Source organism: Caballeronia glathei, assembly GCF_000698595.1.
Lineage (GTDB): Bacteria > Pseudomonadota > Gammaproteobacteria > Burkholderiales > Burkholderiaceae > Caballeronia > Caballeronia glathei.
Genome location: NZ_JFHC01000070.1, coordinates 1 through 40,523 on the forward strand (window position 1 = coordinate 1; position 40,523 = coordinate 40,523).

32 protein-coding genes and 1 pseudogene are annotated in these 40,523 nt (G+C 65.2%); 19 read left to right on the top strand and 14 right to left on the bottom strand.

Going from position 1 to position 40,523, the window contains the following annotated elements; all coding sequences use genetic code 11:
- Positions 1 to 241, bottom strand: a pseudogene (locus BG61_RS44230) (hypothetical protein); the annotation flags it as partial.
- Positions 242 to 1,157: 916 nt separating this feature from the next.
- On the opposite strand from BG61_RS44230, the gene BG61_RS30880 reads away from it, so the two are divergent.
- Positions 1,158 to 1,706, top strand: coding sequence for an RNA polymerase sigma factor (locus BG61_RS30880; RefSeq protein ID WP_035934665.1), 549 nt, complete (start codon positions 1,158 to 1,160; stop codon positions 1,704 to 1,706).
- A gap of 41 nt (positions 1,707 to 1,747) precedes the next feature.
- Here BG61_RS30880 and BG61_RS30885 read toward each other — a convergent pair whose 3' ends face one another.
- Both BG61_RS30885 and BG61_RS30890 read right to left on the bottom strand, forming a co-directional pair.
- Complete coding sequence (locus tag BG61_RS30885; protein WP_232256304.1) at positions 1,748 to 2,245, bottom strand: SRPBCC family protein; 498 nt, start codon at positions 2,243 to 2,245, stop codon at positions 1,748 to 1,750.
- Positions 2,238 to 2,594 (bottom strand): ArsR/SmtB family transcription factor, encoded by a 357-nt coding sequence (locus tag BG61_RS30890; protein ID WP_035934667.1) that lies wholly within the window; start codon positions 2,592 to 2,594, stop codon positions 2,238 to 2,240. The genes BG61_RS30885 and BG61_RS30890 overlap by 8 nt, the downstream gene beginning before the upstream one ends.
- Before the next feature lie 280 nt (positions 2,595 to 2,874).
- On the opposite strand from BG61_RS30890, the gene BG61_RS30895 reads away from it, so the two are divergent.
- A complete protein-coding gene (locus BG61_RS30895) occupies positions 2,875 to 3,630 on the top strand; it encodes an acetoacetate decarboxylase (protein ID WP_035934668.1) in 756 nt (251 codons plus the stop codon).
- Between the two features lie 144 nt (positions 3,631 to 3,774).
- A complete protein-coding gene (locus BG61_RS30900) occupies positions 3,775 to 5,010 on the top strand; it encodes a DUF3734 domain-containing protein (protein WP_063741143.1) in 1,236 nt (411 codons plus the stop codon).
- Positions 5,011 to 5,203: 193 nt separating this feature from the next.
- On the opposite strand, the gene BG61_RS30905 is transcribed toward BG61_RS30900, so the two are convergent.
- Positions 5,204 to 7,168, bottom strand: a complete 1,965-nt coding sequence (locus BG61_RS30905; RefSeq protein WP_035934669.1) for an acid phosphatase — start codon at positions 7,166 to 7,168, stop codon at positions 5,204 to 5,206.
- 311 nt (positions 7,169 to 7,479) lie between these two features.
- Positions 7,480 to 7,797 (bottom strand): DUF4148 domain-containing protein, encoded by a 318-nt coding sequence (locus BG61_RS30910; protein WP_035934671.1) that lies wholly within the window; start codon positions 7,795 to 7,797, stop codon positions 7,480 to 7,482.
- Between the two features lie 321 nt (positions 7,798 to 8,118).
- Between BG61_RS30910 and BG61_RS30915 the strand changes: the two genes are divergently transcribed.
- Positions 8,119 to 9,681 carry a phage tail sheath family protein gene (locus tag BG61_RS30915; RefSeq protein ID WP_035934672.1) on the top strand — a complete coding sequence of 521 codons (1,563 nt, stop codon included), beginning with the start codon at positions 8,119 to 8,121 and terminating at the stop codon, positions 9,679 to 9,681.
- Positions 9,682 to 9,761: 80 nt separating this feature from the next.
- Here BG61_RS30915 and BG61_RS30920 read toward each other — a convergent pair whose 3' ends face one another.
- Both BG61_RS30920 and BG61_RS30925 read right to left on the bottom strand, forming a co-directional pair.
- Complete coding sequence (locus BG61_RS30920) at positions 9,762 to 10,088, bottom strand: hypothetical protein (protein ID WP_129572187.1); 327 nt, start codon at positions 10,086 to 10,088, stop codon at positions 9,762 to 9,764.
- A 231-nt stretch (positions 10,089 to 10,319) separates the two neighbouring features.
- The gene (locus BG61_RS30925) at positions 10,320 to 10,943 is read right to left on the bottom strand and encodes a hypothetical protein (protein ID WP_035942558.1); all 624 of its coding nucleotides are present in this window, start codon (positions 10,941 to 10,943) and stop codon (positions 10,320 to 10,322) included.
- A gap of 532 nt (positions 10,944 to 11,475) precedes the next feature.
- On the opposite strand from BG61_RS30925, the gene BG61_RS30930 reads away from it, so the two are divergent.
- The 4 genes from BG61_RS30930 to BG61_RS30945 all read left to right on the top strand — a co-directional run bounded on the left by BG61_RS30930 (position 11,476) and on the right by BG61_RS30945 (position 19,486).
- Positions 11,476 to 13,104, top strand: a complete 1,629-nt coding sequence (locus BG61_RS30930; RefSeq protein ID WP_035934675.1) for an NAD-dependent malic enzyme — start codon at positions 11,476 to 11,478, stop codon at positions 13,102 to 13,104.
- Between the two features lie 420 nt (positions 13,105 to 13,524).
- Complete coding sequence (locus tag BG61_RS30935; protein WP_035934676.1) at positions 13,525 to 16,734, top strand: efflux RND transporter permease subunit; 3,210 nt, start codon at positions 13,525 to 13,527, stop codon at positions 16,732 to 16,734.
- 20 nt (positions 16,735 to 16,754) lie between these two features.
- Positions 16,755 to 17,987: an efflux RND transporter periplasmic adaptor subunit gene (locus tag BG61_RS30940; protein ID WP_051672903.1), complete on the top strand. Its 1,233-nt coding sequence runs from the start codon at positions 16,755 to 16,757 to the stop codon at positions 17,985 to 17,987.
- A gap of 23 nt (positions 17,988 to 18,010) precedes the next feature.
- Positions 18,011 to 19,486, top strand: a complete 1,476-nt coding sequence (locus BG61_RS30945) for an efflux transporter outer membrane subunit (RefSeq protein WP_035934808.1) — start codon at positions 18,011 to 18,013, stop codon at positions 19,484 to 19,486.
- Between the two features lies 1 nt (position 19,487).
- Here BG61_RS30945 and BG61_RS30950 read toward each other — a convergent pair whose 3' ends face one another.
- The 3 genes from BG61_RS30950 to BG61_RS30960 all read right to left on the bottom strand — a co-directional run bounded on the left by BG61_RS30950 (position 19,488) and on the right by BG61_RS30960 (position 22,261).
- Entirely contained in the window at positions 19,488 to 20,912 is a 1,425-nt protein-coding gene (locus tag BG61_RS30950) for a heavy metal sensor histidine kinase (RefSeq protein ID WP_035934677.1), read from the bottom strand.
- Positions 20,912 to 21,589 carry a heavy metal response regulator transcription factor gene (locus BG61_RS30955; RefSeq protein WP_035934678.1) on the bottom strand — a complete coding sequence of 226 codons (678 nt, stop codon included), beginning with the start codon at positions 21,587 to 21,589 and terminating at the stop codon, positions 20,912 to 20,914. The genes BG61_RS30950 and BG61_RS30955 overlap by 1 nt, the downstream gene beginning before the upstream one ends.
- Before the next feature lie 111 nt (positions 21,590 to 21,700).
- Positions 21,701 to 22,261, bottom strand: a complete 561-nt coding sequence (locus BG61_RS30960; RefSeq protein WP_051672905.1) for a c-type cytochrome — start codon at positions 22,259 to 22,261, stop codon at positions 21,701 to 21,703.
- A 424-nt stretch (positions 22,262 to 22,685) separates the two neighbouring features.
- On the opposite strand from BG61_RS30960, the gene BG61_RS30965 reads away from it, so the two are divergent.
- The 7 genes from BG61_RS30965 (at position 22,686) to BG61_RS30995 (ending at position 30,669) form a co-directional block, all read left to right on the top strand.
- Positions 22,686 to 23,774, top strand: coding sequence for a catalase family peroxidase (locus tag BG61_RS30965; protein WP_035934681.1), 1,089 nt, complete (start codon positions 22,686 to 22,688; stop codon positions 23,772 to 23,774).
- Positions 23,771 to 24,313 carry a cytochrome b gene (locus BG61_RS30970; protein WP_035934682.1) on the top strand — a complete coding sequence of 181 codons (543 nt, stop codon included), beginning with the start codon at positions 23,771 to 23,773 and terminating at the stop codon, positions 24,311 to 24,313. The genes BG61_RS30965 and BG61_RS30970 overlap by 4 nt, the downstream gene beginning before the upstream one ends.
- Before the next feature lie 153 nt (positions 24,314 to 24,466).
- Positions 24,467 to 26,815, top strand: a complete 2,349-nt coding sequence (locus BG61_RS30975) for an FdhF/YdeP family oxidoreductase (RefSeq protein ID WP_035934809.1) — start codon at positions 24,467 to 24,469, stop codon at positions 26,813 to 26,815.
- The gene (locus BG61_RS30980) at positions 26,808 to 28,202 is read left to right on the top strand and encodes a cytochrome ubiquinol oxidase subunit I (RefSeq protein ID WP_035934683.1); all 1,395 of its coding nucleotides are present in this window, start codon (positions 26,808 to 26,810) and stop codon (positions 28,200 to 28,202) included. The genes BG61_RS30975 and BG61_RS30980 overlap by 8 nt, the downstream gene beginning before the upstream one ends.
- 15 nt (positions 28,203 to 28,217) lie before the next feature.
- Positions 28,218 to 29,207: a cytochrome d ubiquinol oxidase subunit II gene (locus BG61_RS30985; protein ID WP_035934684.1), complete on the top strand. Its 990-nt coding sequence runs from the start codon at positions 28,218 to 28,220 to the stop codon at positions 29,205 to 29,207.
- A gap of 3 nt (positions 29,208 to 29,210) precedes the next feature.
- Complete coding sequence (locus BG61_RS30990; RefSeq protein ID WP_035934685.1) at positions 29,211 to 30,104, top strand: bestrophin family protein; 894 nt, start codon at positions 29,211 to 29,213, stop codon at positions 30,102 to 30,104.
- 58 nt (positions 30,105 to 30,162) lie between these two features.
- Positions 30,163 to 30,669, top strand: a complete 507-nt coding sequence (locus BG61_RS30995) for a Dps family protein (RefSeq protein WP_035934686.1) — start codon at positions 30,163 to 30,165, stop codon at positions 30,667 to 30,669.
- Between the two features lie 118 nt (positions 30,670 to 30,787).
- On the opposite strand, the gene BG61_RS31000 is transcribed toward BG61_RS30995, so the two are convergent.
- The 3 genes from BG61_RS31000 to BG61_RS31010 all read right to left on the bottom strand — a co-directional run bounded on the left by BG61_RS31000 (position 30,788) and on the right by BG61_RS31010 (position 33,513).
- The gene (locus BG61_RS31000) at positions 30,788 to 32,104 is read right to left on the bottom strand and encodes a chloride channel protein (RefSeq protein WP_051672906.1); all 1,317 of its coding nucleotides are present in this window, start codon (positions 32,102 to 32,104) and stop codon (positions 30,788 to 30,790) included.
- Complete coding sequence (locus BG61_RS31005; RefSeq protein WP_035934688.1) at positions 32,088 to 32,480, bottom strand: DUF3331 domain-containing protein; 393 nt, start codon at positions 32,478 to 32,480, stop codon at positions 32,088 to 32,090. Before BG61_RS31005 ends, BG61_RS31000 begins: the two co-directional genes overlap by 17 nt.
- A gap of 73 nt (positions 32,481 to 32,553) precedes the next feature.
- The gene (locus BG61_RS31010) at positions 32,554 to 33,513 is read right to left on the bottom strand and encodes a helix-turn-helix transcriptional regulator (RefSeq protein WP_035934689.1); all 960 of its coding nucleotides are present in this window, start codon (positions 33,511 to 33,513) and stop codon (positions 32,554 to 32,556) included.
- Between the two features lie 289 nt (positions 33,514 to 33,802).
- Between BG61_RS31010 and BG61_RS31015 the strand changes: the two genes are divergently transcribed.
- The 4 genes from BG61_RS31015 to BG61_RS31030 all read left to right on the top strand — a co-directional run bounded on the left by BG61_RS31015 (position 33,803) and on the right by BG61_RS31030 (position 39,346).
- The gene (locus tag BG61_RS31015; protein ID WP_081868234.1) at positions 33,803 to 34,423 is read left to right on the top strand and encodes a DUF1003 domain-containing protein; all 621 of its coding nucleotides are present in this window, start codon (positions 33,803 to 33,805) and stop codon (positions 34,421 to 34,423) included.
- Between the two features lie 400 nt (positions 34,424 to 34,823).
- On the top strand, positions 34,824 to 36,401 hold the full coding sequence (locus tag BG61_RS31020) for an efflux transporter outer membrane subunit (RefSeq protein WP_051672907.1): 1,578 nt from the start codon (positions 34,824 to 34,826) through the stop codon (positions 36,399 to 36,401).
- Positions 36,402 to 36,438: 37 nt separating this feature from the next.
- Positions 36,439 to 37,725 (top strand): HlyD/EmrA/EmrK family protein, encoded by a 1,287-nt coding sequence (locus BG61_RS31025; RefSeq protein ID WP_075584259.1) that lies wholly within the window; start codon positions 36,439 to 36,441, stop codon positions 37,723 to 37,725.
- Positions 37,726 to 37,792: 67 nt separating this feature from the next.
- Entirely contained in the window at positions 37,793 to 39,346 is a 1,554-nt protein-coding gene (locus BG61_RS31030; protein ID WP_035934691.1) for a DHA2 family efflux MFS transporter permease subunit, read from the top strand.
- Positions 39,347 to 39,464: 118 nt separating this feature from the next.
- Here BG61_RS31030 and BG61_RS31035 read toward each other — a convergent pair whose 3' ends face one another.
- Entirely contained in the window at positions 39,465 to 40,469 is a 1,005-nt protein-coding gene (locus BG61_RS31035) for a transketolase family protein (RefSeq protein ID WP_035934692.1), read from the bottom strand.
- Between the last annotated feature and the right edge of the window lie 54 nt (positions 40,470 to 40,523).

Genomic DNA, 40,523 nt, shown 5'->3' on the forward strand with positions numbered 1-40,523 from the left:
ACACGCGCGTCGAATGATGAAAGAGCAGATCCGACTCTGTGTCGCGAACGAGTTCGGTGGCGGCGCGCGCCATCTTGCTGTCGGGAATCTTGATGCCGGCGATCGTACTCATGCTTACCTCCAGGATGCGCCCGGTCGCACCGCGCTCGATCTGCGCGGGCTTGACGAAGCTGCGTTGGCAAATTGCTTCACTTCCTCTTCTGGACTTCGGATTGCCAATCAAGGTGTCTGGAAGGGCCACTTCGTATCACGTTGCCAGACGCCGCTTGTCGCTTCGCTCCGAAGACCTCGTCCGAGGAAGTCCATGCCCAAAGTATCCGGGTCCGACAAGTCACTTTCAATCGAATCGATGCGTCGTTTGGGGCCAACGAGACGGCGCTTCCTGCCAGCGCTTCCGGTTTGTACCGGAGCGCCTACACCGGTACAGAAGTTCGTCTTCGCGAAGATGCTTACTGCGCCTTCACCTCGGAAGAACCCTGAACCTTCAAAGGGGCTTGTTCGGGAGAACGGTCCGCAGGCTCAATGTAGTTCACTCGAAGACGCGGCTTCCATTGAACAAATGGTGTCCTGGGTAACGAGCTGGGATGAGTCGGCTATACGCAGGTATGAGTGGGCGAACAGGGACACGGGGTTATCCCTGCGGCAATGTTCGCTGGCTGGCCTAACGTGTCACGAATGCCCGGTCCACGTGCACGAATCGGACCTTTCGGGCAGGTCAGGACCGGACGCACCGACCGCCGATAAGCGCCGCTTTGCACCGCTGGCAGAAAACGGCGTGCGTATGGCGGAGCCTGATGTCCCCATTCACTTGCAAGCGATTGCTCATTGAAGATACTGATAATTTTTCCTCTGGAAGACCACGCAGGCCGCCCGTGCGGGCGTTGATCACGATGACCAGTCGAGCGCCGGTACGTGACACCGGAATCGTTGCCGTGTCGCGCTGCATGAAGGTGCCCTCGAGACGACACACGATCGCATGACGATTGTCCCCGGCAACGGGACACGCAGACGTTCTCGGCCTGCGAAGCCAGCTCCGCGAGAAGCGCACTGCCCGACCCAGGCACCGCTCCTACACGGCGGGCCGCTTGACGCGGCGGAAGGGTCATTCGCGGAACTGATCCGTCATGCGAGAGGACCATTGAATGCATGACCCTGTAATGAACTTTGCTGAACAAGACAAGTGCAAGCGACCGGGAGATGCAGAAGCCCGCGTCGAAAACGGCCAGAACGCGGGACTGCCGCCTTACGAAGACGTCCTCGCCCGCATCTGGGCCTTTGCGCTGCGCCTGTCCAACGACGAAGGCGAAGCGGCTCGACTGGTAGAGCAAGCCTACCAGCGGGAGCTGAACGATTCGAATGCCAGTCAGACCTCTACCATCCTGTTACGCCTGTACAAGGCGATTCATTCGGCATGGGAGCATGCGCGACGCGAAGGAAAGGCCCCCGCACGAGACACAGGTCCCAAATGGCAGCCATCGATCGCTGCAAAAGGCTCCTCGTTGCACAGCAAGATCATCGCGGCCGTCGGCTGCCTGCCCGATGCCGAGCGAGTCGTGATTCTGCTCTCGGCGGTTGAGGGCCTGGGAAATGACGAGATCGCCGTCATCCTTGGCATCACGCTGTCGGTCGTCTCCGACCGTCTGATTCGCGCGATCAGGATCATCGGCGAGCACGCGGCCAACTGGCAGAACGATCGTTCGCTGTGATCGCATGCTCTGCGAATCACGTCCTGAACCCAGGCGTACCTTCACCCTTGCAGCAGGAATGCGTCGAGCCGGTCGAACGTGCCGCCATAGCCCTGTTCGAGCGACGGGCGCAATGCCTCGAAGTATTCGCGCTCCGCATCCACCTCGCCGAACGGTTCCGCACGCAATGTGACGGTTGTGTGTTCGGCATGCCCGGCGAATGTGACGAAATTGCGAATTTCGAGCGGGCAGCTTTCGCTAAAGGGCGCCCGCGCAATGCCGCATCGTTCGTTCGAAAAGGAATTGAGCCACACGATGCGCTCCTGCGCGACGATCTCGCGATAGTTGAAGCGGCCCCACATCGTGGGCGCGCCCTCGAAATTCATCGCGTAATGAAAGAACCCTCCGGGCCTGAACTCGAAGCAGCGGATATCGATTGAACACCCCTTTGGCCCCCACCACTGTTTAAGCTGGCGGGCTTCGCTCCACGCCTCCCACACGACGGCACGCGGCAGCGCGAACTGGCGCGTGATCGTGAATACTGACTGATCGTCATTCATGGACATTCTTCTTTCCTTTCCCCGCCGGTGGCCGGGTTGACTGCAAAAAAGCATCGAGCCGCTCGAAGCGCTCTTCCCACAAATTGCGATACACGTCGACCCACTGCGCGATGTCTCTCAGCCGCGCCGCCTCCAGACGGCAAGGCCGCGTCTGCGCCGCCCTGCCGCGCGAGATGAGACCTGCCTGCTCCAGCACCTTGAGATGCTTGGAGATGGATGGCTGCGTCATGTCGAATGGCTCGGCAAGCTCGGACACCGTCGCCTCCCCGGCAGCCAGACGCGCGACGATGGCGCGCCGCGTCGGGTCGGCAAGCGCGGCAAATGCACGGCTCAATTCGTCTGAACGCATTGCATAGCCTTCCTTGTATATAGCCAAATGGGAATATACGGCGGGCGGGCGCAGGTGTCAACGACAAGGCCCTGGCCGCACGTTGCGCCGCGTTTCCTGCGCGCCTCGATGTCAGCCGGCCTATTGCAAGGCCAGGAGATTTGATTGAGTATCTGCATGGTTGCAGTCGTGCCAAGCCGGGCATCCGGATGCCGATTTCGAGGGTGCCTTCCGTTTCCTGCCCTGAGCGCCCCCGCAAGCTTCTTCACGGCGCTCTCGCGTGTATGCTTTCGGAGGTCTCATGAAAGTCGAAGAAGTGCGCGGAACTGCGTTTTCGATGCCGCTGGCGAGCCCGGCCTATCCGATCGGACCGTACGTGTTCGTCGATCGCGAATTCATGATCATCACGTACCGCACCGATATCGAGAAGCTGCGTGCGCTCGTGCCGGAGCCGCTGGAGGTCTATACGGATCTCGTCCACTACGAGTTCATCCGCATGCCGAATTCCACGGGTTTCGGCGACTACACGGAAAGCGGCCAGGTCATTCCCGTCAAGTTCGAGGGCAAGCCGGGCGCCTACACGCATGCGATGTATCTGGACGATCATCCGCCGATCGCGGGCGGCCGCGAGCTCTGGGGATTTCCGAAGAAGCTCGCATCGCCCAGGCTGGAAACGCATATCGACGCACTGGTGGGGACGCTCGATTTCGGACCGGTGCGCATCGCGACCGGCACCATGGGCTACAAGCACACGACACTCGATGCCGAAGCCGAACGCGTGAAGATGAGCGGCGACAACTACCTGCTCAAGATCATTCCGCATGTGGACGGCACGCCGCGCATCTGCGAAATCGTCCGCTATCACCTGAAGGATATTCACATCAAGGGCGCGTGGGGCGGGCCGGCCTCGCTGTCGCTCTCTTCGCACGCGCTCGCGCCCGTCGGTGAGTTGCCGGTGCTGGAAGTCGTCGAGGCGCGGCACATCATTGCGGACCTCACGCTCGCGCTGGGCGAGGTCGTGTTCGACTACCTGTCGGACGACGCACGAAGCCGCTGAACCCGCTGTCCCTTCCTTCCCGCCAGGGCGCTCGCGGCCTTGCGCGCGACGGTTGCGTGCAGGCGACGCCCCGGGTGTGACGGTGCACGCGCTGTCACACCGCGACCGTCATGGTTCCGATCGTCGAACTCCAGTGAGGTTCATATGCCGCACGCAACGACACCCGACCCGTCGACGCTGAACGACAAGATCGCCCGGCACTACGAAACCGTCGCGCTCGTCCTGCAAGGCGGCGGCGCCCTCGGCTCCTATCAGGCGGGAGTGTACGAGGGGCTCGCCGAAGCGGGCATTCATCCGAACTGGGTCGCGGGCATCTCGATCGGCGCGCTGAACACTGCGATCATCGCGGGCAATGCGCCCGGGGCCCGCGTGGATGCGCTCAAGCAGTTCTGGGCGACCATCTGCCAGCCCGGTTCCTCGCTGCGGCTCTGGCCACCGGAAGTGGAGACGCACCTGTTCGGAACCTCCGACACCTACCGGCAGGCATTTTCCGCGTGGTATGCCACGCGCGCGCTGGTGGAAGGCCAAAGCGGCTTCTTCGCGCCGCGCTTTCCGCCGCCTGTCGGGCCCTGGCCGCTCAAGGTGGCCGACGCGAGCCACTACAACACGGGCGCGCTCAAAAGCACGCTGGAACGATTCGCGGACTTCGAGCGCATCAATCGAGGCGGCATGCGCGTATGCGTGGGAGCGGTGAATGTGGCGAGCGGCAATCTGACGTTCTTCGACAATCACGAAATCACGCTGAAAGCCGAGCACTTCATGGCCTCCGGCGCGTTGCCGCCGGGATTTCCCGCCGTCGAAGTGGATGGACAGTACTTCTGGGACGGCGGTCTCGTCTCCAATACGCCCTTGTCCCATGTGCTCGGGCAGATCCCGAGGCGCGACACGCTCGCCTTTCAGGTCGATCTCTGGAGCGCGGAAGGCGACCTGCCGTCGAGCATGGCGCAAGTCGACGGCCGGACGAAGGACATCCAGTACTCCAGCCGTACCCGCGCCGTCACGCACTACGTGCGGCACGATCAACTGCTGCGGCGCACGCTTCGCGAGGTGCTGCGCCACGTGAGCGCGGAAGAGCTCGAGCGCGACCCGTGGTGCAGGATCGCGGCGCGGATGTCGACTGACAAGCGCTACAACGTCGTCCAGCTGATCTACAAGGACAAGCCGTACGAGAACCACTTCAAGGATTTTCAGTTCGGCTTCAACACGATGCTGGACCACTGGTCCTCGGGTCTAGCCGACATTCGCGCAACGCTCGCCCATCCGGAATGGTTCGACCCGCCGGAAAACGAGGCCGGATTCGCGTCGCGGGACGTGCACGCGCCCACCAGCAGCGACCGCCTCGGCCCGAAGACGAGCACGGAGCATGAGGCGGGAATCTGAACCATCGTCACGGCGCGCCGCGCGTGCGCCGTGACGACGGAAACCGGCAGACTGAAAGCACGGGACAACGCTTCCGGTCAGCCGGAGCGACCCTCCGCGCCCGGCCGATGGCGAACGCCCGCGAGGCCCTGATGCGGCATCGATCCACGTGCTTCAGGCCCGGGCGAACGCCACCGTGCTCGCATGCGCGGCGTTATGAACCCAGGCGAACCTGCACGCCTGCCGCGCTATAAACAGGCGTGGCCTTGAAGCCGTCGACTGTCACGGTGGAGAAGCGGCCGCGCAGGCTGCTGCTGTCGATCAGGTCGAGCGTCGTGCCATTCTGCGGTGTAAAGCCGTTCACGAACTTCACGTGCAGCGTGCCGCCCAGAATGGTCGTCGCCCCCGTGACGGCGAGCTTGCCCTGGTCGTTGGGCCCGACATCGAGTTCGAGCGTGGTGCCCGCCGCGAGTTGCGTGTACGCGCCCGCGATGGAGACGCGTCCTGGCGCGTGGCTCACGACCGTTCCGCTGGAGAGATAGACGTCTCCCTTGCCGAAAGCCTGTACCGAGTCTGCTTCGAGCGTGCCTCCCATCACCTGCGAGCCGCCGGCGTAGACGTTCATCCCGGCAAGCCTGAGCGTGCCCGTGCCTTGCAGCGTCAGCTTGCCCGCGCCGGATATGTCGTTGCTCCACGTGTCGGCCGCGTTGAAGCCGCCCTGCGACGCATCCATCGTCACGGACACGTTGCCGTTGAACACGCCGTAGCCGTCAGCGGCTGCAAAGAGATTCAGGCGGCCCCATCCTTCCGCGTCGTCGAGTGCGGGAAAGCCGGAGGGCAGCGCGGTCGTCTTCAGGACGACACGCCGCTGGTCCGCGCTGAGATACGGCAGGCGCGTTTCGAGCAGCACTTCCGCGCCCTTCGGCACCACGGCCGGGACGGTCGTGTCCCCGATCGGTCCGAAGCCGAACGTCAGCCGCCGCAGGTAGTTGGCCTTGTTCGTCGCGTGATCGGCGAAGCGGTCAGTAGCCTGCGTGCCCGAGTGCGCGAACGCCGCGAACGTGCTTGCGCTGGTGGCGCTGAGTGCAATCAGCGTGCTGTGGGCCTGTGCGAACGCAGCTTGCTTGAGCGTCGAGTTATTCGGGTCCGAGAGATTGGCCGCCGTGAACGCTTCGCCCTGAACGCGGCCACCGCTGACATCGAGCGGCGAATGCATGCCCGCGAAGATACGGTTCTCGCCCAGTTCCATGCCGCGGCTGATCATCTCCTGAAAGCGCTCGGGCACGACATAGGCCATCGCCAGCGCGTCGCGCATCGCTTCAGCGGTGTGGCCGCTCGGGAACCCGCCGTCGGTCGTCGGCGTCGGGCTCTCGGCGGGCACGAGTGCAGGCACGACGATCACGCTGTTGCTCCAGCGGTACGGCCGGGCGTATTTGTAGAAGCGCTTCGCCGGTTCCGTCGACGCATTGTTGCCCATCGCGTTGATGAAATCGACCACCTTGCCGAACTGGCTGTTCGCGCTGCCGCCGACGCCCGTGTTGTTGCCCGTGTCGTTGAAGAGCGTCGTGGTCGCTTCGGGAGGGATGGTCGTGATCGTCGTGGTCTGCTGGGCGGCAGTGCGCCACAGGCTCGTGAGCGGCCCCATGCCGTCCGTCACGCTATAGCCCTTGCCGCGGCGATCGTCGAAGTAGGCTGCGGCGGCCTGCGCATCGGTTCGGGTGGACGTCTCGGTTGCGGCGAACTGGATGTTCGCGTCCAGCACCGTGGGGTTCAGCTTGGTGCCGTTCGGGGTGCCGTCGTTCGGCAGGCCTGTCCAGGTCGACGTTACGACGGCCGGGAAAGATCCGACCGCCGGTGCCGACACGCCCGCATCCACCACTTCCGTGAGCGGCTGCCACAGCTTCAGGAACGCGCCGAGCACGCGCACGCCCGCATTGGTATCGAGCGTGGCAAAGCGCGCGTCGCCACGCTGGTTCGTCGCGATGGTATCGACCACGGCGGGCACGTTGGCAACCGGCGCCGAGTCGACGAAGCCCGGATCGGGCGGCGGAGGAGGCGCGGTATTGACGGTCTGCGAAGGCGCGGGCGAATCGTTACCGCCTCCGCATGCTGCTAAAGAAAGTGCGCTCGCCGCCACAATGGCGAGGTGCAGGCGTGAAGCCTTGAAGTGTGAAGACATCGGCGTGATCCCTGGCATCAAAGGGTGAAGTAAAAAATGCCGCGATGCTAGAGGGCGCCAGTGTCACAATTATTAAACGAACCTCGATGTCCGCTTCGCCGTGCGCTTGCCGGAACGCAAGGCGACGATAGCGTTCGAATCGATGTGCATTACGGACACGTACGGCGCAGGCAGGTGTGCGCGTCGTGCAGCGGCGAATGGTCCACGCGCAACGAGACGCAGGCGGCCAGCGGACAGGGACGCACGGGCGTCGAAAGTACGACAGGGGCACGCGGATTCCACGCACCCCCGATGACCATCGAACGATCCGCTCAGTGATGCAAGTAGATCGATGTCAGCCCCACATCGTACAGCGGGTGAAACTCTGCACCGCCTTGCGATGTACCGTTCGTCACGCCGCCATAATCGGTCGACGCCGCGGCATCGCGTGGGCCGACGCGCGATTCGGCAGCCAGAATGCCCGCGGGATATTGCGCATGGTCGCTGCCGGCGTTATAGCCCGCCTGCTCCAGTTGCGCGAGTTGCGCCTGCACCTCGGCGCGGGTGACCGGAGCGTCCGACTGTGCGAACGAGGTAATCGGCAAAGCAAGAAAAGCGGCAACGGTTACGATCTGAATAAGCGATTTCATGATGTGTACCTCCTTCTGTTGTTTGAACGCCTGAAGGGATCAGGACGTTGTCTGCCACGGACTTCACTATGGAGACGAAGAATGAGGAGCAAATGAGCACGCGAGTCGCGGGCCTGTGAACAGGAGGTTCGAGGTGTCCTTGAAGGAGCCGGATCGTCGTGCCGGGGCCAAATTCCGCACTCGCCGTCGACGCCCCTCGCCAACGCTTTTGCTCGAAAGCCGACGGCCGTGCACACCGCGCGTATCATCTGATGCGGCGCTCAGGCTTCCTGGCGGCATGCGCCGCGACAGCGTCGGCAGCAATCAACCGAAGGTGACCTCATGGCGCAATTCAAGACACCGGGTGTGTACGTCGTGGAAAAGAACGCCTTCCGGAACTCGGTCGTGGAAGTCGCGACAGCCGTGCCTGCCTTCATCGGCCATACCGAGTTTGCTGTCAACGCGGGTATCCCGCTGGCAGGGAAACCCAGGCGCATCAGCTCCATGGCGGAATTCATCCACTATTTCGGCGGGGCGCCGAATGCCAGCTTTTCGATCGATGAACAGGTGGAATCGGGTGCGGGCGTTGCCACGGGCGACTTTGCCGTGACCGACCCCGCGGCCGGAAAGCCTGACGAATACGTGCTCAAGGCCGGGAGCCCGCCCTACATCCTCTACTACAGCATGCTGCTGTTCTTCCAGAACGGCGGCGGTACGTGCTACATCGTTTCGGCAGGCAGCTACGGCGACGACCTCGACGCCGGCAGGATCAGCACCGGCATCGATGCGCTGCTCGCCGAACAGGAACCGACCCTCGTCGTGGTGCCGGAAGCCGTGCATCTGTCGGCCACGGATTGCGCCGCCGTGCAGAAAGCGATGCTGGCGCACTGCGGCTCAAGCACGCGCAACCGCTTCGCCGTGCTCGACATACGCGACGGCTACAGGGATCGCCGTGACCCTGACGGCGATTGCATCGCCGCATTCCGCGAGTCGATCGGCACCGGCTTCCTTGAGTATGGTGCAGCCTATTATCCGTGGCTCGAGACCTCGATCGTCGGGGAGAAAGACCTGGATTTCACCGCGATCGCCAATCTCGACGTCCTGACCAGTTTGCTGAAGCAGGAACTGTCGCCTGTCCTCGACGACACGAACCCGTCGCCGAAGGCCAGGACCAGAATCGACGCGCTCAACGCATTGCTGGCAAGCATCACGTCGGACCGGAGCAAGTCCGCGAATCCGGCATCCGACGTTCACTCGCTGCACCAGAACCTGTCAAACGTCAGCAGGCTGTATCCGTCGATCCTCGCGGCAATCCGGAAAAAGCTCAATCTGCTGCCGCCGGCTGCGGGCATCGCCGGGATCTACACGATGGTCGACAACGCGCGCGGCGTGTGGTCGGCGCCCGCAAACGTCAGCGTGAACGCTGTCGTGTCGCCCGCGGTTCCGATTTCCGATGAAGAGCAGGGGGATCTCAACATCGATACGCAGGGCAAGTCTGTCAACGCCGTGCGCGCGTTCACAGGACGAGGCCCGCTGGTGTGGGGCGCGCGTACGCTCGATGGCAACAGCCTCGACTGGCGCTATGTCAACGTGCGCCGCACCGTGATGATGATCGAGGCGTCGATCATGCTCGCCTGCCGGGCCTATGTGTTCGAGCCCAATGCAGCCGGAACGTGGATCACCATCAAGAGCATGGTGCGCAACTTCCTGACGGATGTCTGGAAACGCGGCGGCCTCGCTGGCGCAAGCCAGGACGACGCGTTCGTCGTGGCCGTCGGCCTCGGTGAAACCATGACCGCCGGGGACATTCTGGCGGGCTTGCTGAAGGTCTCGGTGCAGGTCGCTGTCAGTGGGCCGGCCGAGTTCATCGCACTGACCTTCGAACAGCAAATGCAGGCACCATGAGTCCGCTGCCCGCTGCAGCGCCAACATGTGCGTGCTCGCGCCCTGCATTCGGCCGCGGCGCGCACCACTTCGGGGAGCCGCTAGTCGTCGGTCTCCCCGATATCCAGATCGTCTTCGATCGTGACCGTCAGGTCCTCCGTGTCCACTTCGTAGTCTCCGTCGTTTCGATCGATCATGACCTCGCCTCCCTGAATGCCTCCGCTTTCCGTTTCGGTCACTTTCAGGACGACGAGGTCGTCCGCGCTCCCCTGAAACTCTTCCGCCGCAATCGTCGCGAGATGCACGAGCTCGCCGGTGTCGGCGTCCTCGAACGGGCTTTCCCAGCGCAGCGCATCTCCCGGCAGTTCCGTCACCACGCCGGAGTGACCCGTAATTCTCACGATTCCGTCGCTAAGCACATAGCTCATTGTTGCTCCCGAACATGGTAGACCGGCATCGAGCAATTTTCATACCGTCATCAAAGGGCGAGACGTCCTGCGATGGCTGATGGAGTTCATAGCCGCCGCCATCACACAAGCATAGCGCCCATATGGACCTCAAGACAGGCGATGGGCCCCGGCGGTTCCCTGTCTTCACCAGCAAATTCATCCCTGCGCCGACACCGGCGGACTTTCCTTGCAAAGCACTGGCTCCGGACATCACGGATCGGATCGCTTATCGAGCATATCGATGCATACATCAGGCAAATTGGCGAAGCGCGCGTAAACGGTCCTGGAATCACCCGGCTGCTTCGAGAAATCACGATACGTCGCCAGAAGGACCAGCCAGCACACGACACCGCCGATGACCCCGACCGGCATGCTGACCACCGCCAGCCGCAGATCGACGACCTGAATCCCGAGGGCCGAGAGCGGCATGCGCGACGCCCGTGCGACGTACGGAAGCGCGATAGCCAGAACCGTCCCCAGTGTGACGAAATAGATCCATCGCCGCATGCCGGACAGCCGGGCGAGCACCATCCCGATCACGTACATCGGCAGGATCCACAACGACGCGAACCCCAGTGCCGCAAGAATGGCGCCGAACTCGAAAGTCAGAAAGCGACAAATGCAATCGATGAATGGCATTTCCGGCCGGAGAAATGCCGGGGTTTCGCCACGAAGCGCGCGACCGAGATCCAGCAAGGGAAAGCACGATGACGCGGCGCTACTCACGGCTGCGACATATCCAAGCAACGCGCGCCAGAACGTCACGAACGGCGGGATGCCGGGCGGTCGCGGCCGCCCGTCCGGCCGGCCGCCGGGAACTGGGATGCTTTTCATCGGACCAGGCATGGTTTCGCGCAGCCCCCGAGCGAGTGGCGTCCACGGTCTCCCCGTGCTCGAAGCAGCCGATTCGCCTGCGGCACACCAGCGCGAATGTCGTCCGGTCAAAGCGTGCATCCAGCGCATCGAGGCGCTGGCAACGTTGACCAGAACCGGATCACGCGCAGGGCTGCTGCTTCATCGCCATAACGCCGCGCCCTCCCCGCTTATTCCATTGCGAATCCACGCGACACTCCCCGGAACACCATTTGGCCGGGCGCTGGCATCCTGGTATATAACTCTGGAACCAGACGGCCGAATCACGACCCGGTGCAGCGTGGATTGCTGCTCTTTCCATGACTCATCCCCGCTCACATGGAAGGGAGAAGCGGGCGTCCGCCGAATTTGCATCAGGAAGCTGAAGTTGAGTTGAAGCGTTGGCCGCATGTCCGCTGAAGCTGCCGGGACCGTCAGGCACAACAGCCTGATTCCGCGGCCGGATCGGCACGTCATAAGTTGCATCCGTCTCCAAACTTGAAGGGAGCCTTCGATGAGCAAGCAGAGCAGCCTGTCCGGTTATGACCTCCTTCGTTCCCCTCGCCTGAACAGAGGAACCGCTTTCACCGAGTCCGAGCGACGGCAGTATGGCCTCGATGGCCTGCTGCCGCCGGGCGTGAGTTCGCTGCAACTGCAGGTCGCACGCACGCATGCGGAGCTGGCGAATCTCGACAACGATCTCCAGAAGTATCTGCTCCTGTCGGACCTCCAGGCCCGCAACGAAACGCTCTTTTACGCGACGGTCATGTCAGACCCGGCGAGCTTCATGCCGCTCGTCTATACGCCGACGGTCGGCGAGGCGTGCCAGAAATTCGACCACATCTTTCGCGCCACGCGTGGCATGTACGTGCCGATCTCGGCGCGAGGCCGCGTCAAGGAGTTGCTGAGCAACTGGCCGGAGCAGGACGTGCGGTTCATCGTCGTCACCGACGGCGAGCGCATTCTCGGGCTGGGCGATCTGGGCGTGGGCGGCATGGGCATTCCGATCGGGAAGCTCTCGCTCTATACGGCCTGTGCCGGCGTACCGCCGCAGTACTGCATGCCCGTAATGCTGGATGTCGGCACCAATAACGCCAAACTGCTCAACGACCCGCTATATCTCGGCCTTCGTCAGGAGCGCGTGCGCGGCGACGACTACTACGCGTTCGTCGGAGAATTCGTCGCGGCCGTTCAGGAACGCTATCCGAAATGCTGCGTGCAATGGGAAGATTTCGCCAACTTCAATGCCGTGCCGCTGCTCGCCCAATACAAGGACAAGATCTGCACCTACAACGACGATATCCAGGGCACGGCGGCCGTTGCGCTGGCCGGCGTCTTCGCGGCGTTGCGCATTTCGGGCCAGAAGCTCACCGAGCAGCGCTTTCTCTTTCTCGGCGGCGGCTCGGCCGCGACCGGTATCGCCGAGCTCATCAGCCAGGCGATGGCCCTGGAAGGCCTGACAATAGACGCGGCCCGTGCACGCAACACGCTCTTCGATGTGAACGGGCTGATGGTCAAGTCCCGCCAGGATCTCGCAGACTTTCAAAAGCCGTTCGCCGTGGACCATGCGCCCGTCAGCAGCTTCGCCGACGCAGTGAGCGCGTTGAAGCCCACTGGCGTCATCGGCGTCAGCACGGTGCCCAAGCTGTTCAATCAGCAGGTGATCGAGGCGATGGCGTCGATCAACGAGCGTCCGATCATCTTCCCGTACTCGAACCCGACCTCGCGCTCCGAATGCACGGCCGAGGAAGCGTACCGCTGGTCGTCGGGGCGAGCGATCTTCGCGAGCGGCAGCCCGTTCCCGCCGGTGGAATACGAAGGCCGCACGTTCGTGCCCGGGCAGGGGAACAACGTCTACATTTTCCCGGCGGTGGGCATGGCCGTCTTCGCAACCGAAGCGAGCCGGGTCACGGAGGAAATGTTCATCGTCGCGGCGAAGGCGGTGGCAGAGCAGGTTACCGAGGAGAGCCTCGCGACCGGGCTGATCTATCCGCCGCAAAGCAAGATCCTGGAGGCATCGCTGCATGTGGCGACCCGGGTCGCCGAGTGCATCTTCGACCAGAACCTCGCGCGCGTGCCGCGCCCGGACGACATCGCGGCACATATCCGGGCATGCGCATACAAGCCGGCATACCCTGCCTGAGCTAGCGCTGCTCGCCCGCCGGAGCCCGCAACCGGCTCCGCGCGGTTCTTCGGACGCTCGCGGCCTTGGTCGCTACACGCCCTGCCGCGTGAACCGCCTGCGGCAGTTGCGCAACGGACACGCCCCGCGGGCAACACGGCTCCGCCGCACACGTACAGCGCGATCTTGTCGAGGTCCGGCACGTCCGTGCGCGTGAGCGCCCCTTCGAGCCCCTCTCCGTTCCAGAAGCCGTGCCACCGGTCGATCGGGTAACGCCGTCTCCTCACGGCGTTCTGCCCCCATGCCTGCGTAGTTAACGGACTTGTAATCTACCGGTCACTTTTGGGTAAGCGCGGCGCAGCCACACTCTCGGTCATGAAGTCAAGGGCGTGAATTCGCGCGCCGCTTCGGCATTCCTCCCCGCATCCCCAGGAACTTGTCATGTGGATAGTCAGGCTCGCTCTGCGGCGGCCGTATACGTTCATCGTTCTCGCGATCCTGCTCTTTATCGGCGGGCCGCTGGCGATCCTGCGCACGCCCACCGATATCTTCCCGAACATCGATATTCCGGTCGTGAGCATCGTGTGGTCGTTCAACGGCTTTTCCGCCGAAGACATGGCGCAGCGCATCACGTCGAACTACGAGCGCGCGCTGACCTCGGACGTCGATGACATCGAGCACATCGAGTCGCAGTCGCTCAACGGCGTATCCGTGGTCAAGGTGTTCTTCCATCCGGGCGCGGACATCAATCGCGCCATCGCCGAGGCCGCGGCCAATTCCGCGTCGATCCTGCGCATCCTGCCGCCCGGCACGCTGCCGCCGAACATCATCACCTACAGCGCGTCCACGGTGCCGATCCTGCAACTCGGCCTCTCCAGCGACACGCTCCCCGAACAGCAACTCTACGACCTCGGCAACAGTTTCATCCGCACACAGCTCGCGACGGTGCAAGGCGCGGCGGTACCGCTGCCGTTCGGCGGCAAGATCCGCCAGATCATGGTCGATATCGATCCGCGCGCCTTGCAGGCAAAGGGGCTCGCGCCCATCGACGTCGTCAACGCCGTCAACGCGCAGAATCTCATCCTGCCCGGCGGCACGGCGAAGATCGGCGCACGCGAATACAACGTGCAGATGAACGGCAGCACGGCGAGCGTCGCGGCGCTGAACGATCTGCCGATCAAGACGGTCAAGGACGGCGTGGTCTATGTGCGCGACGTCGCGCATGTTCGCGACGGCTACGCGCCGCAAACCAACATCGTGCGCAGCGACGGCAAGCGCGCTGCGCTCCTTCAGGTCGAGAAGACGGGCAGCACGTCCACGCTCACCATCATCGATCAGGTCAAGGGGCTGCTGCCGCACATCGCAGCCGGGCTGCCGAAGGCGCTGCACATCACGGCACTTTCCGACCAGTCTGTGTTCGTCAAGTCCGCCATCTCGGGTGTCGTGCGCGAGGCGCTGATCGCGGCGTGCCTCACGGCGCTGATGATCCTGCTCTTTCTCGGCAGCTGGCGCGCGACTTTGATCATCGCGGTGTCGATTCCGCTCGCCGTGCTGACGTCCCTCGTGGCGCTCTCGGCACTCGGGCAGACGATCAACATCATGACGCTCGGGGGCCTTGCGCTCGCGGTGGGCATTCTCGTCGACGACGCGACCGTCGCGATCGAGAACATCACGCATCACCTTGAGAACGGCGAGCCGCTGCACGACGCCATCCTCAACGGCTCCGGCGAGATCGCCGTTCCGACGTTCGTCTCCACGCTGTCGATCTGCATCGTTTTCGTGCCGATGTTCCTGCTCTCGGGCGTCGCGCGGTATCTGTTCGTGCCGCTCGCGGAGGCCGTCGTGTTCGCGATGTGCGCGTCGTACTTCTTCTCGCGCACGCTCGTTCCGACGCTCGCGATGTACCTGATGCGCGAGCCGTCGAAGGAACGCGCAACGCATGGCGCCTTCGCACGCATCGCACGCTTTCAGGCCGCGTTCGAGCGGCGCTTCGAGCAGCTTCGCGGGCACTATCGCGTGACGCTCGAACGTGCGATCGCAAATCGCCGGCGCTTTCTGCCGCTGTTCCTCCTCCTCTGCCTGGGCTCGCTCGCGCTCGTGCCGTTCACCGGACGCGACTTCTTTCCCGCCGTGGACACGGGCGAAATCCGCCTGCACCTGCGCGCGCCGACAGGCACCCGGATCGAGCAGACCGCGCGCATCACGGATGAAGTCGAAGCGAAGATCCGCACCGTCATTCCAAGGGCCGAGCAGGCGGCGATCCTCGACAACATCGGCGTACCGGTGAGCGGCATCAATCTCACCTACGACTCGTCGAGCCCGATCGGCTCCGAAGACGCGGACATCATGATCACGCTGAAGGCGGGACATCGCCCGACCGCGGACTACGTCGCGACCTTGCGCAACACGCTCACACACGCTTTCCCCGGCGTGACCTTCGCGTTTCTCCCGGCGGACATCGTGAGCCAGATTCTCAACTTCGGGCTGCCCGCGCCGATCGACATCCAGATCGTGGGCAACAAGCTCGCGCAGAACCGCGTCGTCGCGAATGCGCTGCTCGCGAAGCTGCGCGGCGTGCGGGGACTCGTGGACGCGCGCATCCAGCAACCCGGCGACGAACCCGCGATCAACGTGGACGTGGACCGCACGAAGGCGCTTCAGGCCGGGCTGCAGCAGCGCGAAGTCGCGCAGAACCTGCTGATCGCGCTGTCGGGCAGTTCGCAGACGTCGCCGAATTTCTGGCTCGATCCGAAGAACGGCGTCAGTTATCCGCTGATGGCGGAGATGCCCCAGTACGACGTGAACTCGCTGCAGGCGCTCGCCAACGTGCCGCTGACCACGCCTTCGCAGGCGTCGGCTTCCGGCCCGCAGAACGAACTCGGCTCGCTCGGCACGATGTCGCGCGGCACGCAGCAGGCGGTGGTCTCGCACTACAACGTGCAGCCGGTACTGGACATCTTCGCGTCGGCGCAGGATCGCGACCTGGGCGGCGTCGCCAGCGACGTGCAAAAGCTCGTCGACGACGCCCGCGCGCAGCTTCCTCCCGGCTCGTCGATCGTGATGCGCGGCCAGGTGCAGTCGATGAACGCATCGTTCAGCGGCCTCGCCACCGGACTGGTGTTCGCCGTCGCGCTCGTCTATCTGCTGATGGTGGTCAATTTCCAGTCGTGGCTCGATCCGCTCATCATCATCAGCGGCCTGCCCGCCTCCCTCGCGGGCATCGCTTGGATGCTCTTCGCCACGCACACGACGCTCAGCGTGCCCGCCCTGACCGGCACGATCCTGTGCATCGGCATCGCGACCGCGAACAGCATTCTCGTCATCAATACCGCGCGCGAGTCGCTGCAGGCGGGCGCCGCGCCCTTCGCGGCCGCGGCGGATGCGGGCTTCAACCGTTTCCGCCCCGTCATGATGACCGCGCTCGCCATGCTGATCGGCATGCTGCCGATGGCGCTCGGCCTGGGCGACGGCGGCGAGCAGAACGCCCCGCTCGGGCGCGCCGTGATCGGCGGTCTCGCGATCGGCACGGTCTCCACGCTGCTCTTCGTGCCGGTCGTGTTCGGCATGGTGCACGCGTGGCTTGCCGCCCGGCGCAAGCCGCATGACTCCCGCGATGCGCTCGATTCGCACACGCCCGCGTCTTCCCAATGAACCCGTCGACACAGTCCGCCATGAACGATTCATCCGATCGCGCCAGCGCGCCGGCAACAGACGATTCGAACGCGTCTGCCACAGCGCGCACGACCCTTACGCGCAAGAAGCGGCTCGCCGGACCGCTCGCACTTGCGGCACTCGCGGCCGCGCTGCTGGTTGCCGGGATCGTCCCCCGGCTGCACGCGAGCCGCGCGCTCGACCGGCAAGCCGCGGCGCAGCGGGCACTGACCGTGTCGGTCGTCGCGCCGCGTCCCGCGCCCGCCGAACAGGAACTGAACCTCCCCGGCGCCGTGATGCCGTTCGCCGAGGCGTCCATCTACGCGAGAACGAGCGGATACCTTTCACACTGGTACGCCGACATCGGCGCGCACGTGAAGGCGGGCGCGACGCTTGCCGAGATCGATGCACCGGATCTCGATGCGCAATTGCGTCAGGCGCGTGCCGACCAGCAGACGGCACAGGCCAACTACACCTATGCGAAGGGCACCGCGCAGCGCTGGCAGGAGATGCTGACGACGCAGTCCGTCTCGCAGCAGGACACGGACACCAAGGTCAGCGACATGCAGGCCAAGCAGGCAATGCTGGCCTCTGCGCAGGCAAACGTCGCGCGTCTTGCGGAACTGGTGTCGTTCGAGAAGGTGACCGCTCCGTTCGATGGCGTCGTGACCGCGCGCAACGTCGATGTGGGGGCGCTCGTGACGGCGGGCGGCACGCCCGGCGCGTCCGCGATGTCGGGCGAGCTCTTTCATGTCGAGCAGACGGACAAGCTGCGCGTGTTCGTCGACGTGCCGCAAAACGATGCGCAGGATGTCGTGCCGGATACCGCGGTCTACCTCACCGTGCAGCAGTATCCGGGCCGGCAGTTTGCCGCGACGGTGGCGCGCACCGCCGGTGCGATCGATCCCGTCAGCCGCACGCTGCGCGTGGAAGTGGACGTGGACAATCGCGCGGGTGCGCTGATGCCCGGTGCGTACGCGCAAGTGCACCTGCTGCTGAAAACCGCGGCGCCCGCACTCGACCTGCCGGTCAGCGCGCTGCTGTTTCGCCCGGACGGCGTGACGGTGGCCGTCGCCGGAAGCGATGGCAAGACTGCGCTGAAGACCGTGCATATCGGCCGGGACTTCGGCACGCACGTGGAGATCACGACGGGCCTTGCCGCAACGGATCGCGTGATCGACAACCCCGGCGATGCGATTACCGCGGGCGAACTCGTGCAGATTGCACCGCCTGCGCCCGCCACGCACGGCTGATGCGCCTCCCAAAGGAACCGACGATGCAGCGAACCCGCACCCCCCTTCCCTTTGCGCGCACGGCGCTCGCGCTGTGCGCCGCCAGCGCTCTCGCAGCCTGCTCGACGCTGCCGCCCTATGCGCCGCCGGCGGTCGCGGTGCCCGCGCACTTTGCCGGCACGGCGAGCGCGGCATCGGACGCGGGCGCGAACGGATGGACCACGGCCGCTCCGGCCGACGGCGCGCCGCGCGGCCCCTGGTGGACCGTCTACAACGACGCCGACCTGAACCGCCTCGAAGCGCGTATCGACGTGTCGAACCAGACCGTGAAGAAAGCGGTCGCGCAGTTGCAGCAGGCCCGGGCGATGGTCGACTATCAGCGCGCCGGCTTCTTTCCGACCGTGACGGCAGGCGTCGCACAAAGCCGCTTTCGCACGTCGCAGAACATCGTCGGCCACTCGCTCGCGGGCAAGACCGTGCCGGACTATTCGACCGGCATCGCGGCAAGCTGGGAACCGGACCTGTTCGGCCGCGTGCGCGACGCCGTTGCGGGCGCCAGCGCCAGCACGGAAGCGAGCGCCGCGGACCTCGAAGCGGTGCGCCTCTCGGTGACGGCGGATCTCGCTGTCGATTACTTCGACCTGCGCTCGCTCGATACGCAGAAAAAGCTGCTCGACGACACCGTGACCGCCTACGGCGCCGCATTGCGCGTGCTCCAGCAACAGCTGCACGACGGCGCCATCGACGCGTCCGCCGTCGCTCAGGCCGAGACCCAGCTCGAAACCACGCGTGCGCAGGACACCGACATCGACGTGCAGCGCGCGCAGTTGCAGCACGCCATCGCCACGCTGACCGGCGAGCCCGCATCCACCTTCACGCTGCCGCCGAAGGTCGAGTCGTTCGCGGTGCCGGCCATTCCCGCGGGGCTGCCCTCGCAACTGCTCGAGCGGCGCCCGGACATCGCCGCCGCCGAGCGGCGCGTCGCGGCGGGCAATGCGCAGATCGGCGAAGCGCACGCCGCGTTCTTCCCGGACCTCGTGCTTTCCGCGACCGCGGGCCTCGAAAGCTCGTTCTTCGCACCGTGGCTCACGGCGCCGAGCCTCTTCTGGTCCATCGGGCCGCAACTCGTCGGCACGCTGTTCGACGGCGGCCGCCGCAGCGCGACCCTGCGGGGCGCGAATGCGCAGTACGACGGCTTCGTCGCCGACTACCGGCAAACGGTGCTCGTCGCGTTTCAGCAAGTGGAGGACAACCTGTCCGCGCTCAATTCCCTTGCCGAAGAAGCCGCCAGCCAGGATCGCGCCACGTCGGCGGCGAACCTGTCGCTCAAGCTCACGACGAACCGGTTCAACGCGGGCGCGGTCAGCTATCTGGACGTGGTCACCGCACAGACCATCGCGCTCACCAACCAGCGCACCGCCGACCAGATCGCGGCACGCCGCATGGACGCGAGCGTGCTGTTGCTGAAGGCGCTGGGCGGTGGATGGAACGGCGACATGTCGGTCGCCGCCACGCAATGATTCAGCCGCGCGGGAACGTCAGGATGAAGCGCGTGCTGACGGTGTCGCTTTCGGCGTGTACCGTGCCGCCATGCAGTTCCATGATCGTGCGCACGATGGCGAGGCCGAGGCCCGCCGCGCCGCCGGGGTTGCCCGCCTTAGGCTGGTTCGTGCGCGACGGGTCGATGCGGTAGAAGCGGTCGAAGATGCGTTCGAGATGCGCGGCGTCGATCGGGCTGCCTTCGTTCTCCACGATCACGCGCAGGCTGTGCGCTTCCTCATGCGCGCGAAGCACGATGCTGCCGCCGCGCGGCGTGTAGCGCAGCGCGTTGGCCAGCAGGTTGCTGACGGCGCGCCTGAAAAGCTCGACGTCAGCCTTCAGGCGCCCGCCTCCGTCCACGCGCACGATCGCGCCCGCGTCTTCCGCGAGGCCTTCGAAGTATTCCGCAATGCGCCCCAGTTCCTCGCCGACGTCGAATTCGCGCGTGTTCTTCATGAACTGCGGATGCTCCGCGCGTGCGAGAAACAGCACGTTTTCGATCATGCGCGACAGGCGGTCGCATTCCTCCAGATTCGACTCGAGCAGCGCCTGATAGTCGTCGGCCGAACGGGGCCGCGCGAGCGCGACCTCCGTGGCGCCGCGCATGTTGCTGAGTGGCGTGCGCATGTCGTGGGCAAGATCGGCGGTGAACTGCGAGAGGCGGCGAAATCCGCTGTCGATGCGCTCGAGCATCGCGTTGAGCGACGCGACGAGTGTATCGAGCTCGAGCGGCAGCCGGGCGACGGCGATGCGCGTGTCGAGCCGGTCGACGGTCACGCGGGCAGCGCTCGCGGCAACCTCGCGCAGCGGCCGCAGAGACGCGCGTATCAGCAGATAGCTCAGCAGAAATGCGAGCGCCGCACCGGCCGCGCCCGCGATGTAGAGCTTGTCGCGATAGCGGTCGAGAAGCCGCCAGCGGTCGCTCATGTTGCGCGCGATGAGGATCTGCGTAACCGTGCCATCGCGCAGCATGGCGTCCGCCGAGACAGCGCGGACCGGCGCGCCGCTTTTCGCGCGCCACTCCACGATCGCCTCGTCGGTGATGCGCGCCGACGCCGCTACGCGCTTGCCGGGCGGCGTCTCCGTGCCGGGCGCCGCGGCCGTATTCGCCGTGTTGTGCTCGATCAGCACGTGGCCCGCGGGGTCCGTCATCTGCATCGACAGCGCTTCGTTGCCGAGCACGAGGCTCGTCAGGCGGTCCTCGTGCTCGTGCACGGCGCTGAGCGCGTCGAGCTCCTGCGTGAGCCGCCGCGTATGGCGCGCGGCCAGCACGATGTCGAGATCGTCCTGAATCTTGACCTGATGATCGAGCGCGATGTAGAGAAAGCTCCCCACCAGCACGAACACGGTGAGGGTCGTGCCTGCGAACGCGAGCGCGAGCGTCGCGGTGAGCGAGCGGCGCGGCATCAGCCCGTCGCCTTCGGTTCGAGCACGTAGCCGACGCCGCGCACCGTGTGGATCAGCTTGACCGGAAACGCGTCGTCGACTTTCGCACGCAGGCGGCGAATCGCGACCTCGACGACGTTCGTGTCGCTGTCGAAATTCATGTCCCACACATACGACGCGATTTGCGTGCGGCTCAGGACTTCGCCGTGCCGGCGCGCAAGCAGTTGCAGCAGCGCGAACTCGCGCGGGGTGAGGTCGATGCGCGTCGTGCCGCGCCGCACGCGCCGCCGGTTGATGTCCATTTCGAGGTCGCCGACGGTGATCACCGTGCTTTCCCTCGGCGGTCCGCGCCGTGCCAGCGTGCGCACGCGTGCCAGCAGTTCGACGAACGCGAACGGCTTGACGAGATAGTCGTCGCCGCCGAGTTCGAGGCCGTGCACGCGGTCGGTCACGTCGTCGCGTGCGGTCAGGAACAGCACGGGCGTCGTCTTGGTCGCGCGCAACGCCTTCACCACCGCCCAGCCGTCCATGCCCGGCAGCATGACATCGAGCACGATCACTTCGTAGTCTTCTTCCTGAGCGAGCACGAGGCCGCTGCCGCCGTCAGTGGCGACATCGACGAGATACCCCGATTCTTCCAGCCCCTTCTTCAGGTAGGCACTCGTCTTCAGTTCGTCCTCGATCACCAGGATGCGCATTGCCGCTGCTCCTCTTTGCTTGCGGAAACTCAATCTTACCGTTGGCCGCGAACCGGGGCGTAACCGATTCGTCAGACCGATGAACGGCACGGCATGACGCCATGCCGCGCCCTACTGGGCTGCTTTCGGCGCCGCCTGATGTCCCGCGCCGCCACTGGTGAGCGCGGCATAGCGCTCGGGCGTGATGCCGCGCGCGTCGAAAAGAAACGCGGCCGCCTGCCAGATCGCCTGGTCCGACTGCGTCTTGCCGAAGGCCGGCATGGCGGTCATCTTCACGCCGTTCCTGATGACCCAGTACATCAGTTGCGGATTGTTGCGGCGCGTCGCCGCGAGCAGCGTCGGCGCCATGGGCAGTATGCCCTGCCCGATCGGGCTGAGCGCCTTGCCCGGCGTTCCGTGGCACACCGCGCATGTCTCGCTGTACAGCCGCGCGCCAGCGCGCACGTTCTCGGCGCTCATCAGGTCCGGCGGCACGTGAATGTCCTTCGCGTGCCTGTGAAGCGACTGCTCGTAGGTGGCGTGCAATGCCCAGGCAACCACCGGGTTATGCCCGGATGCGGCCGACACATCGTACAGGCCCGACCAGGCGTACAGCGCGGCGACGATCGCGCCTGCGAGCAGCAGCGCGACATTGATGAACACGGCTTCGGAAAGGCGGTGGCGTCGGAGCAATTGAGCGACCTCGCGCGGATCTTGCCGGCGGGTCGCAACGCTTGTTCATTGCAGCGGCGCCGGCGGGGTTGATGGTTCGAACGACCTCCCGATCCTAGCGGCGCGCCTTTACCGCATTCCGTCGCGCTGATTACGGTTTCGTCATGTTGGCGAGCAAATGACGAGCGCGCGATCGGCGCCTGCTTCGATTGCACCGTTCGGGTGCTCGCAGAACCACGTTCGCCGTGTCCGCGCGTGGCGACCGCATCGATGTTTCCACGACCGCGCCGTGTGAATACGAAACTCGCCGTGCTATCGCAAACAAGCAGCGAAATGCATCCCAGCATACTTGGTAAAAACCCGTACGGCATCCGGACGCGCCCCGCTGAGGTGTCCTGCCGGCCGCCTTATTGCTCCCCGCAATCGCCCTCACGGAGGTCATTCGATGCCATCTCCCAGTCCGTCGCGCAACCCGCTCCCCGCGCTCGCAGCGATCGCGCTCGTCGTCGTCGTGCTCGCCCTCCTGTTCGCGTGGACGGGCGGATGGCTCACGCCGGCGCGCATCAGCGGCTCCGTCATGGTCGACGCGCTGCAAAGCAACACGGGCAAGATCTTCCCCGGCTTTCGCCGCGCCCATACCAAGGGCATCTGCGTAGGCGGCCACTTCGATTCGAACGGTGCGGGCAGCGCGCTATCGACTGCCGCGCTGTTCACCACGGGATCGTTTCCCGTGATCGGCCGCTTCAATACGGGCGGCAGCGTGCCGACCGGTGCCGACGCCGGTCAGATCTTCCACGGACTCGGCATGCGCTTCCAGTTGCCCGGCGGCCGCGAATGGCGCATGGCGCTCGACCAGACGCCCGTCTTCGTGGTGTCGAACGCATCCGACTTCATCGCGCTGGAGACCGCCTCGACGCCCGACCCGGCCACGATGAAGCCCGATCCCGCAAAGATGAAGGCGTTTCTCTCGACGCACCCCGAGACGCAGCGCTTCTTCGACTACCTCGGCAAGACGCCGATGCCATCGAGCTTCGCGAACGGCACGTACTACAGCATCAACGCGTTCCGCTTCACCGACGCTCATGGCGTGACGCGCTTCGTGCGCTGGCAGTTCGAGCCCGAGCAGCCGTTCACGGCGCTCGCGAAAGGCAATGCGGACACGCTGCCGCCGAACTTTCTCTTCGACGATCTCCTGCAGCGCATTCACGAAGGCCCCGTCAAGTGGCACATGATTCTCGTGCCGGCCAATCCCGGCGACCGCACCGATAACGCGACGATCGCCTGGGGCCCGGATCACCAGCGCATCGACGCCGGCACGCTCGTGTTCGACAAGATCGCCACAGAGGAAGACGGCCATTGCCGCGACTTCAACTACGACCCGCTGATCCTGCCGGAAGGAGTCGCGCCTTCGGACGATCCGTTGCTGTCCGCACGCTCTGCCGCCTACTCCGTCTCCTTCCAGCGACGCGCGGCCGAAGGCCCGCGCCCGGATGCGATCACGCTCGAACTGCAACACAAGGGAGAAGTGAAATGAACGGCCCCACCGACCGCTTTGTCCTGCCCGCACGCATCCTGCACTGGCTCATGGCCGCGCTGATCCTCGCGATGCTGTTCATCGGCGCCGGCATGGTGTCGACAGTCAACGATCGCTATCCGGAACTGCTCGCGTGGCACCGGCCGATCGGCATCGCCATCCTGATCCTCGCGGTGATCCGTCTCGGCGTGCGTGTCACGCATCGCCCGCCGCCGCTGCCCGCCGACGTTCCGGCCATGCAGGCCGCCGCGGCCAGGGCATCGCATTACGTGCTCTACGGGCTGATGATCGCGATGCCGCTGATCGGCTGGGCCATGCAGTCCGCGGGCGGCTATCCGGTCGTGATGTGGAAAGGCTTCGACCTGTATCCGATCCTGCCGCACAACATCATCGTCTACGGCCAGTTGCGGCGCCTGCACGGCCTCTTTGCCTATGCGTTCTTCCTGCTGATTCTCGTGCATCTCGCCGCCGCGCTCGTGCATGCGTGGATCCGCCGCGACGGCGTATTCCAGAGCATGTCGGGCGGCAGCCGCACGTAAGCGCGAACGAGCGTCCGCAAACCAGCAGACAACACCTGCGCACGCCGGGCGCGCGTGCAGATTCGAAACCCGCATGCGTTTTTGCAAGAGCAGAACGCTTCGTACGCCGATCATGGCGTCCAACGGCTCGCGACGAGCTTAAAGGAAATCGATATGGGCAAGAGAAAGAAGCTAATCCGCATCTACAGCGAACCGGCCGGCGGCTGGGGCGCGCTGAAGGCAACGGGCGAAGCGCTCGCGATCCAGGGCGTGGCCGTTTCGGGCGCCAAGACGCTGTTGCAGATGAATCAGCCGCAAGGCTTCGACTGTCCGGGCTGCGCGTGGCCCGATCCCAAGCATACGTCGTCGTTCGAGTTCTGCGAAAACGGCGCGAAAGCCGTGGCATGGGAAGCGACGGCCAAGCGCTGCACGCCGGAGTTCTTCGCCGCGCACAGCGTGTCGGAACTCACCGCGTGGGACGACTACGATCTAGAAATGGCTGGACGCCTCACGCATCCGATGGCGTATGACGCGGCATCCGACCGCTACCTGCCGATCGAATGGGACGACGCGTTCGCGCTGATCGCGAAGCACCTGAACGCGCTCGATCATCCCGATCAGGCCGATTTCTATACGTCCGGCCGCGCATCCAACGAGGCCGCGTTCCTTTATCAGGTCTTCGTGCGCGAGTTCGGCACGAACAACTTCCCCGACTGCTCGAACATGTGCCACGAAGCGACGAGCGTCGGCCTGCCGCAGTCGATCGGCGTCGGCAAGGGGACCGTGCTGCTCGAAGACTTCGAGCACGCGGACGCGATCTTCATCTTCGGGCAGAACCCCGGCACCAACAGCCCGCGGATGATGAGCGACCTGCATTCGGCGTCGCGGCGCGGCGCGAAGATCGTCTCGTTCAATCCGTTTCGCGAGCGTGCGCTGGAGCGCTTCGCGTCGCCGCAAGACCCGGTCGAAATGGCGACGCTCGGCTTCACGCCGATCAGCACGTTTCTCTATCAGGTGCATGTGGGCGGTGACGTTGCGGCCATCAAGGGCATGATGAAGGCGATCGTCGAAGCCGACGACGCGGCGCTTGCCGCCGACCTGCCGCGCGTGCTCGACATCGAGTTCATCGAGGGCCACACGCACGGCATCGACGCACTGCTCGCCGATCTGCGCGCAACGACCTGGGACGCGATCGTGCATCAATCGGGTCTGTCACGCGACGACATCACGAACGCCGCGCAGATCTACATGAACGCGAAGAACGCGATCCTCGTGTACGGCATGGGGCTCACGCAGCATCATCGCGGCACGGAGAACGTGCAGCAGATCGCCAACCTCGCGCTGCTGCGCGGCAATATCGGCCGGGAAGGCGCGGGCATCTGTCCGGTGCGCGGTCACTCGAACGTGCAGGGCAACCGCACGGTGGGCATCACGGAGAAGACGTCGCCGCAACTGATCGAAGGCATCGAGCGCGCATTCGGCTTCACGCCGCCGTCGGGCCACGGTCACGACGTGATCGCGACGATCGAATCGATGATGCGCGGGGACGCGAAGGTCTTCATCGCGCTCGGCGGCAATTTCGCTGCGGCGATACCCGACTGGGTGCGCGTGCAGGCGGCGATCCGCAAGCTCGATCTCACCGTGCACATCGCCACGAAGCTCAACCGCAGCCACCTCGTGCACGGCAGGGACGCGCTGATCCTGCCGTGCCTCGGCCGCACCGAAATCGACATTCAGGCCGAAGGCCCGCAGTCCATCACCGTCGAGGATTCGATGTCGATGGTGCATGCGTCCGCAGGGCGCAACGAGCCCGCGTCGCCGTATCTGCGCAGCGAACCGGCGATCGTCGCGGGCATTGCGCGCGCGACGCTGGGCGAGGCATCGCGCGTGCCCTGGGAGCACCTCGTCGCAAACTACGACCGCATTCGCGATGCGATCGAAACCGTCTTCCCGATGTTTCAGGCCTACAACGAACGCATTCGAGTGCCGGGCGGCTTTCATCTCGCATCGACGGCGCGTGAGCGCATCTGGGCGACGCCCACGGGGCGCGCGAATTTCCTCGTGTTCAAGGGGCTCGAAGAAAACCCGTATCACGACGATCCTGACGCATTGTGGCTCACCACGATGCGCAGCCACGATCAGTACAACACCACCCTCTATTCTCACTCCGACCGCTATCGCGGCGTGTTCGGCCAGCGCGACGTGCTGTTCATGAATCCGCGCGAGCTGAAAAAGCGCAACCTGCATCCGGGCGAGCGCGTCGATATCGTCGCGCTCGCAACCGACGGCATCGAGCGCATCGTTCGCAGCTTCAAGGTGATCGAGTACTCGCTGCCCGACGGCTGCTGCGGCGCCTACTACCCCGAAGTGAATCCGCTCGTGCCGCTCTATGCATTCGATCCGCAAAGCCGCACGCCTTCGTACAAGTCGGTGCCCGTGAAGGTGCGGCGCGCGGCGGCCGTGGGTCCCGATTCCGCTACTCGCGCGGTCGTCATTCAGCACGAGGTGGACCACCATGCATGATCTCGTACTCGACCTGTCGCGCGCGCAGTTCGCGATGACCGCGATCTTCCATATCCTGTGGCCGATCCTCACGATCAGTCTCTCCGCGTTTCTTCTCCTGATCGAAGTGCTTTGGCTCAGGACCGGCGATGTGAGCTACTACCGGCACGCGCGTTTCTGGAGCAAGCTGCTGGTGCTCAACTTCGCGGTCGGCGTGGTCAGCGGCATTCCGATGGAATTCCAGTTCGGCACCAACTGGGCCGGCTTCTCGCAGTACAGCGGCCAGTTCGTCGGCAACATTCTCGGCTTCGAAGGGGCGATGGCCTTCATGCTCGAAGCGGGCTTCATCGGCGTGATGCTGCTCGGCTGGGGGCGCGTGTCGCGCGGCATGCACCTGTTCGCCACTGCGATGGTCGCGCTCGGGTCGAGCATCTCGGCGTTCTGGATCATGGTCGCGAACTCATGGATGCAGACGCCGTCGGGCATCGCCGTGGTCGGCGGCAAGATCGTGGTGACCGACTATGTGGCCGCCATCTTCAACCCGGACATGGCGTGGGGCGTCTCGCACATGTGGGTCGCCGCGATCGAGACAGGCATGTTCGTGATTGCGGGCATCTCCGCATGGAACCTCTTTCGCCGCCGCCACCCCGAGTTCTTCGCACGCTCGTTCAGGATTGCGTTGACGGTGCTGGTGTTCGTGGCGCCGCTGCAGATCTGGCTCGGCGATTCGAGCGGCGTCAGCGTGTTCGAAACACAGCCGGCCAAGGGCGCGGCGATCGAAGGGCACTGGGACACCAACAAGCCGGGCACGGGTGCTGCATGGTCGCTGCTCGCATGGCCGAACCAGAAGGAGCAGCGCAACGACTGGTCGGTCGAAGTGCCGGGATTGCTGAGCGTCATCGGCACGCATTCGCTGCATGGCCAGGTAAAAGGCCTGAAGGATATTCCGCGCGCCGACCAGCCGCCGATGATTCCGCTCCTCTATTACGCATTCCGCGTCATGGCCGGCATCGGCTTCGCGTTCATGCTGCTCGCCTTCTGGACCGCCTATGCGCTCCGCAAGGCGCGCGGCAGCCTAGCCGCGCTACTCCAGCAACGCAAGCTGCTGCTCGCGTGGGTACTGTGCATTCCGTTGCCGTATGTCGCGGTGGAAGCAGGCTGGATCGTGCGTGAAGTGGGGCGCCAGCCCTGGGTCGTCTACGGACTGCTGCGCACGAGCGATGCGGTGTCGAAGGTCGCGGCGTCGTCGGTGTCGATGAGCATGATCATGTTCTTCGCCTTCTATGTGGTGCTGCTCGCGACGTTCTTCGTCCTCGCGCGCCGCTGGCTGCGCGCCGGACCGGACCTTACCGTCACGCCGCCCCCCGTCGTCGCGGCACGCGCCGCCTCATCCATCACCGGTTACTAGACAGCGAGGTCGCTCATGGACAGTTCCACTCATTCGATGCTCGCCCTGATCTGGTTCGGCCTGCTCGGCCTGATGCTCGTCTTCTATGTCGTCACTGACGGCTTCGATCTCGGCGTCGGAATTCTCACCCTGTTGCGCGGACGCCGCGGCGACCGCGACGTCATGGTCCAGTCGATCGGCCATGTGTGGGACGCGAACGAAACGTGGCTCGTGGTGCTCGGCGGCGGCCTGTTCGGCGCATTTCCCGCCGCCTACGCGCTGCTGATGCAGGATCTCTATCTGCCGGTCATGGTACTGATCGCCGGACTGATCATGCGCGGCGCGGCCATCGAGTTCCGCCACAGCGTCGATCATGGCCCGCTCTGGGACAAGGTGTTCGGCATCGGCAGCCTGATCGCGGCGGCGTCGCAAGGCGTCGTGCTCGGCAAGGTCATCACCGGCCTCGCACCCGGGCACCTCAGCGCCACGTTCACCGCCGTGTCGGCGATCGGCGTCGTGGCGGGCTACACCCTGCTGGGCGCGACGTATCTCGTCAAGAAGACCGTCGGCGCCATCGAGCAATGGGCGCGGCGCCTTGCGCTCCTGAGCGCGATGCTGACGGTCGCCGCGGCGGTCCTGCTGACTGCGGCGACCTGGCTCTTCAGCAGCGTGGGCCATGACCGCTGGTCGCAACCCGGCGTGCTGCATCTGCTGATCGCGCTCGGTGTGGCTGCCGCGCTGGCGTTCGCCCTGATCATGGCATCGCTCTATCTGGGCAGCGCGCACGGGCCGTTTCGCGCGTCGGTGGCGCTCTTCATCCTGTCGTTCGCGGGTCTCGCGATCAGCCTCTATCCCGACTTCATTCCGGGCAAGCTCGGCGTGATCGAGGCCGCGTCCGACTCGACGACGCTCGTCTTCATGCTCATCGGCATCGGCATGCTCTTTCCGGTGATGATCGGCTACAACCTCTATCAGTACTACATCTTCCGCGGCAAAGTCATCGGCGGTGCCCACGCGGGGGAGTAAGCAATGATCGTTCGCTCGCGTGAGAACTGGTTTCGCATGCTGTTCGTCTGGGACGGCTCGGTGCTGCGTTCGATCGTTCCGCAACTCGTGTTCCTGTCGCTCGTTTCGATCGTGGCGCTCGTCACGGACGGCACGCTGTTCGGCGAGAAGATACCGCTGAACACTACGCCGTTCACGCTGACGGGCCTCACGCTCGCGATCTTTCTTGCCTTTCGCAACAACGCGAGCTTCGAGCGCTACATCGAGGCTCGCGCGCTGTGGGGCGGCGCGCTGATCGGTTCGCGCTCGCTCGTCTCCACGGTCATCAGCCACGTGCCGGAGACCTATCCCGGCTTCGACCGGCTTCAGTTCGTGCGCCGCGTGATCGCGTTCTCGATTCTTCTCAAGCATCAACTGCGGCATACGGAACCGCCCGCTGAACTGCTGCCTCGCGCGAAGCTGCACTATCCGGCCGCCGCGGTGCTGCACGAGTTGCGGGAGCGGCTGGCCCGTCTCGTGCACGATGGCGCCGTCGATCAAACGGTTGCCTGGACCTGGAACCGGCAACTCGACGAACTGATGAACGTGGTCGGCGGTTGCGAGCGGATTGCTTCCACGCCGATTCCCTTCCCCTACGCCGTGCTGCTCCATCGCACCGTGTATACCTATTGCCTGATGCTGCCGTTCGGCCTCATCGACTCGATCGGCATCGTCACGCCGCTCATATCCGTCTTCCTGTCGTACACGCTGCTCGCGCTCGAAGCGATAGCCGCGCAAATCGCCGAGCCTTTCGGCACCTCGCCGAACAGTCTCGCACTCGACTCGATCGTCCGTCACATCGAACGCTCGCTGCTCGAAATGTGCGGCCAGCCGGTGCCACCGCCCGTTTCCGTCGAGGCTCATTACGAACTGACATGAGCCCGCTCAGTGCAGTCCCCCGTCTTTTGTTGTCGCCCCACACCTCCAAGGAGTCACCATGCCGTTCGCCACTGCCTTTATCAACGCGTCGACCAGCGAAGCCAGTCTGCCTTTCAGCGAAGACGCCGTCAGTGACATCTGCGCGCATCTCAACCCGCTGCTGGCGGACGTATTCGCGCTGTACATGAAGACGAAGAACTTTCACTGGCACATGTCCGGCCCGCACTTCCGCGACTATCACCTGATGCTCGACGAGCAGGGCCAGCAGAGCTTCGCGATCACTGACGACATCGCCGAGCGCGTACGCAAGATCGGCGGAACCACGCTGCGCTCGATCAGCGACATCGTGCGCTTTCAGCGGCTTGCCGACAATGAACTGCCAGTGCTCACGGCCGAGCAGATGCTCGCCGAGCTGAAGGCGGACAACCTGCGCATCGCGGCGTTCATGCTCGACGCGCACGACGTGTGCGACCAGTATCGCGATGTGGCTACGGCAAGCCTGCTGGAGAACTGGATCGACGAAGCGCAACGCCGCGCGTGGTTCCTGGCCGAAGCGAGCTGCTAGGCGGTCAGGCATGAAGTCGAAGAAGCGCCGCTCGATGAGCGGCGCTTTTTTTTCGCGGTCGGGGGTCGGATACGATGACCCGGAACGAGCCGGTGGTCGTCGCGGCGTCGAGCGAGGCTCAAGCCTTCACGCCGTCTCGCTGTCCGCCGGGCAAGAGGGATTTCTCACGCGCGGCCATGGCACGGCGCATGGCCTCTGACGCCGCCACCGATCCGGCGACGGCAATCATCACGGGTACCAGAAACGACTGCGCCGGCTCAGTAAATTCGAAGACGAGCAGGACGGCCGTCAACGGCACGCGCATCGAAGTCGCGAGAAAAGCGGCCGCACCGGTGACCGCGAACGCGCCCAATGGCGTTCCTGGCCAGAATGCCGACCATGCAGCGCCCAGTACGATCGCGAGCAATGCGCCATTGCACAGCGCCGGCGTAAGAAGGCCGCCTCCTGCGCCCGCGCGCAGGCTCGTCCAGGTGATCAGCACGCGCAAGACGAGCAATACGGCGGCCATTCCGGCCGCTATCGTTCCGTCGAAACCGGCTTGCGCCGGTCCCTTGCCGTTGCCGAGCAGTTGCGGGAAGCGGACTGCCAGCAAGCCGATGAAAGCGAAGTTCAGGATGCACAGAACAGCGAGTCGCCAGTCGCGAGGCGCCTTTGCGCGAGCCGAAGCGGTCAGCTTGCCAAAGGCAAAGGCCGCCGCTCCGAAGACCGGACCGGCCAGCGCCGCCCATGACATCAACGACGCCGTGGCCGCGTAATGCGGCACCGCGTACTGGGGAAGATTGCCGAGACCCGTGCGCGCGACGAGCGCCGCAATCACCGAAGTCGCGACGGCCGGAACCAGCGCGCGCCAGCCGAACGTGGCAAGCAGCCCCTCCAGCACGAAGCACGCCCCGGAGAGCGGCACGTTATACACCGCGGCGAGGCCGGCGCCCGCGCCGCACGCGACCATCACACGCGTCTCTTCGAGCGTAAGGCCGGCACGTTCGGAGAGCGCGCCGGCAAGCGCCGCGGCGATTTCGCGCGGTGCGACTTCGCGCCCGAGCGGCGAACCGAGTGCGACCGTAACGATCTGCAGCAGCGCATGACAGACCGTTGTGACGAGCGGCATGCGCGGCTGCGGACCATGCACCGCCTTCGCGATACTGACAAGCGGACGGCCGAAGCGATACACGGCCCACCAGCCCGCTCCCGCGACCACGCCGCAAACGGCGAGCACCGCGACCCTGCGTGCAGGGGTCGCGGTGCTCACACCGTCGAGGAAGCTCTCGCCACTGAATATCGTGCCGAGGTCATAGCCATACGCGAGATGCTGAAGCGTGTGCAGGAGGGTCGCCAGGGCGAGACCGGTGAGTCCCGCCATGACACCGGTCAGCACGACGACGATGAGCCTGCGCAAGCCGCGCGAAAACGGACTGTCGTCAGGCGGCTTGTGCATGTTCTAGGACCGACGTCAGTATCATCGCGGCGGCGTTCTGCGGCGCACGCCGGGACGCACGCGGCCGGTACACCTGATCGCCGGGATAGATCGGGTGTCCGCTCATCGCGCAGATGCCGGCGATGCGGGCGCGCGACGCACACCACACCTGGTCGCCGTAGCAGCCTCGCGTCGGGTCGCGCCACGAGATCGTCACCGTGGACGAAGACTGCCGGTCGATCAGGTTGACCACAACGTCGCGGTGCCCCGCTTCAACGGCCTGACGCGCCCGGGCTATCTTCGGCAGGATGTCGCCGGCCTTCGTTCCCGCCGAAAGGCGCGACAACAGGCTGATGGTTTTCGCCCACGGATCGTCGATGCTTCCATTCGCCATCATATTGAGACTCCTTTAAATGAGCTACCTGATCAAATTGCTTTTGCTGGGCGCCTGAAGGAAATGAATCGACGCGTCAGGCCAGCCTCGTCTTTCTCCAGGAATGGGGCGTTTCGCCGACGAAGCGTTTGAACACCGTCGTGAAATGCGCCTGCGAGCGGAATCCGCAATGCAGCGCGACGTCCATGATGTTTTGCTGCGGGTCGATCAAGAGGCGCTGGGCATGCTCGATACGCCGGCGCAGCAGGTATTCATGCGGGCGCAAGCCCGTCGCGCGCCGGAACTGCGCGGCGAAGTGCATGCGTGTCAGGCCCGCCCTCTCCGCCATATCGAAGAGCGTGATCGGATCGGACAGGTGAGCGTCGATATACTCGGTCACGCGATTCATTCGCCATCCGGGCAGCGCGGCGACTTCCCGGCCCTGCCCGTTCGGCGCGGCGAAATGGCGCGCGACGACACGCGACACGATAGCGAGGCACACGCTGTCCGTGAAAACCTTGCCCACGGCGGCGTCGCTGAGGTGCGACACGACAAGGGCCTGCCCCAGCCGTTCGATCGCGGGATCGCGGATCAGCCCCGGGTTGTCCAGCACGATGTCGCCGGCATGCGAACGCTGGAACGTATCTTCGTAGCACTCCGCGAGCACCTGCTGGGAGACGAACAGATGCAGGACGTCCACGGGCGACTCGAAGACGGCGCTGACTGGCACGCCCGGTGCCGTGACCTGCACTGCGCCGCCTGGCACCTGCCCTCGCACGAGCCTGCGGCCCGCGTAGCTGAAACTCAGGGACGCGCATTTCAGGATCAGGCCGAAACAGTGATCGGACTCGCTGCCGTGGTTGGCGACTTCGAGCGGGCGGCTGCCGTCGTGCGTCCAGCGCGCCACCATCACACTGCCCCGATGATGACGTGACGCGCCCTGATGCCTGCTCGGCCGACGCCATTGTTCCTCCGTGTGAATGGAACCGGGAATGCGCGGCGGGGCGATCTCTGCACTCGCATCGGCTTCGGGATAGGTGAGCAACAGTGTGGTCATGAGGGTTCGTCTGACAAATTGATCAGGCTGCGGCCGGAATGCCTGCGCCGCGACGACTCAAAGTTAGTCAAACGAAACTGCTACGACTAGCCGTTCGAAAGGACGGCCATGCCGCCCATTGGGTTGTAACAACCTATATGAAGGTTTAGTACGGGCCCGGGCGAAGCGCGGCACGATACGAACCGCGAGGAGAAGTCGCGCCCGGCACACGTCGCAAGAGCGTGGCCCCGCACGGCTGCTGCCGTGCGTTTTTGAAAAGCTGCGTGCGTTTTCTAATCGATGCGTCAGGATGGATCGCTACATTCGGCAGGTCCCTAACCCTTCGCTCGACAATACCTTCATGGCCGATGTACGCGACATTCCATCCATCCGCAGCGGAGCGCCTGCCGACCACCCCCTGCGCTTTCAGGCGCCGCATGCGCACCTGTCCAGCGTGTTCGGCAACGACTGGCTTTCGCTGCGTGCCGAAGCATTCGCGCGCTTCTTCGGTACGCCGACCTTCCTTGTCGCGCAGACGGTGATCGTCGGCGTGTGGATGGCCGCGAACCTGCTCGGCTTCACTCATTTCGACCGCTACCCGTTCATTCTGCTGAACCTCGCCTTCAGTCTGCAGGCCGCGTATGCTGCGCCGCTCATTCTGCTTGCGCAGACACGGCAAGCCGATCGCGACAAGGCGTTGGCGGCGGCCGATGCCCATCATCGGGAAGACCTCGCGCAGGCGTCCAGGCAGCGCGAGCTCGAACTCGTCCACCAGACCGGGCAGCTCACCCTGCTGTTGCAGCAGAACACCCGTCTCACCGAGGTGACGCGCGAGCTCACCGAGCGAATCGAGTCGCTGACTCGCGAAGTGCACGAACGGCTGACTCAAGCACCGCATGCAGAACCAACGTCCCCCGCCGAGCCCCGATAAGCGGCGCAATTGAGGCGCCGCGAGCAAGCGCGGCGGCGCCAGATGCCCGGCTCGCGAAAGCCGCGGCACGTTCCCTCGTCACGCGGCCTGTCAGGAATCCCCATCCAAAAGCGGCTCAACAAGTCTTCGTACTTGATGCCAGCGCTCGGGCGCGGCCGGTCGCATGCCTTCATCCTGCCTTCACCGTGCGATTAGAAAACATGACGTTGTCAGATTAAAGAAAGGCCAGGTGGGAATCCGTACGCTCTGCATCGACGCAATTCGCCCGCTTTCCGGAAGACCTCCGGTTCGCGGCCAGCGAGACGCAAACCAATGCACACATCGTATGGAGCCCACTCGTCATGACCTCTGCCGAAGATGAACTAGCCGCCGCTGATGAAAGCCGAACGGGAGTCGAGCGATGAGATTTCCTTTCAGTTTCAGGTCCGTGTTCGCCGATGGTCCGCGCCGCGCGTCGCGGCCGGTAGCCGCCGCTCTCGCCCTCGCGCTGGCGGGTTGCGTGAACTACGCCGGCATCCATAGCGACAGCCAGATCGCCGCGCCCACGCAGTACGCCACCGCGCAGAGCCTGCCAGCCGAAGGCGCCCCGTGGCCCTCGACTGACTGGGCCACGCAGTTCGGCGACCCGCAGTTGCCGAAGCTGATCGACGAGGCGCTCGAAGGCAGCCCCTCGATCGCCGAGGCGCAGGCGCGACTGGCGAAGGCCTCGTCCTATATCGAGTCCTCGCGCGCCGGGCTCTTTCCCAAGGCGGGAGCAAGCTATTCGTGGAACCGCTTGCTGCTTTCGGAGAACCTCCTTCCGCCGCCGTTCGGCGGCACCTGGTACAGCGAGAACAGCGTGCTCGCCAGCGCCTCGTGGGATCTGGACCTGTGGGGCAAGAACCGCGCACGGCTTGCGCAGGCAGTCTCGCAAAGCAAGGCAGCCGATGCGGATTTGCAGCAGGCGCGCGTGACGCTGGCCGCCTCGGTGGCGTCCACCTATAACCAGCTCGCGCAGCTCTATGCCCTGCGTGACATCGCGCAGCGCGAGATCGACGACCGCAACACGATCCGCAGTATCACCAACGAGCGTGTCACCGCGGGGCTCGACACGAACGTCGAGCAGGAAACCGCACGCGGCAACGTGGCGACCAGCAAGACGACGCTGAGCCAGCTCGACGGTCTGATCGAGGTGGTGCGCTACCAGCTCGCGGCGCTGCTGGGCAAGGGACCGGACCGCGGACTGCAGATCGCGCAGCCGGCGCTCGGCGCGAACGCGCCGGTCGCGCTGCCCGACAACCTGCCGGCTGACCTGATCGCGCGGCGCCCGGACATCGTGGCGGCGCGCTGGCAGGTGGAGGCGGCGCTCCAGGGCGTGAAGGAGGCGAAGGCCGAGTTCTTCCCGGACGTGAATCTCTCGGCCAGCATCGGCCTCGATGCGCTCGGCTGGGGACGGTTCCTGCGGGCGTCGAGCCGGCAGATCGAAGCGGGTCCGGCCATCCACCTGCCGATCTTCGACGCGGGTGCGCTGCGCGCGCAGCTGAAGGGCCGCTATGCGGACTTCGACGCGGACGTGGCGAACTACGACAAGACGCTCGTGAATGCACTCTCGCAGGTGGCCACGCAGATTTCGTCGATTCGTTCGTCGGACCAGCAACTGGTCGACGCACAGCAGGCACTGGATGCCTCGACGCGCGCGTACGAGCTCGCCGTGGTGCGCTACCGCGCGGGGCTCGTGCCGCAGATCCAGGTGCTGCAGGCGGACGACACGCGGCTCGCGGCGGACCAGACGGTGACGAACCTGGCAATGCAGCGGCGCGACCAGCAGATCGCGCTGATCCGCGCGCTGGGCGGCGGCTTCGATGCACAGGCCGTCGGCCTTGCGATGCCGCCCGCCGACGCCGCGGGCGCTGCCGCCGCATCAGCGCCGGCAGCGCAGGCCGTGGTTTCTGCTGCGACGGCCACGGAGCCCGAGAGCGCGTCGCGCATCCCTCGCTGAACCAATAACACTTTTATAGAGAAACCGGAGCCTGACCATGAGCACTCCTCCCCCGCAACCGGCGGCGGCCCCGCAGCCGGACCCGAACCACCACCGGCGCAGGCGCCTGATCGCGCTCCTCGTCGTCGTGATCCTCGTCACGGCGATCGCCTACGCGATGTACTACTTCCGTGTGGCGCGCTTTCACGTGAGCACTGACGACGCCTACGTGAACGGCAACGTCGTGCAGATCACGCCGCAAGTCACCGGCACGGTGATCGCCGTAGAGGCCGACGACACGCAGACGGTGCGCGAAGGCCAGCCGCTCGTTGAACTCGACGCCGCCGACGCGCGCGTGTTGCTGCAGCAAACCGAGGCGACGCTCGCGCAGACGGTGCGCCAGGTGCGCGGCCTCTTCGTCGATGACGACCAGTACGCGGCGCAGATGGCCGTGCGCGAAGCGGACCTCGCACGCGCGCAGGAAGACCTGCGCCGGCGCCTGACGGTGCAGCAGACGGGCGCCGTCTCGCAGGAAGACGTTTCGCATGCGCACGATGCGGTGCGAACGGCACAGGCCGCGCTCGACGCGGCGCGCGAGCAGCTCGCGGCAAATCGCGCGCTCACGGCGGACACGACGATCGCGCGCCACCCCGACGTGCAGGCCGCCGCCGCCCGGGTACGCGACGCGTATCTGGCCAACGCGCGCAACGTGCTGCCGGCACCGGTGACGGGCTACGTGGCGCAGCGCTCCGTGCAGGTGGGGCAGCGTGTTTCGCCGGGCACGCCGCTGATGGCGGTCGTGCCGCTCAACGAAGTGTGGGTCGACGCGAACTTCAAGGAAGTGCAGCTCGGCCGCATGCGCATCGGGCAGCCGGTGACACTGACGGCGGACGCGTACGGCTCGTCGGTGGTGTATCACGGCCGGGTGATCGGGTTTTCGGCGGGCACGGGCTCGGCGTTCTCGCTGCTTCCCGCGCAGAACGCGACGGGCAACTGGATCAAGGTGGTGCAGCGGCTGCCGGTGCGCATCGGGCTGGATCCGAAGGAACTGGCGCAGCATCCGCTGCGCATCGGGCTGTCGATGCAGGCAGACGTGGACATCCACGACGAGAGCGGTAGCGAACTGGCCAACGCCCCCACCACCGAGTACCAGACGGATGTGTTCGCCCGGTACGGCGACGACGCCGACGCGGAAATCGCACGCATCATCGCGGCGAACGCCGGGCACGGGGCCGACCATGCCGCAAACGGCGGCGCCGTGATGAACGACGCACCACGCAAGGGCGCGATCGCGAAGGTCGCGAAGGTCGCGCAGACCGCGCAAGTGGCGCAGACGGCGCCATGAGCGGCGTGCTTCAGCATCCGGCCCGGCAAACGGTTCGTCACAACATACAGCACAAGGCTCGACTTCCATGGCTCTGGCACAGGCTCCCCTACCCCCGCTGAGCGGCGGCCGGCTCGTCCTCGCGACGATCGCGGTGGCGCTCGCCACGTTCATGAACGTGCTCGACACGTCGATCGCGAACGTCGCGATTCCGACGATCTCGGGCAACCTCGGCGTCTCCGTCGACCAGGGCACGTGGGTCATTACGGTGTTCGCGGCTGCGAACGCCGTGTCGATTCCGCTCACGGGCTGGCTCACGCAGCGCATCGGCGAGATCCGGCTCTTCGTCGGCGCGATCGTGTTGTTCACGCTCACGTCGTGGCTGTGCGGCATCGCGCCGACCCTGCCGGTGCTGCTCGTCGCGCGCGTGGTGCAGGGCGCGGTCGCGGGGCCGCTGATCCCGCTCTCGCAGGCAATCCTGCTGGGCTCCTACCCGAAGGAAAAGTCGTCATCAGCGCTCGCGCTGTGGGGGATGACGGCGACGGTCGGCCCGATCGCGGGCCCGACCCTCGGCGGCTGGATCACCGACAACTACAACTGGTCGTGGATCTTCTACATCAACATCCCGGTCGGCGTGTTCGCCGCGACCGTCACGTGGATGATGTACCGCAAGCGCGAGACGCCCACGCGCAGGACGCCCATCGATATCGTCGGCCTCGGGCTGCTGATCGTCTGGGTGGGCTCGCTGCAGGTGATGCTCGACAAGGGCCGCGACCTCGACTGGTTCAACTCGCCCGTGATCGTCGCGCTCGGCATCACGGCGCTCATCAGCTTCGCGTTCTTCCTCGTCTGGGAGCTGACCGAGGAGGACCCGATCGTCGACTTGCGGCTCTTCGCGCAGCGCAACTTCCTGGGCGGCACGGTCGCGATCTCGGTCGCATACGGCGTGTTCTTCGGCAACCTCGTGCTGCTGCCGCAATGGATGCAGGAATATCTCGGCTACCGCGCGCTCGATGCGGGGCTCGTCACCGCGCCGCTCGGCGTGTTCGCCGTGCTTCTCTCGCCGGTCATCGGGCGCGTGCTCAAGAGCTGGGACGCACGCGCCGTCGCGACGCTCTCTTTCGTGGGCTTCGCGGGCGTGTTCTACATGCGCACGAACTACGTGATCTCGATCGATACGTGGCATCTCGTACTGCCGACGCTGCTGCAAGGCATCCCGATGGCGCTCTTCTTCGTGCCGCTCACATCGATCATCCTGTCGGGGCAGCCGCCGCAGCGGCTGGCGGCGGCGGCGGGCGTGTCGAACTTCGCGCGCGTGTTCTGCGGCGCGGTCGGCACGTCGATTGCGGGCAACGAGTGGAACAACCGCACGGTGCTGCATCACGTGCGGCTCACCGAGCAGGCAAGCATCGACAACCCGGGGTTCAATCATCAGATCGACCTGACGCGCTCGCTGCTGCATCTGAACGTCGATTCCGCACGCGCCCTCTTCGATTACACCGTCAACACGCAAGCGGCGATGATGGGGCTCAACGACATCTTCTACATCTCGTCCATCATCTACGTGCTGATCATTCCGCTCATCTGGATCACGCGGCCGACGAAGGGCGGCGGCGGTGCCGCAGCGGCGGGCGCGCACTGAGCGCACTCGGTCGTCAGAGGTCGGAGGGAACATCCGCATGTCACGCAATGGCGGTGCGGCGCTTGAAGCGCCGCACCGCCGGTCTCTCAGGCTGGCCCTTCAGGATCGGGGCTCGTTCTTAGCGCAGCCATCCCTTGATGGAATCGGCCATGACATTGGTCGATATGCCATAGCGATCGTGCAGCGTGGGCAGCGCGCCCGCGGCCAGGAACGCATCGGGCAGCGCGATCTGACGATACGTCGGCGTGACGCCGGCCGTGAGCAGCGTGGTCGCGACCGCTTCGCCAAGGCCGCCGATCACCGTGTGATTCTCGGCCACCACGACCATCCGGCCCGTGCGCCGCGCTTCGCGCAGGATCGTTTCGGTATCGAGCGGCTTGATGGTCGGCACGTGCAGCACGGCCACGCCGACGTTGTCCGCTTCCAGCGCCTTCGCGACCTCGAGCGAGCGCATGGTCATGATGCCCGAGGAGATGATCAGCACCTCCGCCCCGTCGCGCAGCAGCTTGGCCTTGCCGAGTTCGAACCGGTAGTCGTATTCGTCGAGCACGGCGGGCACGTTGCCGCGCAAGAGGCGCGCATACACCGGTCCCTTGTGGGCGGCGATGGCGGGCACCATCTGCTCGATGTCGAGCGCGTCGCACGGATCGATCACCGTCATGTTGGGCATCGCACGCATCAGCGCAAGGTCTTCCGCCGCCTGATGGCTCGGGCCGTAGCCGGTCGTCAGGCCGGGCAGCGCGCAGACGATCTTCACGTCGAGGTTGTCCTCGGCGATCGCCTGGTGCATGAAGTCGTATGCACGGCGCGTCGCGAACACGGCGTAGGTCGTCACCCACGGCTGCGCGCCTTCGTGCGCCAAACCGGCGGCCGCACCCATCAGCAATTGCTCGGCCATGCCCATCTGGTAATAGCGTTCCGGAAACTCCTTCGCGAAGATGTGCAGGTCGGTGTACTTGCCGAGGTCGGCGGTCATGCCGACCACGTTGGTCTTCGTGCGGGCGAGTTCGGCGAGCGCGTGCCCGAACGGCGCGGAACGCGTGACCTGTCCTTCGCCCGCAATCGAGGCGATCATCGCGGACGTCTTCAGACGCGGCTTCTGGGTGATGGTGGTGTCGCTCATGCTTGCCTCCCGGCTTCGAGTGCTGCGAGCGCCAGTTGCCACTCGTGGGCATCG

Bases quoted from the DNA above. Each gene is read 5' to 3' on its own strand.
- BG61_RS30880 (WP_035934665.1), top strand. From the start codon at position 1,158: ATGAACTTTGCTGAACAAGACAAGTGCAAGCGACCGGGAGATGCAGAA.
- BG61_RS30885 (WP_232256304.1), bottom strand. From the start codon at position 2,245: ATGAATGACGATCAGTCAGTATTCACGATCACGCGCCAGTTCGCGCTG.
- BG61_RS30890 (WP_035934667.1), bottom strand. From the start codon at position 2,594: ATGCGTTCAGACGAATTGAGCCGTGCATTTGCCGCGCTTGCCGACCCG.
- BG61_RS30895 (WP_035934668.1), top strand. From the start codon at position 2,875: ATGAAAGTCGAAGAAGTGCGCGGAACTGCGTTTTCGATGCCGCTGGCG.
- BG61_RS30900 (WP_063741143.1), top strand. From the start codon at position 3,775: ATGCCGCACGCAACGACACCCGACCCGTCGACGCTGAACGACAAGATC.
- BG61_RS30905 (WP_035934669.1), bottom strand. From the start codon at position 7,168: ATGTCTTCACACTTCAAGGCTTCACGCCTGCACCTCGCCATTGTGGCG.
- BG61_RS30910 (WP_035934671.1), bottom strand. From the start codon at position 7,797: ATGAAATCGCTTATTCAGATCGTAACCGTTGCCGCTTTTCTTGCTTTG.
- BG61_RS30915 (WP_035934672.1), top strand. From the start codon at position 8,119: ATGGCGCAATTCAAGACACCGGGTGTGTACGTCGTGGAAAAGAACGCC.
- BG61_RS30920 (WP_129572187.1), bottom strand. From the start codon at position 10,088: ATGAGCTATGTGCTTAGCGACGGAATCGTGAGAATTACGGGTCACTCC.
- BG61_RS30925 (WP_035942558.1), bottom strand. From the start codon at position 10,943: ATGAAAAGCATCCCAGTTCCCGGCGGCCGGCCGGACGGGCGGCCGCGA.
- BG61_RS30930 (WP_035934675.1), top strand. From the start codon at position 11,476: ATGAGCAAGCAGAGCAGCCTGTCCGGTTATGACCTCCTTCGTTCCCCT.
- BG61_RS30935 (WP_035934676.1), top strand. From the start codon at position 13,525: ATGTGGATAGTCAGGCTCGCTCTGCGGCGGCCGTATACGTTCATCGTT.
- BG61_RS30940 (WP_051672903.1), top strand. From the start codon at position 16,755: ATGAACGATTCATCCGATCGCGCCAGCGCGCCGGCAACAGACGATTCG.
- BG61_RS30945 (WP_035934808.1), top strand. From the start codon at position 18,011: ATGCAGCGAACCCGCACCCCCCTTCCCTTTGCGCGCACGGCGCTCGCG.
- BG61_RS30950 (WP_035934677.1), bottom strand. From the start codon at position 20,912: ATGCCGCGCCGCTCGCTCACCGCGACGCTCGCGCTCGCGTTCGCAGGC.
- BG61_RS30955 (WP_035934678.1), bottom strand. From the start codon at position 21,589: ATGCGCATCCTGGTGATCGAGGACGAACTGAAGACGAGTGCCTACCTG.
- BG61_RS30965 (WP_035934681.1), top strand. From the start codon at position 22,686: ATGCCATCTCCCAGTCCGTCGCGCAACCCGCTCCCCGCGCTCGCAGCG.
- BG61_RS30970 (WP_035934682.1), top strand. From the start codon at position 23,771: ATGAACGGCCCCACCGACCGCTTTGTCCTGCCCGCACGCATCCTGCAC.
- BG61_RS30975 (WP_035934809.1), top strand. From the start codon at position 24,467: ATGGGCAAGAGAAAGAAGCTAATCCGCATCTACAGCGAACCGGCCGGC.
- BG61_RS30980 (WP_035934683.1), top strand. From the start codon at position 26,808: ATGCATGATCTCGTACTCGACCTGTCGCGCGCGCAGTTCGCGATGACC.
- BG61_RS30985 (WP_035934684.1), top strand. From the start codon at position 28,218: ATGGACAGTTCCACTCATTCGATGCTCGCCCTGATCTGGTTCGGCCTG.
- BG61_RS30990 (WP_035934685.1), top strand. From the start codon at position 29,211: ATGATCGTTCGCTCGCGTGAGAACTGGTTTCGCATGCTGTTCGTCTGG.
- BG61_RS30995 (WP_035934686.1), top strand. From the start codon at position 30,163: ATGCCGTTCGCCACTGCCTTTATCAACGCGTCGACCAGCGAAGCCAGT.
- BG61_RS31000 (WP_051672906.1), bottom strand. From the start codon at position 32,104: ATGCACAAGCCGCCTGACGACAGTCCGTTTTCGCGCGGCTTGCGCAGG.
- BG61_RS31005 (WP_035934688.1), bottom strand. From the start codon at position 32,480: ATGATGGCGAATGGAAGCATCGACGATCCGTGGGCGAAAACCATCAGC.
- BG61_RS31010 (WP_035934689.1), bottom strand. From the start codon at position 33,513: ATGACCACACTGTTGCTCACCTATCCCGAAGCCGATGCGAGTGCAGAG.
- BG61_RS31015 (WP_081868234.1), top strand. From the start codon at position 33,803: ATGGATCGCTACATTCGGCAGGTCCCTAACCCTTCGCTCGACAATACC.
- BG61_RS31020 (WP_051672907.1), top strand. From the start codon at position 34,824: ATGAGATTTCCTTTCAGTTTCAGGTCCGTGTTCGCCGATGGTCCGCGC.
- BG61_RS31025 (WP_075584259.1), top strand. From the start codon at position 36,439: ATGAGCACTCCTCCCCCGCAACCGGCGGCGGCCCCGCAGCCGGACCCG.
- BG61_RS31030 (WP_035934691.1), top strand. From the start codon at position 37,793: ATGGCTCTGGCACAGGCTCCCCTACCCCCGCTGAGCGGCGGCCGGCTC.
- BG61_RS31035 (WP_035934692.1), bottom strand. From the start codon at position 40,469: ATGAGCGACACCACCATCACCCAGAAGCCGCGTCTGAAGACGTCCGCG.